This window comes from Acinetobacter sp. ATCC 27244, from assembly GCF_000156555.1.
GTDB classification, from domain to species: domain Bacteria; phylum Pseudomonadota; class Gammaproteobacteria; order Pseudomonadales; family Moraxellaceae; genus Acinetobacter; species Acinetobacter haemolyticus.
This window is the reverse complement of the sequence record NZ_GG665951.1, coordinates 1,233-57,394: the sequence shown is the minus strand read 5'-3', so window position 1 is coordinate 57,394 and position 56,162 is coordinate 1,233. Positions and strand designations below refer to the sequence as shown.

Annotated in this window: 65 protein-coding genes and 1 pseudogene (1 of these 66 only partly in view); 48 read left to right on the top strand and 18 right to left on the bottom strand. The window is 38.2% G+C overall.

Features of this window, described 5'->3' with window-relative positions:
* The 4 genes in view from yaaA to HMPREF0023_RS04215 are tightly spaced (at most 30 nt apart) and all read left to right on the top strand, a layout consistent with a single transcriptional unit that may run on beyond the window.
* Positions 1-355 carry the end of a peroxide stress protein YaaA gene (yaaA, locus tag HMPREF0023_RS04230; protein WP_005080417.1) on the top strand. Its footprint begins 428 nt before the window's first position, so only the last 355 of its 783 coding nucleotides appear in the window; its start codon lies off the left edge, out of view; its stop codon occupies positions 353-355.
* A gap of 21 nt (positions 356-376) precedes the next feature.
* Positions 377-640 (top strand): hypothetical protein, encoded by a 264-nt coding sequence (locus HMPREF0023_RS04225; protein WP_004639332.1) that lies wholly within the window; start codon positions 377-379, stop codon positions 638-640.
* 9 nt (positions 641-649) lie between these two features.
* On the top strand, positions 650-1,267 hold the full coding sequence (locus HMPREF0023_RS04220; RefSeq protein ID WP_008941271.1) for a metal-dependent hydrolase: 618 nt from the start codon (positions 650-652) through the stop codon (positions 1,265-1,267).
* Between the two features lie 30 nt (positions 1,268-1,297).
* Positions 1,298-1,753: an NUDIX hydrolase gene (locus HMPREF0023_RS04215; RefSeq protein WP_008941270.1), complete on the top strand. Its 456-nt coding sequence runs from the start codon at positions 1,298-1,300 to the stop codon at positions 1,751-1,753.
* Positions 1,754-1,806: 53 nt separating this feature from the next.
* Here HMPREF0023_RS04215 and HMPREF0023_RS04210 read toward each other — a convergent pair whose 3' ends face one another.
* The 5 genes from HMPREF0023_RS04210 to HMPREF0023_RS04190 form a co-directional block, all read right to left on the bottom strand.
* Complete coding sequence (locus tag HMPREF0023_RS04210; RefSeq protein ID WP_008941269.1) at positions 1,807-2,592, bottom strand: thiazole synthase; 786 nt, start codon at positions 2,590-2,592, stop codon at positions 1,807-1,809.
* Positions 2,593-2,615: 23 nt separating this feature from the next.
* A complete protein-coding gene (thiS, locus tag HMPREF0023_RS04205) occupies positions 2,616-2,813 on the bottom strand; it encodes a sulfur carrier protein ThiS (RefSeq protein ID WP_005080426.1) in 198 nt (65 codons plus the stop codon).
* Positions 2,814-2,822: 9 nt separating this feature from the next.
* Entirely contained in the window at positions 2,823-3,188 is a 366-nt protein-coding gene (locus tag HMPREF0023_RS04200) for a DUF423 domain-containing protein (RefSeq protein ID WP_005080428.1), read from the bottom strand.
* A gap of 107 nt (positions 3,189-3,295) precedes the next feature.
* The gene (gene rpoH / locus HMPREF0023_RS04195) at positions 3,296-4,165 is read right to left on the bottom strand and encodes an RNA polymerase sigma factor RpoH (RefSeq protein ID WP_004639325.1); all 870 of its coding nucleotides are present in this window, start codon (positions 4,163-4,165) and stop codon (positions 3,296-3,298) included.
* 146 nt (positions 4,166-4,311) lie between these two features.
* Entirely contained in the window at positions 4,312-4,554 is a 243-nt protein-coding gene (locus tag HMPREF0023_RS04190; protein WP_004639324.1) for a sulfurtransferase TusA family protein, read from the bottom strand.
* 377 nt (positions 4,555-4,931) lie between these two features.
* On the opposite strand from HMPREF0023_RS04190, the gene HMPREF0023_RS04185 reads away from it, so the two are divergent.
* The 3 genes from HMPREF0023_RS04185 to fba all read left to right on the top strand — a co-directional run bounded on the left by HMPREF0023_RS04185 (position 4,932) and on the right by fba (position 7,645).
* Positions 4,932-5,144 carry a cold-shock protein gene (locus tag HMPREF0023_RS04185; protein WP_000126912.1) on the top strand — a complete coding sequence of 71 codons (213 nt, stop codon included), beginning with the start codon at positions 4,932-4,934 and terminating at the stop codon, positions 5,142-5,144.
* 101 nt (positions 5,145-5,245) lie between these two features.
* A complete protein-coding gene (rhlB, locus tag HMPREF0023_RS04180; protein WP_004639323.1) occupies positions 5,246-6,397 on the top strand; it encodes an ATP-dependent RNA helicase RhlB in 1,152 nt (383 codons plus the stop codon).
* A 210-nt stretch (positions 6,398-6,607) separates the two neighbouring features.
* Positions 6,608-7,645: a class II fructose-bisphosphate aldolase gene (gene fba, locus HMPREF0023_RS04175; protein ID WP_005080433.1), complete on the top strand. Its 1,038-nt coding sequence runs from the start codon at positions 6,608-6,610 to the stop codon at positions 7,643-7,645.
* Positions 7,646-7,693: 48 nt separating this feature from the next.
* On the opposite strand, the gene HMPREF0023_RS04170 is transcribed toward fba, so the two are convergent.
* Complete coding sequence (locus tag HMPREF0023_RS04170; protein ID WP_008941268.1) at positions 7,694-9,007, bottom strand: peptidylprolyl isomerase; 1,314 nt, start codon at positions 9,005-9,007, stop codon at positions 7,694-7,696.
* Entirely contained in the window at positions 9,007-11,478 is a 2,472-nt protein-coding gene (locus HMPREF0023_RS04165) for an LPS-assembly protein LptD (protein ID WP_008941267.1), read from the bottom strand. Before HMPREF0023_RS04165 ends, HMPREF0023_RS04170 begins: the two co-directional genes overlap by 1 nt.
* Positions 11,479-11,596: 118 nt before the next feature.
* On the opposite strand from HMPREF0023_RS04165, the gene HMPREF0023_RS04160 reads away from it, so the two are divergent.
* From HMPREF0023_RS04160 to pyrF, 29 genes and pseudogenes are all read left to right on the top strand, one after another.
* Entirely contained in the window at positions 11,597-12,610 is a 1,014-nt protein-coding gene (locus HMPREF0023_RS04160) for an aminoglycoside phosphotransferase family protein (protein WP_005090347.1), read from the top strand.
* Positions 12,610-13,299 (top strand): N-acetylmuramate alpha-1-phosphate uridylyltransferase MurU, encoded by a 690-nt coding sequence (gene murU, locus HMPREF0023_RS04155; RefSeq protein WP_005090351.1) that lies wholly within the window; start codon positions 12,610-12,612, stop codon positions 13,297-13,299. Before HMPREF0023_RS04160 ends, murU begins: the two co-directional genes overlap by 1 nt.
* 153 nt (positions 13,300-13,452) lie before the next feature.
* On the top strand, positions 13,453-14,088 hold the full coding sequence (gene rsmG, locus HMPREF0023_RS04150; RefSeq protein WP_004639317.1) for a 16S rRNA (guanine(527)-N(7))-methyltransferase RsmG: 636 nt from the start codon (positions 13,453-13,455) through the stop codon (positions 14,086-14,088).
* An 18-nt stretch (positions 14,089-14,106) separates the two neighbouring features.
* Complete coding sequence (locus tag HMPREF0023_RS04145; protein WP_004639316.1) at positions 14,107-14,889, top strand: ParA family protein; 783 nt, start codon at positions 14,107-14,109, stop codon at positions 14,887-14,889.
* Positions 14,886-15,773 carry a ParB/RepB/Spo0J family partition protein gene (locus tag HMPREF0023_RS04140; protein WP_004639315.1) on the top strand — a complete coding sequence of 296 codons (888 nt, stop codon included), beginning with the start codon at positions 14,886-14,888 and terminating at the stop codon, positions 15,771-15,773. Before HMPREF0023_RS04145 ends, HMPREF0023_RS04140 begins: the two co-directional genes overlap by 4 nt.
* Before the next feature lie 58 nt (positions 15,774-15,831).
* On the top strand, positions 15,832-16,461 hold the full coding sequence (locus tag HMPREF0023_RS04135; RefSeq protein WP_005090353.1) for a MotA/TolQ/ExbB proton channel family protein: 630 nt from the start codon (positions 15,832-15,834) through the stop codon (positions 16,459-16,461).
* 14 nt (positions 16,462-16,475) lie between these two features.
* A complete protein-coding gene (locus tag HMPREF0023_RS04130) occupies positions 16,476-16,904 on the top strand; it encodes an ExbD/TolR family protein (protein ID WP_017396091.1) in 429 nt (142 codons plus the stop codon).
* Positions 16,901-18,628 carry a lipid A export permease/ATP-binding protein MsbA gene (gene msbA, locus HMPREF0023_RS04125; RefSeq protein ID WP_004639312.1) on the top strand — a complete coding sequence of 576 codons (1,728 nt, stop codon included), beginning with the start codon at positions 16,901-16,903 and terminating at the stop codon, positions 18,626-18,628. Before HMPREF0023_RS04130 ends, msbA begins: the two co-directional genes overlap by 4 nt.
* A gap of 2 nt (positions 18,629-18,630) precedes the next feature.
* Positions 18,631-19,638 carry a tetraacyldisaccharide 4'-kinase gene (lpxK, locus tag HMPREF0023_RS04120; protein ID WP_004639311.1) on the top strand — a complete coding sequence of 336 codons (1,008 nt, stop codon included), beginning with the start codon at positions 18,631-18,633 and terminating at the stop codon, positions 19,636-19,638.
* Between the two features lie 9 nt (positions 19,639-19,647).
* On the top strand, positions 19,648-20,409 hold the full coding sequence (kdsB, locus tag HMPREF0023_RS04115; protein WP_005080453.1) for a 3-deoxy-manno-octulosonate cytidylyltransferase: 762 nt from the start codon (positions 19,648-19,650) through the stop codon (positions 20,407-20,409).
* Between the two features lies 1 nt (position 20,410).
* A complete protein-coding gene (locus HMPREF0023_RS04110; protein ID WP_008941265.1) occupies positions 20,411-21,394 on the top strand; it encodes a hypothetical protein in 984 nt (327 codons plus the stop codon).
* A 143-nt stretch (positions 21,395-21,537) separates the two neighbouring features.
* Positions 21,538-21,846 carry a hypothetical protein gene (locus tag HMPREF0023_RS04105; protein WP_004639308.1) on the top strand — a complete coding sequence of 103 codons (309 nt, stop codon included), beginning with the start codon at positions 21,538-21,540 and terminating at the stop codon, positions 21,844-21,846.
* 322 nt (positions 21,847-22,168) lie between these two features.
* On the top strand, positions 22,169-22,513 hold the full coding sequence (locus HMPREF0023_RS04100) for a PilZ domain-containing protein (protein WP_004639306.1): 345 nt from the start codon (positions 22,169-22,171) through the stop codon (positions 22,511-22,513).
* 20 nt (positions 22,514-22,533) lie between these two features.
* Entirely contained in the window at positions 22,534-23,307 is a 774-nt protein-coding gene (locus HMPREF0023_RS04095; RefSeq protein ID WP_005080456.1) for a TatD family hydrolase, read from the top strand.
* Between the two features lie 41 nt (positions 23,308-23,348).
* Positions 23,349-23,954: a TetR/AcrR family transcriptional regulator gene (locus HMPREF0023_RS04090; protein WP_017394545.1), complete on the top strand. Its 606-nt coding sequence runs from the start codon at positions 23,349-23,351 to the stop codon at positions 23,952-23,954.
* Between the two features lie 124 nt (positions 23,955-24,078).
* Positions 24,079-24,579: a hypothetical protein gene (locus HMPREF0023_RS04085; RefSeq protein ID WP_008941264.1), complete on the top strand. Its 501-nt coding sequence runs from the start codon at positions 24,079-24,081 to the stop codon at positions 24,577-24,579.
* Between the two features lie 121 nt (positions 24,580-24,700).
* A complete protein-coding gene (gene gspI / locus HMPREF0023_RS16150; RefSeq protein WP_223804340.1) occupies positions 24,701-25,126 on the top strand; it encodes a type II secretion system minor pseudopilin GspI in 426 nt (141 codons plus the stop codon).
* Between the two features lie 5 nt (positions 25,127-25,131).
* Complete coding sequence (gspJ, locus tag HMPREF0023_RS04075; protein ID WP_005080462.1) at positions 25,132-25,851, top strand: type II secretion system minor pseudopilin GspJ; 720 nt, start codon at positions 25,132-25,134, stop codon at positions 25,849-25,851.
* Position 25,852: 1 nt separating this feature from the next.
* On the top strand, positions 25,853-26,830 hold the full coding sequence (gspK, locus tag HMPREF0023_RS04070) for a type II secretion system minor pseudopilin GspK (RefSeq protein ID WP_004639300.1): 978 nt from the start codon (positions 25,853-25,855) through the stop codon (positions 26,828-26,830).
* Between the two features lie 85 nt (positions 26,831-26,915).
* Positions 26,916-27,512: a 6-pyruvoyl trahydropterin synthase family protein gene (locus HMPREF0023_RS04065; RefSeq protein WP_017394547.1), complete on the top strand. Its 597-nt coding sequence runs from the start codon at positions 26,916-26,918 to the stop codon at positions 27,510-27,512.
* 46 nt (positions 27,513-27,558) lie between these two features.
* Positions 27,559-28,271, top strand: a pseudogene (ung, locus tag HMPREF0023_RS04060) (uracil-DNA glycosylase).
* The gene (locus HMPREF0023_RS04055) at positions 28,268-29,392 is read left to right on the top strand and encodes an enoyl-CoA hydratase/isomerase family protein (RefSeq protein WP_171055793.1); all 1,125 of its coding nucleotides are present in this window, start codon (positions 28,268-28,270) and stop codon (positions 29,390-29,392) included. The pseudogene ung and the gene HMPREF0023_RS04055 overlap by 4 nt, the downstream one beginning before the upstream one ends.
* Before the next feature lie 4 nt (positions 29,393-29,396).
* Positions 29,397-29,909: a tRNA adenosine(34) deaminase TadA gene (gene tadA, locus HMPREF0023_RS04050; RefSeq protein WP_005080470.1), complete on the top strand. Its 513-nt coding sequence runs from the start codon at positions 29,397-29,399 to the stop codon at positions 29,907-29,909.
* 67 nt (positions 29,910-29,976) lie between these two features.
* Complete coding sequence (locus tag HMPREF0023_RS04045; protein WP_004639295.1) at positions 29,977-30,417, top strand: SRPBCC family protein; 441 nt, start codon at positions 29,977-29,979, stop codon at positions 30,415-30,417.
* 9 nt (positions 30,418-30,426) lie between these two features.
* Positions 30,427-31,107 (top strand): (d)CMP kinase, encoded by a 681-nt coding sequence (cmk, locus tag HMPREF0023_RS04040; RefSeq protein ID WP_005080473.1) that lies wholly within the window; start codon positions 30,427-30,429, stop codon positions 31,105-31,107.
* Between the two features lie 115 nt (positions 31,108-31,222).
* Positions 31,223-32,905 carry a 30S ribosomal protein S1 gene (rpsA, locus tag HMPREF0023_RS04035; protein WP_008941262.1) on the top strand — a complete coding sequence of 561 codons (1,683 nt, stop codon included), beginning with the start codon at positions 31,223-31,225 and terminating at the stop codon, positions 32,903-32,905.
* A gap of 157 nt (positions 32,906-33,062) precedes the next feature.
* Positions 33,063-33,365 carry an integration host factor subunit beta gene (locus tag HMPREF0023_RS04030; RefSeq protein ID WP_004639292.1) on the top strand — a complete coding sequence of 101 codons (303 nt, stop codon included), beginning with the start codon at positions 33,063-33,065 and terminating at the stop codon, positions 33,363-33,365.
* Positions 33,366-33,380: 15 nt separating this feature from the next.
* Positions 33,381-33,740, top strand: coding sequence for a lipopolysaccharide assembly protein LapA domain-containing protein (locus HMPREF0023_RS04025; protein ID WP_004639291.1), 360 nt, complete (start codon positions 33,381-33,383; stop codon positions 33,738-33,740).
* A gap of 33 nt (positions 33,741-33,773) precedes the next feature.
* A complete protein-coding gene (gene pyrF / locus HMPREF0023_RS04020; protein WP_008941261.1) occupies positions 33,774-34,454 on the top strand; it encodes an orotidine-5'-phosphate decarboxylase in 681 nt (226 codons plus the stop codon).
* Here the strand turns inward: pyrF and HMPREF0023_RS04015 are convergent.
* Both HMPREF0023_RS04015 and HMPREF0023_RS04010 read right to left on the bottom strand, forming a co-directional pair.
* Positions 34,451-35,368 (bottom strand): lysine exporter LysO family protein, encoded by a 918-nt coding sequence (locus HMPREF0023_RS04015; protein ID WP_004639289.1) that lies wholly within the window; start codon positions 35,366-35,368, stop codon positions 34,451-34,453. The two genes, pyrF and HMPREF0023_RS04015, sit on opposite strands and share 4 nt — an antisense overlap.
* 47 nt (positions 35,369-35,415) lie before the next feature.
* Positions 35,416-36,930 carry a flavin-containing monooxygenase gene (locus HMPREF0023_RS04010; RefSeq protein WP_008941260.1) on the bottom strand — a complete coding sequence of 505 codons (1,515 nt, stop codon included), beginning with the start codon at positions 36,928-36,930 and terminating at the stop codon, positions 35,416-35,418.
* 155 nt (positions 36,931-37,085) lie between these two features.
* Here HMPREF0023_RS04010 and HMPREF0023_RS04005 point away from each other — a divergent pair, with 155 nt between their 5' ends.
* The 5 genes from HMPREF0023_RS04005 to HMPREF0023_RS03985 all read left to right on the top strand — a co-directional run bounded on the left by HMPREF0023_RS04005 (position 37,086) and on the right by HMPREF0023_RS03985 (position 43,325).
* A complete protein-coding gene (locus HMPREF0023_RS04005; protein ID WP_008941259.1) occupies positions 37,086-38,105 on the top strand; it encodes an AraC family transcriptional regulator in 1,020 nt (339 codons plus the stop codon).
* A 118-nt stretch (positions 38,106-38,223) separates the two neighbouring features.
* Positions 38,224-39,369: a cell division protein ZapE gene (gene zapE, locus HMPREF0023_RS04000; RefSeq protein WP_004639286.1), complete on the top strand. Its 1,146-nt coding sequence runs from the start codon at positions 38,224-38,226 to the stop codon at positions 39,367-39,369.
* A gap of 294 nt (positions 39,370-39,663) precedes the next feature.
* Positions 39,664-41,826, top strand: a complete 2,163-nt coding sequence (locus HMPREF0023_RS03995; RefSeq protein ID WP_008941258.1) for a malate synthase G — start codon at positions 39,664-39,666, stop codon at positions 41,824-41,826.
* Positions 41,827-41,961: 135 nt separating this feature from the next.
* Positions 41,962-42,582, top strand: a complete 621-nt coding sequence (locus HMPREF0023_RS03990; protein ID WP_004639284.1) for a 2OG-Fe(II) oxygenase — start codon at positions 41,962-41,964, stop codon at positions 42,580-42,582.
* Between the two features lie 80 nt (positions 42,583-42,662).
* Complete coding sequence (locus HMPREF0023_RS03985) at positions 42,663-43,325, top strand: SOS response-associated peptidase family protein (RefSeq protein ID WP_005090374.1); 663 nt, start codon at positions 42,663-42,665, stop codon at positions 43,323-43,325.
* A gap of 72 nt (positions 43,326-43,397) precedes the next feature.
* Here HMPREF0023_RS03985 and HMPREF0023_RS03980 read toward each other — a convergent pair whose 3' ends face one another.
* Both HMPREF0023_RS03980 and HMPREF0023_RS03975 read right to left on the bottom strand, forming a co-directional pair.
* A complete protein-coding gene (locus HMPREF0023_RS03980; protein ID WP_004639282.1) occupies positions 43,398-43,862 on the bottom strand; it encodes a MarR family winged helix-turn-helix transcriptional regulator in 465 nt (154 codons plus the stop codon).
* A gap of 684 nt (positions 43,863-44,546) precedes the next feature.
* Positions 44,547-45,407: an alpha/beta fold hydrolase gene (locus tag HMPREF0023_RS03975; protein ID WP_008941257.1), complete on the bottom strand. Its 861-nt coding sequence runs from the start codon at positions 45,405-45,407 to the stop codon at positions 44,547-44,549.
* Positions 45,408-45,547: 140 nt separating this feature from the next.
* Between HMPREF0023_RS03975 and HMPREF0023_RS03970 the strand changes: the two genes are divergently transcribed.
* The gene (locus HMPREF0023_RS03970) at positions 45,548-46,003 is read left to right on the top strand and encodes a hypothetical protein (protein ID WP_008941256.1); all 456 of its coding nucleotides are present in this window, start codon (positions 45,548-45,550) and stop codon (positions 46,001-46,003) included.
* Positions 46,004-46,015: 12 nt separating this feature from the next.
* Here the strand turns inward: HMPREF0023_RS03970 and HMPREF0023_RS03965 are convergent, their stop codons facing one another.
* Together HMPREF0023_RS03965 and brnQ are read right to left on the bottom strand one after the other, a co-directional pair.
* Positions 46,016-46,276: a hypothetical protein gene (locus HMPREF0023_RS03965; protein ID WP_005080487.1), complete on the bottom strand. Its 261-nt coding sequence runs from the start codon at positions 46,274-46,276 to the stop codon at positions 46,016-46,018.
* Between the two features lie 396 nt (positions 46,277-46,672).
* On the bottom strand, positions 46,673-47,974 hold the full coding sequence (brnQ, locus tag HMPREF0023_RS03960) for a branched-chain amino acid transport system II carrier protein (RefSeq protein ID WP_005080489.1): 1,302 nt from the start codon (positions 47,972-47,974) through the stop codon (positions 46,673-46,675).
* A 355-nt stretch (positions 47,975-48,329) separates the two neighbouring features.
* On the opposite strand from brnQ, the gene map reads away from it, so the two are divergent.
* The gene (gene map, locus HMPREF0023_RS03955) at positions 48,330-49,124 is read left to right on the top strand and encodes a type I methionyl aminopeptidase (RefSeq protein WP_008941255.1); all 795 of its coding nucleotides are present in this window, start codon (positions 48,330-48,332) and stop codon (positions 49,122-49,124) included.
* Between the two features lie 41 nt (positions 49,125-49,165).
* On the opposite strand, the gene HMPREF0023_RS03950 is transcribed toward map, so the two are convergent.
* Positions 49,166-50,086, bottom strand: coding sequence for a LysR family transcriptional regulator (locus HMPREF0023_RS03950; protein ID WP_004639272.1), 921 nt, complete (start codon positions 50,084-50,086; stop codon positions 49,166-49,168).
* Between the two features lie 128 nt (positions 50,087-50,214).
* On the opposite strand from HMPREF0023_RS03950, the gene HMPREF0023_RS03945 reads away from it, so the two are divergent.
* On the top strand, positions 50,215-50,538 hold the full coding sequence (locus HMPREF0023_RS03945; RefSeq protein WP_008941254.1) for a hypothetical protein: 324 nt from the start codon (positions 50,215-50,217) through the stop codon (positions 50,536-50,538).
* Positions 50,539-50,601: 63 nt separating this feature from the next.
* On the opposite strand, the gene grxD is transcribed toward HMPREF0023_RS03945, so the two are convergent.
* The gene (gene grxD / locus HMPREF0023_RS03940) at positions 50,602-50,943 is read right to left on the bottom strand and encodes a Grx4 family monothiol glutaredoxin (RefSeq protein ID WP_004639270.1); all 342 of its coding nucleotides are present in this window, start codon (positions 50,941-50,943) and stop codon (positions 50,602-50,604) included.
* Positions 50,944-51,110: 167 nt separating this feature from the next.
* Between grxD and HMPREF0023_RS03935 the strand changes: the two genes are divergently transcribed.
* On the top strand, positions 51,111-52,325 hold the full coding sequence (locus HMPREF0023_RS03935) for an aspartate aminotransferase family protein (RefSeq protein WP_008941253.1): 1,215 nt from the start codon (positions 51,111-51,113) through the stop codon (positions 52,323-52,325).
* A gap of 55 nt (positions 52,326-52,380) precedes the next feature.
* On the opposite strand, the gene HMPREF0023_RS03930 is transcribed toward HMPREF0023_RS03935, so the two are convergent.
* The 3 genes from HMPREF0023_RS03930 to HMPREF0023_RS03920 all read right to left on the bottom strand — a co-directional run bounded on the left by HMPREF0023_RS03930 (position 52,381) and on the right by HMPREF0023_RS03920 (position 53,849).
* The gene (locus HMPREF0023_RS03930) at positions 52,381-52,812 is read right to left on the bottom strand and encodes a CBS domain-containing protein (RefSeq protein ID WP_008941252.1); all 432 of its coding nucleotides are present in this window, start codon (positions 52,810-52,812) and stop codon (positions 52,381-52,383) included.
* A 141-nt stretch (positions 52,813-52,953) separates the two neighbouring features.
* A complete protein-coding gene (locus HMPREF0023_RS03925; protein WP_004639267.1) occupies positions 52,954-53,331 on the bottom strand; it encodes a DUF2750 domain-containing protein in 378 nt (125 codons plus the stop codon).
* A 284-nt stretch (positions 53,332-53,615) separates the two neighbouring features.
* A complete protein-coding gene (locus HMPREF0023_RS03920; RefSeq protein ID WP_004639266.1) occupies positions 53,616-53,849 on the bottom strand; it encodes a hypothetical protein in 234 nt (77 codons plus the stop codon).
* Between the two features lie 241 nt (positions 53,850-54,090).
* Here HMPREF0023_RS03920 and HMPREF0023_RS03915 point away from each other — a divergent pair, with 241 nt between their 5' ends.
* The 3 genes from HMPREF0023_RS03915 (at position 54,091) to ftsY (ending at position 56,151) form a co-directional block, all read left to right on the top strand.
* Positions 54,091-54,450 (top strand): hypothetical protein, encoded by a 360-nt coding sequence (locus HMPREF0023_RS03915; RefSeq protein WP_005080500.1) that lies wholly within the window; start codon positions 54,091-54,093, stop codon positions 54,448-54,450.
* A gap of 139 nt (positions 54,451-54,589) precedes the next feature.
* On the top strand, positions 54,590-54,919 hold the full coding sequence (locus HMPREF0023_RS03910) for a hypothetical protein (RefSeq protein WP_008941249.1): 330 nt from the start codon (positions 54,590-54,592) through the stop codon (positions 54,917-54,919).
* Positions 54,920-55,035: 116 nt separating this feature from the next.
* Positions 55,036-56,151, top strand: coding sequence for a signal recognition particle-docking protein FtsY (gene ftsY, locus HMPREF0023_RS03905; RefSeq protein WP_008941248.1), 1,116 nt, complete (start codon positions 55,036-55,038; stop codon positions 56,149-56,151).
* Positions 56,152-56,162 lie beyond the last annotated feature (11 nt).

The window sequence follows — 56,162 nt, the reverse complement described above, 5'->3', positions numbered from 1 at the left end:
ATATGAATTCTGGGGCAATATTATCACCGATCAAATTAACCAAGATTTAGCTGAAATTGATGCAAAAGTATTGGTAAATTTAGCTTCTGACGAATATTATAAATCTGTGAATGAAAAGAAAATTAAGGCAGAAATTGTTAAGCCTGTATTCTTGGATCAGAAGAATGGGAAATATAAAGTCATTAGTTTCTATGCGAAAAAAGCGCGTGGTCTAATGGCAAGGTACTTGATTGAAAATAAATTAAACCAAGTAGGACAATTAAAAGCATTTGATAGTGAAGGGTATTACTTTGATGCTGAAAGTTCATCGAATAAAGAGTTGGTCTTTAAGCGAGATGAACAGCACGCAGCTTAGTTTTGCCTTGGGCAGGGTGGGATGTTAACCAAAGAATATTTATTAAAACATGCGATATCGTCTGATCAAGTTTGTGTCAAAGGACACCTGACAGAACCTCGTAGCTATGGAGTATATGCATTGCCTTTAGATCGCGATGGTACTCGACGATTCAGATTTGGTAATCATCCTATGCGCCAACAGGAACTGAAACACGAGTTTGGTTCCTGTACCTTATATCAGCTTTTTCTAGAACGTAAAGATGCTGAATCATTGGCAAAATGGCTGAATAAAGAAATCCAATGAGGATGAGCAATGCAGCAATATTTAACCTTATTAGAAAAATCATGGTTTGAACTGCATCAGTATTATCATTTTTCTGAACCACAGAAAGTTTTTAATAAGTTAATTGCTGCCTATAGTGAAAAGCAGCGGGCTTATCATACTGTTCAGCATTTGTATGAATGTTTGGTTTTGTTTGAATCGATTCGACCAGATTTAAATGATGCGAATGCAGTTGAGTTAGCACTCTGGTTTCATGATGTGGTCTATGATCCGCAAGCAAAGGATAATGAATTGAAAAGTGCTGAGCTGCTTGAATATTATTTGGCTCAAGATTTATCAGTTGATATTGTTCAAAAGATAAAACGATGGATTATTGCGACGCAAAAGCATGAAGCAACGGATGAGCTAGATTTGCAATTTTTACTGGATATTGATTTGGCGATTCTAGCTGCTTCACCAGAGCGTTTTGATGAATACGAACAGCAGATTCAGCAAGAATTTGCTTGGGTAGATCCAGATATCTATTCTATTAAAAGAAAACAAGTCCTAGCACATTTCTATCAGACAGAACCGCTGTATCAAACTGAATATTTTCAACAGAATTTTGAGCGAAAGGCGAAAAGTAATTTAAAGAATTTAATAAAATAAATGATTAAAGTTCATTAGTTGAGTCAGTAAGTGAAAGATTTAACATTAGATATTGCAGAGGGAAAACTTAATATTCGTGTGGCTGCTTGGATAGAGCATGAAGATCAGATTTTGGTTTCTACCTTTCCTGATGGAAGTATTTCTTTAGTGGGTGGTCGATTAAAATTTTCAGAAACGACCCTAGAGGGAATTCAACGAGAAGTGCTTGAAGAAACAGGAGAGTATTTTAATTCGCCTGTGCTTTTTGCGATTGTTGAAAATTTTTTCTATGATCCCGTTGTGGGGCGACATTTTCATGAATTTCTTTATATTTATAAAGGCGATATTCAAACAAAAGCTTCTTATCTTGATGATGCGACTGAAGCTCAAGTGATTTCATGGATGCCAAAATGCGAGATGAAACGGCTAAAACCAGATGTTTTACATGATCTTGCTTTGCGATCAACTGAGCAAGTTATTCATCTTGTTAATCTGGAATCAAGATAAATCATAATTGCATTAAAAAAGGGAGCCAACAGCTCCCTTTACTTTTACTTATCTTACTTAAAGAAATAACCCGTTTCAGGCGAGCTGGCATTGGCCATACGCTTACGAGGCATACGACCCGCTAAAAACGCTTCACGACCTGCTTCAATTGCTTTCTTCATTGCAGAAGCCATTAAAATTGGATTTTGCGCAGCCGCAATCGCTGTATTCATTAATACGCCATCGCAACCCAATTCCATTGCAATCGCAGCATCACTCGCAGTACCAACACCTGCATCCACTAAAACAGGGACTTTGGCATTTTCTTTGATGATGGAAATGGTGTGTGGATTGAGAATACCGAGACCAGAACCAATTAAGCTACCCAAAGGCATGATCGCAACACAGCCCATGCTTTCAAGCTCTTGAGCGACAATCGGATCATCCGAGGTGTAAACCATGATTTCAAAACCATCATCGATCAAGGTTTGCGCTGCTTTAAGTGTTGCGGTCACATTCGGATATAGGGTTTTTTCATCACCAAGGACTTCTAACTTCACTAGATTGTGACCATCAAGCAGTTCACGAGCCAGCATACAGGTACGAATCGCGCTATCTGCATCAAAACAGCCAGCTGTATTCGGCAAAATCGTATATTTCTCAGGTGGAATCACTGAAAGCAGATTCGGCTGATCGGCATGTTGCCCGATATTTACTCGACGAATCGCCACGGTCACAATTTCTGCACCACTTGCTTGAATGGCTAAATCGGTTTCATTTAAATCTTTATATTTACCAGTTCCGACCAATAAACGAGATTGGAAGGTACGTGAACCAATAATTAAAGGGGAATCTTGCATGGGCTTACTCCATTTTTAGCCGATTAGCCGCCACCAACAGCTTGAATAATTTCAATACGATCTTCAGGAGCAATTGCAGTTTGCTCAAGTCTACTTTTCGGAATAATCTGTTGGTTCTTTTCTACAGCAAAACGCTTGCCTTCTAGGGCTAGGTCTTGAATGAGTTGCTGTAAATTTTCACATGACGTGTCTGTGGACTCGCCATTTAGATAGATGTGCATGATAAATCCTTATTTCGTATGCTTGATTGCTTGCCACGCAATTAACAGCCAGCTTGCAATCATAAAGGCACCGCCAATCGGCGTAATCGCACCTAATATTCTAGGTAAGCCGAGCGCCATAATGTACAACGAACCACAGAAAAAGAGGATGCCAATTTGCATCAAAATAAACGGAATTTTTATAGGAAAACTTGGTGTAGTTTTATTTAGTACACTCAGAATTAATAAGCCGAGGGCGTGATAGAAAAAATATTGGGTTGCTGTACCCCACCAAACGAGTTGCTCAGGTGATGCAAAAGATTTGAGTCCGTGTGCGCCAAACGCTCCGAGCATAACTGCAAGGGCAAGATTGATTGCAGAGATCGCTATCCACATAATGAAAATGGAACTAGAAATTTGATAAGCAACGTTAACATATTCGGGTGTTTAAACAAAGCCAGATACAACAAAAGGGCATGAAAGCCCTTGTGTTTGATTTAATCTTAACTCGCAGACATGGCGGTTTTGATTTTTTCCATTGCATTTTTTTCAAGCTGGCGAATACGTTCAGCAGAAACATTATATTCAGCAGCAAGTTCATGTAATGTAGATTTATCATCGTCTAACCAGCGACGCTGTAAAATATTACGAGAGCGATCATCTAATTGGTCCATCGCTTGATGTAATGCGGCCGTACTTTGTGCTTCATAATCTTCTTCTTCAGCTAGGCGTGCTGGATCGTAACGATTATCTTCTAAGTAAAGGGCTGGCGCAGTATGAGGTGTGTCATCGTCATCATCGCCTTGTGCTTCGAAAGCAGCATCATAGGCGGTCAATCGACCTTCCATTTCAAGTACTTGTTCTGCCGTGACGTTTAAATCATTCGCGATTGCTTGCGCTTCTTCTAAAGTCAGGCGTTTACTCGATTTCTTCAAACTACGTAAATTAAAGAACAATTTACGTTGTGCTTTGGTCGTCGCAATTTTGACAATACGCCAGTTACGAATGACATATTCGTGAATTTCGGCTTTAATCCAATGTACAGCAAATGAAACAAGGCGCACGCCCATATTGGGATCGAAGCGCTTAACTGCCTTCATGAGGCCTAAGTTGCCTTCTTGAATGAGATCACCTTGTGGTAATCCATAACCTGCATAACTTCTTGCAATATGTACAACAAAGCGTAGATGTGACATCACCAATAATTTGGCGGCATCAAGATCTTGGTCATAATAATAACGTTCAGCAAGTTCTTTTTCTTGCTCGGCCGTTAAAATTGGAATTTGATTGACAGTGCTGATATATGCACCGAGGTTTACACCAGGCGCAGACAATGACAGGGGCATCAATTGATTGCTGCTGTCAGTAGTCATGGAGTCTCCTTATAGGATGATATTTGAGTCAACAATTTCATCTTAATGCGAATGTTCTTCATCACTAAGGAAATTTGAGTATAGAAATGTAAATTTATCTTTACGAGTAACCAAGAGTTTAACAAAGAATAGCAGTTCCACAAGACCTAGATGGATTCAATCAGATAGTGAAACTCATTTTCTGAGATTTTTTTTGTTTGGCATTGCAGATTCTGAATTTGGCAATATCGTGTTACATCAATTTCACTGTGTGGATCAGAAGACTTTAACAGGTAGGTTTTTTTACCTGTTGCTTTTTTTAGTGCTCGTTTCAACATAAGTAATGGCATCGGGCAAGGTTGCCCTAAGGCGTCGATAACTTCAGCTGAATGAGTAGGTGAGATAGTCATAAAGGTTGGATATAGCTTATATCAGAATTTATCTCATTTGATTTTATATACGTAAAGGAAGTTCAACAAGTTATTTTTGGAGAACCGTGTTTCTGTAAAATAAACTAAATGATGAGTATAAACAGATAGAAGCATGGGAAATAACTTAAAATAAGTCTATTAATTGTCATAAACCCATGTTAAGCTCGATGCGTTTTAGGAAGTGTTTCATTTCGTTTTATCGTAAAAAACCCTATAACAAATGGATGTAACCGGAAATTGTTGATAGTTTTACAGAATGATTACAAGCTTTAAAATTATAAGATTTTAAAACCTTGTTGGCTCTGCTGTTTGCAACACCGGAAGGTCCTTATCTTTCAATATCTGAGGATTGACTTATGACAGCTCGTGAACAAGGCGTAGTAAAGTGGTTTAATGACACTAAAGGCTTTGGTTTTATTCAACGCAATGGCGGTGATGACGTTTTCGTTCATTTCCGTGCAATTGTTGGTGATGGTCACCGTTCTTTACGTGACGGTCAGCGTGTAGAATTTAGCGTAGTTCAAGGACAAAAAGGTTTCCAAGCTGAAAACGTTCAGCCGTTAGACTAATTTGTTGCTTTAACGCGATATAAAAACGCTCCAATGTTATTTGGGGCGTTTTTGTTTATAATAACGACTTTATTTTGGTCATTGATGGTTTGAGAGCATATATGACGTCTGGTTTTGAAACCTTAAAATTACATCCGCAGTTGAAAAAGGCGATTGATGCTTTGGGTTTTACTCAAATGACTCCAATTCAGCAAAAGGTTTTAAAATATACGCTAGCAGGGCATGATGCGATTGGTCGCGCACAAACAGGGACTGGTAAAACGGCTGCCTTTCTGATTAGTGTGATCAATGATTTGTTAAATAATCCGATTCAAGAACAACGCTTTCGTGGTGAGCCACGTGCTCTAATCTTGGCGCCTACTCGTGAGTTGGCTTTACAAATTGAAAGTGATGCAAAGTCGCTGACAAAGTTTTCTAACTTGCACCTTGTAACGTTGTTGGGTGGGGTTGACTTCGATAAACAGAAGAAAATGTTAGATCGAAACTTTGTTGATATTATTGTTGCGACCCCTGGACGCTTAATTGATTTTGTTGAGCAGAAAGAAGTGTGGCTGGATCGCATCGAGTTTTTAGTTATTGATGAAGCTGATCGATTATTGGATATGGGCTTTATTCCTTCGGTAAAGCGTATTGTTCGTTATTCTCCATCCAAAGAGCAACGTCAAACTTTAATGTTTTCTGCAACATTTAGCTATGATGTGCTGAATTTAGCTCGTCAATGGTTGTTTGAACCTGTTACTGTTGAAATTGAACCTGAGCAAAAAACGAATGTTGACGTTGAACAGCGTGTATATGTTGTTGCAAAAGAAGACAAGTATAAATTGTTGCAGGATATTCTACGTGATGAGCCGATTGATAAAGTCATGATTTTTGCGAATCGTCGAGATCAGGTTCGTCGTTTATATGATCATTTGAAACGTGATGGTTACAAAGTTGGGATGTTATCTGGTGAAATTGCACAAGATAAGCGTTTGAAAATGCTGGATCAATTTAAGCAAGGCAAACACAACATCATGATTGCAACAGATGTAGCTGGACGTGGTATTCATGTTGATGGTGTCTCACATGTTGTGAATTTTACGCTGCCAGAACAATCTGATGATTATGTGCATCGTATTGGTCGTACAGGTCGTGCAGGAGCTCAAGGGGTGAGCATTAGTTTCCTGTCTGAAGACGATGCGTTTTACTTACCTGAAATTGAAAAAGCAATTGGTAAAAAATTACCGCTTACGCGCCTTGAAGGTTACTGTTAAGGATTGAATTGGTTCTTTTTAGTATTTGATGTCTAAGCATGAAATAATTAGAGGCTAAATCATTATTGGATTTAGCCTTTTTTATTGTTAAATGTGTTGTGATACGCAAATTACACAAAAGATTCAGGTTTTTTTTTCAAATCCTGTGATTAGTTGCTGAATTGAAATAAATCAACATGTAGAATATGGCGCATTACCTGGGAGGATATTATGGCTCTAATCTCGATGCGCCAGCTCTTGGATCACGCTGCAGAACACAACTACGGCGTACCAGCGTTTAACGTAAACAACTTAGAACAAATGCGCGCAATTATGCTAGCTGCAGATGCGACGAATTCACCTGTAATCGTACAAGCTTCGGCGGGTGCGCGTAAATATGCAGGTGCACCTTTTTTACGTCATCTTATTTTAGCTGCAATTGAAGAATGGCCACATATTCCAGTGGTAATGCATCAAGATCATGGTACTAGCCCTGATGTTTGTCAGCGTTCAATTCAATTGGGTTTTAGCTCTGTGATGATGGACGGTTCATTGGGTGCTGATGGTAAGACACCTACATCATATGATTATAATGTTGATGTAACTCGTCGTGTTGTTGCTATGGCGCATGCGTGTGGCGTTTCAGTTGAAGGTGAAATTGGTTGCTTAGGTAGCCTTGAAACTGGTTTGGCTGGCGAAGAAGATGGTGTGGGTGCAGAGGGTGTGCTTGATCATTCTCAATTGCTTACCTCGGTAGAAGAAGCGACCCAATTTGTTGCGGATACTAACGTTGATGCTTTAGCGATTGCAGTTGGTACTTCTCACGGAGCGTACAAGTTTACTCGTCCACCTACAGGCGATATTTTGGCGATTGATCGTATTAAAGAAATCCATGCTGCATTACCAAATACACATCTTGTAATGCATGGTTCAAGCTCAGTACCACAAGAGTGGTTGGCTGTAATTAACCAATATGGTGGTGATATTAAAGAAACTTATGGTGTGCCTGTAGATCAGCTTGTAGAAGCGATTAAACATGGCGTACGTAAGATTAACATTGATACCGATTTGCGTTTAGCTTCTACTGGTGCGATGCGTCGTATGATGGCTGAAAAACCAAGTGAATTTGATCCACGCAAATTCTTTGGTGAAACCGTTGAGGCAATGAAAGATATCTGTGTTGCTCGTTATGAAGCCTTTGGTACAGCAGGTAATGCAGATAAGATTCGCCCGATCTCTCTAGAGAAAATGGTTGATCGTTACAAATAATTTTGGTGCATAAAAATAGCGGCATTTGCCGCTATTTTTTTGGTTAAATTATTTTTGCGCTGCTTTTGAGTCCATATTTACATCTTTGATTTCAACGTAGGCATTAGCGCGTAGTTCGCGAGTCCAACTATCTACTTCCGTTTCAAATTGACGCTCACCTAAGATTTGGCGTGTCATACGTTCTTGCGCTTCTTTGGTCATATCTTGTTGGCGTGTATCTGTTACTTCTAAAATATGCCAACCAAATTGACTTTGGAATGGTTCGCTGAGCTGGCCAACAGGTATTTCCTTCATTACTTTTTCAAACTCAGGCACCATTACACCAGCATTGACCCAGCCTAAGTTGCCGCCATCACGAGCAGAACCTGGATCATTCGAGAAGGTAGCTGCTAAAGTTGCGAAGTCTTCACCTGCTTTAATTCGGTTGTATAAGCTATCAATCATTTGTTTAGCGCGATCAGAGCTTACAACTTCAGATGTTTGGATCAAAATGTGACGTGTTTTATATTGTGGAACAAGTGCACGTTGATCATTCTGTTTACGTTCAAGTAATTTTAATACATGCGTTCCATCACGAACATTGACTAAGCCAGTGGTTTGTCCTACTTGTAGTGGAGTGACGCGAGCAGCAAGTTCGGTTGGGATTTCAGATAAAGCACGGAAGCCCATATCTGCGCCATCAACTGTTACTGTTCCTGTCGATAATTTACTGCTGATTGCCTTAGGATCGTTACTTGTAGCAAGAGATCGTCTGACTTCTTCTGCAACTTTTTGTACTTCATTATTGTCCGTACCAGAAATACGCATATGAAGAACATGAACTTGTGTTCCTAAAGCTGCTTGACCTTCAGGTGATTTTAGGAAGTTTTCAACATCGTGATCACTGATTTTAATACGTGACATCACTTGTTGTTGACGAAGACGACCAATTGCAAGGTCTTCTGCAATTCGGTTTCTTAGATTTTCATAAGTGCCTGGTGCAATAGCATCTAACTTTTGTTGAAATGCGGATAATGAATTACTACCTGATTGATTGGCGACTCTTAATACCGCCGCATTTAAGCTATTTTCATCAGGTTTGATGCCATAACGTTTTACTTGTTCTAATTGAGCTTGGCGAATAATCAGTTGATCCAAAACCTGCATTTGTAAGTATTGCTTTGGAGGGACAGTTTGATTTTGAGCCTTGAGTTGGTGTTCAGCCTCAGCAATTCCTTGTACTAAGTCGCTTTTAAGAATGACACTACTATCTACAATTGCGACAACCTCATCCGCAGGTTGAGCAAAGCTATGCATTGATGAAGAAATTAGGGCTGCTAGAACAGTGGCTCTAAAGATATGTTGAAAATGTTTTATCTTCATTAACGTTGTGTCCAAGATTGATTAGTTTTGTTGAAACCTAAAACTCTATTCTCAAGCAGAGAAGATAGTTTGGTATTTAAAGCGCCTAAACCTTTCAGCGTAACTTCGGCCATAACGGCATTCTTCTTACGTACATCAGGAGAGTTTGGATCATCCAGATCGTTATAGTAAGAGCGACCGTATACTGAAACAGCCCAGCAGCAAGATTCGTAATTGACGCCCAATAAATACTCACGCATGAGGTTATTGTCAAGGTCATACTGAGCATGACCCATAATACGCCAATTATCTTTTACGGGTTGTATAAAGGATGCAACAACTTGATCGTAGGCATTTTGTCGGTCTTTGATATCTTTGCGGTAAAAATAACCAACATTATAAAGATTGCCTTTATCGCCAGTATAATATGCTTGAAAATCACGTTGCGCATTATCGCCATTCGACATCCATGCAGAGTTGGCGCTAATGGTAAAGTTTTGATTAAGTTGGCTAGTCAAATTGACTACAGGCCCAGTACGTCGCTGTGTATCAAATTCATCAAGTTGTTCGTTGAGGCTGACTCGACGATCATTAAAATAATAACTTTGTCCGACGCTGGCTTTGATACGCTCTAAGCCTTCAGTATCTAAGAGGCTATAAGTTACACCTAGTGACAGGAAGTTATTGTCATCTAAACGGTCGTGTCCATAAAAGCGATATGGATTAAATAATTGATCGTAATTGATCGATGCTGTTGTGGAATCAAAGTTTGGATGATCATCCTGTTTTCGATATGGTGAATAAGCATAAAAAGCACGTGGAGAAATACTTTGTAAGTACTTACCATCTTTTTCAAAAGTTAAACCTGTAGCCAATGTAAATTGAGGTACCACAACTGATTTTTCTAAATCATTAGAACTACGATCTTGTTGAGAGTCTTGATCGTAGAATGTATTGATACTACGTACAGAAGCCTCTGGAATAACATAGAACCATGATGGAGTAATATGATTGTATCGTACAGCAAATTGATTGTAGATACGTGTACCACTTGATTCTAAGGCAGATCCATCATTGATGGATTTTTTGAAATACGCAGTATCATTATTAAATTCATACTGTAATCCTTGTGGGTTACCTGCGACATAATTTAATAAGAATTGAGGTAATCGTGCATAAGGTTTGTCTTTGTCATCGATTTCTTTATCAAGTGTTTGGAAATCTTCAACTTTTAATTGTGCTCTTAGACCAGGGATGCCATTTCGATAATTAAGCTCCCATGCTCGGCGCAAGTTTAAATCGGTTCTTGTGTTTGGGTTGTTATTAAAGTCAGAAAAATATTCTTTATCTGATGCGTAATTGTATTCTAGATTGGTAGACCACTGATCATCAATTCTCCAGTTGTGGATAAAATGTAGATCGGAACGATTTTTTCTATTTTCGTACTCTTTATCATTCTGTATATATCCACCCCAGATTTGACCTGAACCAAAGTTTTCAGTCATGTAGCGATATTCAGCATCTAGCTTGGCACCACGGTTACTCATAAAGCTAGGTGTAAGCGTAAGATCATAATTAGGGGCTAGATTGAGATAAATGGGTACTGACAGTTGTGCGCCACCATCACTACTATAGCCAAAATTTGGACTGAGCATCCCTGTGGTGCGGCGATCATCGATTGGGAAGTTGAAATAAGGAACGGCAATCACGGGTACATTTTTGACATACAGCTTGGTGCCGCGAGTAACGCCGCGACCAGTATCTTGATTGAGTTCAATTTCTTTGGCTTGAATTTTCCAAGCCGGTTTTTGCTCTGGAGGGCATGCTGTATAGCTTGCATCCTTTAAAACGAGTAGATTTTCGTTTTTCCGCAATATTTGATTGGCTTGCCCGTGCGCATGTTGTTGCTCAGCAATATAGAAGCTGTTATTTAAATCGCCTGTTTGGGTCTTTAGATTATAGTTAATTTGGTCACTTTGGGTGAGTAACCCAGATTGAGCAAGTTGAACTCGACCTTGAGCATTTGCATGAGTTTGTGTGGAGTCAATCGTGACTTGGTCAGCGCGAATGGTGCGGCCTTCTTGGTCAATTACTACATTGCCTTGTAAAATTGAATCACCGTTCGGGTTGTAGTGACCATAATCTGCTGTGATAACAGACGTGGTGCTGTTTGCATCAGCTGGCTTGGTTGCAGGATTAATTGGAGTAATCCATGTACCTTGACAGAAGGACGAACTCAAATGCTGATTGTTACGCAGTTGAGCTTCTGGTGCGGTTTTATCTACATAATATTGTTGAAAAAAATGTTCACCAGCATAACTTTCCTGATCTGGTTTTACTTGATTTTTTTCGGCGATAGCCTTGAGTTTAGCATTGTCTAGTGTAGAGACATGAGACGTGGTGGAAGCCGCGAAACCTGTTTGAATCGTGCCGCCACACAAGAGTGTCAAAATAGCTGTTGCTAAAGGATTAAATTTAAACTGATGTTTCATTGTCTCATTAACCAGTATGCTAATTCACAATTAATTATTGTCGCATCATAGAGAAAAAGTTGATAAGTGGCTACACTTAAGCTCTCAAAATCTCAGCTAGTTTTAGATTTTATTGCAAATGAATACACAACGTGAACAATTGATACAAACTTGGTTGCAAGCCACTCTACAATCTGATCAATTTGAGATCAGCTTTTTGGCAGGGGATGCAAGCTTTCGTCGCTATGCGCGAATAAATTTACAAAACAAAACATATATGCTTATGGATGCACCTCCTGAAAAAGAAGATTGTACGCCATTCGTGACAATTGATGAGTTTTTTGATCAGCATGGTGTGCGCGTGCCGCATATTATTGCCAAAGATTTGGAAAATGGCTTTTTATTGTTAGAGGATTTTGGTGATGTAGTTCTATCGACGTTGCTCAATGATGCAACAGTGGATCAATATTATGCGCAGAGTTTTAAACAACTAATCGAATTGCAAAAGATTAATGGTCATGAGTTGTTGCCAGTTTATTCTTATGAAAAATTAATGACAGAAATGCGGTTGTTAACCGATTGGATGTTACCTTCGTTAAAAATTCAACCAACAGAGCAACAGCTTGAAACCATAGAACAAGCATTCGATTTTCTTGCAATTGAAGCTTTAAGTCAGCCGCAAGTGATTGTTCATCGTGATTTTCATAGTCGTAATTTGATGAAAATTGATAATGAACAAGAGCTGGGTGTCATTGATTTTCAAGATGCTGTAATTGGTGCAGATACTTATGATCTAATTTCAATTACACGTGATGCCTATGTTCAATGGAATGCGGCGCGCGTACACGAATGGTTTAATGTATTTTATGAGTTGTTGCCAGACGCAGCGAAAGTAAATCGTAGTTTTGAACAATTCAAGCGTGATGCTGATTTGATGGCGATTCAACGTCATTTAAAAATATTGGGCATCTTTGTGCGTTTATATGAGCGTGATGGTAAATCGGGCTATCTAAAGGATTTACCACGGGTAATGTGGTATTTGCTTGAAGAAAGTCAAGGTTATGATGAGTTAAATGACTTTATGCATTTTATACGTGAAACGGTTATGCCAAAGTTCATATTGAAATATGGCGAATATGAGGTTGCTGCTTAATGAAAGCGATGATTCTGGCGGCTGGTCTAGGTAATCGTATGCGACCACTTACATTACATACACCAAAGCCCTTGCTTGAAGTGGGAGGGAAACCGCTCATTGTTTGGCATATTGAAAAATTGCAGAAAGTCGGTGTAAAAGAGATTGTAATCAATACCGCTTGGCTGGGTGAAAAGCTTGTAGCTGCTTTAGGTGATGGAACTCAATTCGGCGTAAATATTTTGTGGTCGCACGAGGGGGAAGGTTTAGAGACAGCAGGTGGTATTATTAATGCTTTACCTTTGCTTGGTGATCAACCATTCATTCTTGTAAATGGTGACGTTTGGACAACAATGGACTTCGCATCATTGCTGGATGTTAAATTAGGGACTAAACAGGCACATTTGGTTTTGGTTGATAATCCACCACAGCATTTAAAGGGTGATTTTATTCTGTCAAACAATATGGCCTATACTTTTGATCAAGAGCAATGTGGTGAAGCGCTAACATATAGTGGCGTTGCGGTGTTGGCACCTCAGATGTTTATCGGCTTAGAGAGTGGTAAGCGTCCATTGGCTCCATTATTGAAAGAAGCGATGTTAGAACAGCAGGTTTCAGCTGAAAAAATGCAAGGAATTTGGGTGGATGTCGGTACTCCTGAGCGTTTGCAGCAGTTAGATCAACAGATACAACAAGGTGCGTTTGCTTAGCGTTAATAGCAAACCCTATTAAAAAACTTAATAGTTTGTGCAGTTTATCGTGTTTGTTCATGTTTAACTGCATAATCGTTCAACAAGTCCTACTGTGTCTTGTGACAGAAATAGGTATACTGCACAGCAAATTTATCGAGATGTCGCACTGTTATGCATCCTTTTTTTCAAGAATTAAAGCAAGGAAGTCAAGCCTTAGGTTTAAGTCTAAGCGAAGAAGCCTTAACACTTTTGTTGAAATATCAAGATGCTTTGGTGTTGTGGAATAAGGCATATAATTTAACAGCCATTCGTGAACCCAAAGAAATGTTGGTTAAACATTTATTAGATAGTTTAAGTATCTTAAATGATTTACCTGCTGGGCGTTTACTTGATGTTGGCACAGGTGGTGGCATGCCGGGCATGATCATTGCATTATGTCAACCAGAACGTGACTGTGTACTGCTAGATTCAAATGGGAAAAAAATTCGGTTTTTGAAGCAATTTATTGCAGATTTAAAGCTCAAAAATGTAATTGCAGTGCAAACACGAGTAGAAAGCGAAGATAGTATATCTGAGCTCGGTCATTTCGATGTCATTACAAGCCGTGCCTTTGCATCTCTGACAGATTTTGTGAATGCTGCACAGCCTTATATGCATGATCAAAGCATTATTGCAGCGATGAAAGGTCTCATTCCTGAGGATGAGGTGGAGCAGATGAAGGATGAGTATTCTTGTAAAATCATTGAACTTCGTGTGCCAAGATTAGATGAGCAACGTCATTTACTGTTACTTCAACGTATTCAATAAAAAATATTAAGGGTAGTTATGGCTCAGATTATAGCAATTGCAAACCAAAAAGGTGGTGTAGGGAAAACCACGACAGCGGTAAATCTTGCTGCTTCTTTGGCGATCTTGAAAAAACGTGTCTTGTTAGTCGATATGGACTCCCAAGGGAATGCGACGATGGGGTCTGGCATTCAAAAAAATGATTTACTTTATACAGTGGCAGACGTGCTTTTAGGTGAGGTACCAATCGAGACTGCAATACAAAAAGCTGAAGTTGGTTACAAAGTCTTGGGAGCAAACCGTGAACTTGCTGGTGTTGAGCTTACTATTGCCGAACAGGATGGTCGTGAGTTTATTCTAAAAAACGCGCTGCAAGAAATTGATGCATCATTTGACTATATTATTGTGGATTGTGCTCCGAGTTTAAGTCTGATCACTGTGAATGCTTTGGCTGCCGTAAATGGTGTGATCATTCCAATGCAATGTGAATATTATGCTTTGGAAGGATTGGCTGACTTAACCCAAACAATTGATCGTATACAAAAAGCATTGAATCCAAACTTGGAAATTGTTGGTGTATTACGTACCATGTATGATGCTCGTAATGCGTTGACACGTGATGTATCTGCTGAATTAGACCAATATTTTGGCAAGAAGTTATACGAAACTGTTATCCCCCGGAATATTCGATTGGCTGAAGCACCTGCACATGGTTTGCCTGTCATTTATTTTGAGAAGAGCTCAAAAGGTGCGGTTGCCTATTTGAATTTGGCCGCGGAAATGTTGAAGAAAAGTAAAGTCAAAAAAGGAAGTGCTGTATGAGCATCAAAAAACGCGGATTGGCTAAAGGTCGTGGTTTAGATGCGCTATTAGGTTCAATTCAGAAAGAGAAATTGCAACTTGAAGCACAAGCCTTGGATCATGGTCAACTCAAGCAAATTGATGTGAACTTATTAAAACGTGGTGAATATCAGCCTCGTCGTTTTATTCAAGAACAAGATTTACAAGAGCTTGCATCATCAATTGAAAAGCATGGCGTGATGCAACCCATCGTTATTCGTCCTGTAGATGATGAACAGTTTCCATATGAAATTATTGCGGGTGAACGTCGTTGGCGTGCTGCACAATTAGCGGGACTAACTGAAATTCCTGCAATTGTTCGTGAACTCAATGATCAGGTAGCGATTGCATTAGCATTAATTGAGAATATTCAACGCCAAGATTTAAATCCGATTGATCAGGCACTTGCATTACAACGTTTTCACGATGAATTTGGATTGAGTCATCAAGAAATTGCAGAGACAGTTGGTAAAGCTCGAACAACAGTAAGTAATTTGTTACGTCTATTAAGTTTGGCTGATCCAATTAAAGATTTCATGCAGCAAGGTCAAATCGATATGGGGCATGCACGTGCGATTTTGAGCTTAAAAGCAAAAGATCAAATGGACGTGGCAAAGATCGTTATTGAAAAGAGTTTATCGGTACGTCAAACTGAACAGTTAGTACGTGAGTGGAATGAACCAAAGCCTGAAAAGGAGAAAGTACAAGTTTCTCCAGATATTGAACAATTGACCCAAAAGCTGTCAGAGCGTTTTGGTGCAAATGTGAAAATTGATCATAATCAAAAAGGTAAAGGGAAAATGGTCATTCATTATCACTCATTGGATGAGTTGGATGGGATTTTAAATATTTGTTTACCTAACTGAACTTATAACATTGAGAAACCATCCTTTTATAATTTTTTAAATATTATTGGGGAATGATATGTGGGAACTTGTGAAAGCAGGCGGCTGGTTGATGCTGCCGCTTATTCTCTCATCAATTTTTACGGTTGCAATTATTATCGAGCGTTATATTCGTCTTAAACGCTCACAAGTTTTACCGCAAGCATTGTTGGTTAAAGGTGCCGATGTAGAGAATGTTATCTCGACTCTTGAACAGCCTGAAATAAATCATAGTGCTTTGGGACGAATTCTAAAGGCTGGATATGATCATCAGGATCAGGGGGAGCAGTTTGCTCGTGCTCAAATGGAAGCTACTGCTTCAGAAGAAATAACCCATCTTGAAAAAAACATAAATTTTTTAGGTACCTTAGGTGCAATTGCGCCACTACTTGGACTGCTGGGTACTGTTCTTGGGATTATTGAGGCGTTCTTGGTGGTTGATGTTGGGTCGGCTGGTAATGCAAGTATGATGATGCCAGGAATTTCTACGGCTTTGATTACTACAGCTGTCGGGATGTTGATTGCAATTCCAGCAATGATTGCTTACCGTTATTTTCAGCGAGTCGTTCATGAGTACGTGGCTGAGTTAGAACAGCAGTCAACATTGTTTCATGCGGCGCTTTTCCATAAAAAGACCCCACATGTTCAAGAACATCGTCGCGCCAGTTGAACGTAGGTGTGATGATGAAATTTAAACGCGCTCAAGTTGATGATATTCATATAAATTTGACACCTATGATCGACTGTATGTTGTTTATTTTGGTGTTTCTACTACTTTCTACCACCTTTAGTCAGCAAAGTCGCATAAACTTGACGTTGCCTGATGCTCAGGGTGTACCACCGAAACAATTCGATCACAAAATTGAAATAATGGTAGACTCAAAAGGGCATTATTCTGTGAACGGTCAAGCGATGGCAAGTAAGGAAGTTACTGATCTAAGCACAGCGATCAAACAGATTGCACAAGATCGTCGTGATTTTATGTTCGTGATTGCTGCTGATGCCAATGCTGCACATCAAGATGTTATTCGTGTGATGGATGTGGCTGGTCAGCTCGGTTTAGTCAATGTCAACATTAGCACTAAAGTTCCAACAAGAGGTTTTACTGAGTGAATCAAGATTTTAAGATCTATTTACGTCTTTTAGCTTATTTAAAATCTTATTGGGGCGTTGCCTTATTGGTGTTGATTGGCTTTAGTATTAATGCGGCTACAGAAGTTTCTGTTGCTAAATTACTTAAATTTATTATTGATGCCATTCAAGAGGGTAGTAGAGAAAATTTAAATTGGTTTCCAGCCTTAATCGTACTGCTCATGTTCTTTCGTGGTATTGGCCTGTTTCTGGGGGGGTACTTCACAGCTGTGATTTCCCGTCGGCTCGTGTTTAGTATCCGTCAAGAAGTGTATGCAAAATTGCTTAGATTGCCTTCTCAATATTACCTTGATAATACATCTGGCCACATCAGTTCAAAATTGATGTATAACGTTCAGCAGTTAACCGCAGCTTCATCAGATTCACTACAAACCTTGGTTAAAGATGGCTTAATCGTTATTGGATTGTTAAGCTATCTCTTCTATACCAATTGGCGATTAACGCTTTGTATCATTGTATTTATGCCTGTGATTGGGGTTTTGGTGAGAGTTGCAGCAAAACGTATGCGCAAGCTCTCAGTTCAAGTACAAAACACCATGGGTGATGTTAACCATGTGGTTCAAGAAACTATTAATGGTAATTCTGTAGTGAAAAGTTTCACTGGTGAAGCTTTTGAACAACAACGTTTTTATAAATCGTCTGAAGAAAATTTACGTCGCGGTTTGAAAATGGTAATTGTTCAGAATATTAATAGCCCGGTGGTACAGTTGATTTTATCCTGTGCGATGGCAGTCATTCTTTGGTTAGCATTACGCCCACAGGTGTTAGGTGACACATCTGCAGGTGAATTTGTTGCTTATATTACGGCAGCAGGTTTGATTTCAAAGCCAATCAAAAACTTGACTGATATCAATGAGAAATTACAACGTGGTTTAGCAGCTGCACATTCAGTTTTCGAGTTACTAGATTTACCAGAAGAAGAAAATAAGGGGCAATTAAAACCTGCACTCAAAGGCAGTATTCGCTTTGAACGCGCTAATCTTCAGTACTCTGATGGTACTCATGCGATTAAAGATTTCTCATTGGATATAAAAGCAGGGCAAACGATTGCATTAGTGGGTCGTTCGGGCGCAGGTAAAACGTCGTTAGTGAATATGCTGCCGCGATTCCAAGAGTTGAGTAGTGGTGAAATCTATTTGGATAATATAGCAATTGATCAAATAGAGCTTTTATCACTACGATCTCAAATCGCAATGGTTAATCAACAGGTAGTACTGTTTAACCGTTCGGTACGCGATAATATTGCTTACGGTCAATTACAAAATGCGAGTGATGAACAGGTGATTGCTGCCGCGAAAGCAGCTTATGCACATGAATTTATTATGGCATTACCGCAAGGTTATGACACGGTTCTAGGGGCGCAAGGTTTAAGCCTTTCAGGTGGCCAGCGTCAACGTATCGCGATTGCACGTGCGATACTAAAGGACTCACCAATTTTAATTTTAGATGAAGCGACCAGTGCTTTGGATAATGAGTCTGAATATTTTATTCAGCGTGCGTTTGATGAGGCGATGCAAGGTAGAACAACAATTGTAATCGCACACCGACTTTCAACTGTTGAGAATGCTGATTTGATCGTTGTCATGGACAAAGGACAAATCATAGAGCAAGGAACTCATGCTGAGTTGTTAGCAAAACACGGGATGTACTATCAACTTCATCAACGTAACTTTGAGGAAGAATAAGTATGTCGATGGCGCAACGCATACAAGATGCTTGGAACCAACAAGCCTCATGGTTAATTGTTTTGCGTCCATTGTCATGGCTCTATCGATTCGGCTTTTGCTTAAATCAAGCTTTGTATACTTTAGGTTTGAAGAAAGTATACAAGGCCCCTATACCAGTGATGGTGATTGGTAATATTACCGTGGGTGGTAGTGGTAAAACACCACTCTTGATTGAGTTGGTAAAGTATTTACAGCGACATGGTGTACGAGTTGGTGTGATTAGTCGAGGGTATGGTGGTCAGGGACCTTTTCCAGCAATTGTTGAACAACACGCTACACCTTCAAAAGTGGGTGATGAACCTTGTTTGATTGTTCAATCAACTCAGGTACCTATGGCTGTTGGCCCTAATCGTCAAGCTTCTATTGAGTTGCTATTAAAAACAGCTCAGTTGGATTTGGTTATCAGTGATGATGGTTTGCAGCATTGGGCTTTAGCACGTCAAATTGAATGGATCGTTTTAGATCAAAATCGTGGTTTAGGTAATGAAAAATTATTGCCAGAGGGCTATTTGCGCGAACCCAAATCGAGATTGCAAAACAGTACTGTGATTCAACATACTAAAAATGCTGATTCTAAGCTAAATATGCATTTAGGTCTTGGTGACCCATATTTACTAAACTCGGATCTCCAGGCGGATTGGTTTGATCCAAATCAATATTTTAATGCGGTTGTGGGGATTGGTTTTCCACAGCGCTTTTATCAAACGTTGAAAGGTTTGGGTGTTCATCAATTTCAAGCGCATGAGTTTCCTGATCATCATGATTACGAAATTATAGATTTAATGTTTGATTCAGAAGATGCCATTATTACCACTGAAAAAGATGCGGTAAAATTTAAACAACTATTGGAACAGCATCCAGAGTTTAATACAGCTATTTGGGTTGTACCCGTTAAAGCTGTTCTATCATCAGATTGCTACGACTTGTTAAAGCAACAATTGCAACAAGTTGGTATTCAGTTTTCTTAGAGAAAGACCATGAAACATATTGTTATACCTGCGCGTTTTGCCAGCTCACGTTTACCTGCGAAACCACTTTTGTTGATTCATGGTCGTCCAATGATTCTACGAGTAGTCGATCAGGCTAGAAAGGTCGGTGGTTTTGATGATCTATGTGTAGCAACTGACGATCCTCGTATTGCTGAGGTATGTCGTGCTGAAGACGTGGATGTGGTTTTGACGAGCGCTGATCATCCATCTGGTACAGATCGTTTAAGTGAGGTTGCACGTATCAAAGGATGGGCGGAAGACGATATTATTGTGAATGTTCAAGGCGATGAACCTTTACTTCCGGCGCTACTTGTTAAACAAGTGGCACAATTGCTTGTGGATAATCCTCAATGTTCAATGTCAACTTTGTGTGAGCCGATTATTCATTTAGATGAGTTCCAGCGCGATAGTATTGTTAAAGTTGTGATGTCGAATCGAAATGAAGCGCTTTATTTTAGCCGAGCAACGATTCCTTATGATCGTGATGGTGCTAAACAAGATGAGGTTAAGCTACATAGTCAAGCCTATCGCCATCTAGGTCTGTATGCATATCGAGTTAAATTATTACAAGAGTATGTAACATGGCCACAAGGTAAATTGGAAGTTCTGGAGAGCTTAGAACAGTTGCGTGTTTTAGAGAATGGTCATCGCATTGCGATTGCTGTAGCTCAAGCTAATCTTCCACCAGGTGTTGATACACAAGTAGATTTGGATCGACTTAATGCAATGCCAATAAGCGCGTTTGAGTAATATGATTGAAGATACGCAAGCAACGATGATCTATCCATGGCATCAGCAAACATGGGAGTTACTCAGTTCTAGGTTTCCTGAAGTTGGACATGGCTTATTGTTTTATGGCAAAAAAGGGTGTGCCAAAAATGAGTTCACAGCGCGTTTCGTTGCTTGGATATTATGTTTGAATAAACAAGCTCAAGCTGCTTGCGGTGAGTGTTCGAGTTGCCAATGGTTAAAATCTGATACTCATCCAAACTATGTACATATCACAACGGATGAAGATAATAAAAAGCAAAATGCAAAGATTAAAATAGAAAAAATACGTGATTTATTGCCATTTGTTCAACAAACGGGTGAGGGCTGGCGTGTTGTTGTGATTGAACCAGCAGAAGCACTAAATATTGCTTCTGCAAATGCATTACTAAAGACTTTAGAAGAACCAGGTGAAAAAGTTGTTTTGATTCTGCTTGCTGATCATTATTTGAAATTGCCAGCAACAATTCGTAGTCGGTTACAGCATTTCGCTTTGGATCGATTGAGTCAACAAGAAGCTGAGAAATATATACAACAACAAATACCACAAGTTATGCCAAATCAGATTTCATTGCTACTTAATCTGGCGAATGATATGCCGTTGACAGCAATTGAAATTGAAAAAAGTGATTGGCTACAAAAAAGATCTTTTTTTGTCGCTGATTGGCTGAAATTGGTTGCTGAAAAAAATATGCCTTTAAATTATGTTAATAAGTGGTCTAAAGAGTTAAATTTTTCAGAATTCATGACTATGTTTGAATATTTATTAGGGGATTTGATTGCTTTTAAGTTGAAACAACCTTTAAGAAATATTGATTTAGATTTTCAAGAATTAGAAAAACATTATGAGCTTGATGCTTTGTTCAGTATCTATAGTGATTTACAGCAAAAAAAGTTGATGGTTGCGCAGAACGTACAAACGCAATTAGTTATGGATGAGCTTTTTATGCAACTTATTAATATTTAGTTTTAAAACCATCCTGCTTTAAATTGCTTTAGGCGTTTTATGTAAAGATTGTATTTAAATTGTTTCTTGTTCTGTCATCCTAATTAAAAATATATAAAATGTGAGTTACTTCACAATAATATTAAAAAATAAGGAATATAGTGATGAAAATAAGACTATTTGCTGTTCTGTTATCACTTTACACTCTGCCTGTAATTGCTATGGCAGAGCCGAAGTTTGAATCAAATATTGATGGTTCTTCGATTTTGATCAATGCTTCGAATCTTGGGGCACAATCTTATGAGTGTGTTTATAGCTATTCATATAACCATCCTAAACAAAACGAGGGTGCATATCAGTTCAGTGGAAAACTACAGATTGAAGCTGGCGCAAAACAAGTCGCTGTTGTAACACGACATACGAATCAGGCTGTGATCAAACTCAACTTTGATTATAAATGCACACAAAAGTAAATTTAAATCCATCTCATAAAAACCATTCTTTTTGAAAATAGAAGAATGGTTTTTTTATTTTCTGATCTATGAAAATTTTAGCTTATTTGCACTAAAGCTATCTATAAATGGATCATCTTTTAGTTTTTCTTGTCATTTCGTTGAAACAGAGTTTGTTGTTTTGAATATTGTTTTCTATAATCAATTGATAAATTAACTTTAGATTTTTAAATTTGACGGTAAACCAAAGAAACGACGACAAAAATATATAGTGTTTTCTATATGTCTAGGCGTTATCAAGATCATAAACTTTGGTGATTTAGCGATTTAACAGGGGAATGTTATGCAGCAGCAAATGATGGGTGGGATTATACAGGTCAATATTCCAGATAAAGCGACTTTACAATCAAGTTATATGCCTTTTGTGGTGGGCGGTGGACTATTTGTTCCGACTAAACAAGCAGTTTCTATGGGACAAGAAGTATTTATTTTAGCAACCTTACCAGAGCAGGCGCAGAAGATTCCGCTTACAGGTAAAGTGATTTGGATTTCACATAAGCAAACACATTTTAAGCCACAAGGCTTTGCGATCCAGTTGGTTGGAGAAAAAGGCGTGTATTACAAGAACGAAGCAGAAAGAATATTGGCAGGCTCAAAAGCTTTAGAACGACCAAGTTATACGATGTAAATAAAGAGTAGGAAGAAAGCGTGTTCGTTGATACACATTGTCATTTAACCATGTTGGATCTCAGTCCTTATGATGGAGATTTAGATCAAGCCTTAGCACAAGCTCGACTTGCTGGTGTTTCAAAGTTTATGGGAATTTCAGTTGATCTTGATGATCATGTGAAATTGGCTGAAATAGCTGCTCGTCATGATGATGTTGGATATACAGTAGGTGTACATCCTTGTGAGGATGAACATATCATGGCGCGCGCTACAACGGATTATTTAGTTGAATTGGCGCAGTCTGATAAGGTTTGGGCATTGGGTGAAACGGGCTTAGATTACTATCACAGCCAAGATTTCATCGCAGAGCAAAAGCGGTGTTTTGCACGCCATATTCAAGCATCAAAAATAGTAAAAAAACCTGTAGTTGTCCATACACGTTCGGCCAAATATGATACCGTCGATATTATTCGTGCGGAACAATCAACCCATGGGATTTTGCATTGTTTTACTGAAGATTGGGAAACTGCAAAAGCTGTTCTAGATTGTGGATACTATATTTCTTTCTCAGGCATTATTTCTTTTAAAAATGCTCAAGATCTTCGTGACGTTGCAAAGCAAGTACCGATTGATCGAGTGCTTATCGAAACAGACAGTCCTTATTTGGCTCCTGTACCTTATCGTGGTAAAACCAACGAACCTAAATACGTTCCTTATGTAGCCAAAGCTCTGGCAGATGTATATCATAAATCAGTTGAAGAAATGGGTCTGATTACGACTCAAAATTTTGAAAATCTTTTGAAATTTAAATAAACGGTTTATGTTGTATTAGGAAAGAGAGTTATCACGTGAAAATGGATCGTCAAGCTCAATTTAGGGCAAGAGAAGTATTAATTTTTCAAATCGCTGAGCAACTCCTATTAGAAAATGGTGAAGCGGGCATGACCCTTGATGCCTTAGCGGCAGAATTGGATCTAGCAAAAGGTACTTTATATAAGCACTTTCAAAGTAAAGATGAATTATATATGTTGCTGATTATTCGCAACGAAAGAATGTTGCTTGAGATGATTCAAGATACGGAGAAGGGATTTCCTGAGCATTTAGCTTTTTTCATGTTACATCATTTACATCACCCTGAACGTACCGCTTTATTTCATCAAATTGAAGAGCGCCTATCGACAACGGCTCAAGGTATTCAACTGTTATTTAGCGAGCTTTATAAAATTCGACGTCAGCGTTTGCGGATTATTATTCGTATGACGGAAAGTTATTTAGCTGATATAAATAGCACAATGACCACACGTGACTATCTTGCTTCTATTTGGTCTTTAACTTATGGAGCTGCCGTGATACTAAATTCGAGTTTCTATCAACGTTATCTTGGATCAAGAGATACATTGCGAGTTGCTTATATCGAACAGGCATTAGCGATGCCGAAACTTCCTGAATACAGTGCATAAGTTGATCAGCAACGATGAGCTATCAATCTTTTAGTCGAAAAAAAGTGCTAAAGCTTCTTGTATTGCGGAGCGGCCGAGCAGTGCTCGACTTAATCGCTCCTCAGGATTTACGTTGATTGAGATTATGGTTGTCATCGTTATTATGACGATTATGACATCATTGGTTGTACTGAATATTGGTGGAGTTGACCAACGTCGAGCAATGCAAGCAAGAGAAATGTTTATTCTTGATTTAAAGAAAATCAATAAAGAGTCAACAGATCAAGCCAAGGTATTTGCTCTGAATATACAAAATGCTACAGATGTCGCTCCCTTAAGTTATAGTTTGTTTGAATATCATGATCAGAGCTTTGAGAGAGTGCGACAAGCAGATCGTATATGGCAACCATATACAGAATTTAAACCTCGTCAATTACCAAATAATGTCTCATTTAGTGTGCAAAGTTTAAATAATGAAAATTACCCTCGTGCGCAGAATGATGATTTATTGGGTGGCCAAGCACCACAGTTAATTTGGTTTGGAAATGGTGAAGTGAGACCTGTTCGAATCCAATTTTACTATGCTCAACAGCCGATTGGACATGAATTAGAATTGGATCACTTGGGGAAGGTTAATGAAAATTAAGTCTTTATCAGGTCTTCCAGAAAATGCTTCTTGTCTTGTGAAAGAACAGAAACCTCGCATCTCAAGCATAGCTTTCGATCTTGCAGCAGGGCCGAGCGTTGCTCGATTTAATCGTGTCCACATCGAGCATAGCTCTCCGTCTTGCGCTCAGGAGAAACGATGTTTCTCTAATCCTCGCTCAGGATTTACCTTACTTGAAGTGATGGTGGCTTTGGCAATTTTTGCAGTGGCTGCAATCGCGCTAACAAAAATAGCCATGCAATATACGCAAGCAACCTCAAATGCAATTTTACGTACTAAGGCTCAATTTGTTGCAATGAATGAGGTTGCAATGATGGAGATTAACAAAGAGTGGTTGGATGGAACCCAATCCAAACAAATCACTTCACAAGGTGAAACATGGCAAATTGATAAAAAAGCACAAGCAACGATTAGCCCCAAAGTTCAGCGGATCGAATTACAAGTGAGTTTATTTAACGTTGATCAAGACAAAGTTGAAGCGGGTGTTGGTCATCTAGTGTTTTTCAATCATCAGACTGAAAGTTAAATCATATGAATAATAAAAACAATAATATGCAAATCTCAAAGTTTCACTTTGTTAATCCTCGCACTCAAAGCCTAGCTTTTCGTCTTGCGGAGCGGTCGAGCAGTGCTCGACTTAATCGCTCCTCAGGATTTACGTTGGTTGAGTTGCTGGTTGCAATTGCAATTTTTGCAGTTCTTTCTATGTTAGGTTGGAAAGTATTTGATTATTTGTTAAAAGTGAAAGATCGAAATGCTGAACATGAAGTGAGTTTGTTTGCATTACAAGACGCTTATCAGCAGATCTTGCGAGATAGTTTGCAGATCATCCCTTTAACAGCAAATGATGGAAGGCAATTGCAAGCTGCATTGGTACTTAATGATCAGGTTTTTATGTTCAGTAAAGCTGGTGTTTCTGATCCGCTCAAGCAAGGGCTGTCGCCATACGAGCGCATCGAATATCGTTTTGATGAGTCTCAAAAAAGACTATATCGATTGAAATACACAAATCTAAATATTCCAAATCGTGTGCAGCCGATGTCAAGTGTATTGTTGGATAATGTTGAGCGCTTTAAAGTATCTGTTTTCAATCCACAAGAGTTAATGCAGTGGCCTGAAAATAATGTAGATCCAGAAAACACGGCTGAATTAAGAAAGTTACCATTAGGATTGAAAATTCAATTGACTGTTGCTGGTACAGATTATGAGTGGATCTATCGTCTGATCGATCGTAGTCAGGATAGTCAATGATATGAGAAATATAAGATCACAACATGGCGTTGCTTTATTGACTATCCTTGTTATGGTTGCTTTAGCAACAATTCTCGCCGCAACAATTGCAAAACGCCAAAGTAATAGTGCTGAAAATACAGGCTATTTAATGCGACAGAACCAATCTTTGCTCTATGCGAAAAGTGCAGAGGCATTTTTTGCTGAGTTATTGATTCAGGATAATGAAAGTGGCAAAAATATTGATCATTTACAAGAAAGTTGGGCGAAACCAATGCCTGCATTCCCTGTAGAGGATGGATATGTTTCGGGTCGTTTAGTTGATGAGTCTGGAAAGTTTAATCTCAATAATTTACTTAAAAGTGACGGTAGTGTTGATGATTCTGCTCGCCGATGGTTTGAGAGATTGCTGCAACGCGTTGGATTGCCAGCAGAATTAAGTCAAGCGGTAATTGACTGGCAGGATAGTGATGATGAGCCAACAGGTGCTATGGGGGCTGAAAGTAATTATTATCAAGGTTTAGAGCCAGCTTATTTAACACCAAATACCAAATTTCATAGTATTGAAGAGTTAAAATTAGTCCGCGGCTTTGAAGGAAAGAATTATGACTTAATCAAAAACTATATTTCTGCCTTACCTGAACCAACAAAAGTGAATATCAATACAGCACCAGCATTGTTGCTTGCGAGTATTGATCCTAGAGTTGACGTAAATACGGTTGATCAAGAATTAAAAGCAAAACAGGCAAATTTAACGTATTTTTCTAGTCTTAATGATTTATGGAAAATAAATGCATTTTCTGGGATAGAAGAACAGAATAAAACGGATGCAGCGGCGTGGTTGGATACTAAATCAGATTACTTTACAGCGTTGATTGAGGTTGTTTTGAGTGAGCGAAAACGTCAATTTACCAGTGCTATATATAGGAAAGATAAGCAGGTTACGGTTTACGCTCGAAGTTTAGCACCTTTTCGTACGGGCCATGGATTGAATAATTGAATAGTCACAAATTTTAAATTCGATCCCAATGCTTGTTTTTTTGTTTTATAATAAACTTCGTTTGCAGAAAAGATTCGCTTGGTGCATGTTAATTCGTAAATTATTTAAGTTTGAAAACGCTCATATTGTACGGAACTGTACATCAGATCGCTGTAAGCGTTCTATTCATGGTCATAGCTATAAAGTTGAGTTGCTGCTAAAAGCATCGAAGCTGGATCATGGGCAAATGGTTTATGATTTTGGCTTGTTGAAAGGCGTGATTAAAGAGCTGTTTGATAGCTTTGATCATGCAATTTGCTATTGGCAAAAAGATGATCCAGCTTATATTGATGCATGTAAAACGTTTAGTGCACGATGGATCGCATTGCCTGTTTCGCCTTCAGCAGAGCAGTTTTCTCGTATTTTCTTCTATCTCGCTCAACAAGTGTTGAATTCAACAATTACTCAAAACGGTGAGGGTGATGTTGAAGTTTACTCGGTCATTGTTCACGAAACAGATACGGGTTATGCACAAAGTTTTCAAGAAGATATTGATAATGAGCAAATGGGTGCATTGAGCTTGGAGCAAATTATTTTTTCCGAGCAAGTTCAAGCTGAATGGAGTGATCCAAATCTGTATAAAAACTTGAAACAAGGGTTAAAATTTCAAAACCCAAATGTAGAATTACAAGTTAATATTTAATCTGTACATTTCATTCGTGAGAGTGGAGTAATTTCAAGGAATGTTGATGCAATTTACTGAACAACAGCAGGACAAGTTAAGTAAAGTTCAGTTGGATGAGTCGTGGAAAATTTCTTTATCTGACTTTCTTCTTAGTCAGAAAATGGATAGTTTGCGTGAGTTTTTGCAGCAGCAAAAAAATGCTGAAAAAATAATTTATCCGCCGAGTAAGCAGATTTTTAATGCATTGAATACAACACCTTTAAATTCGGTTAAAGTTGTAATTTTGGGTCAGGATCCTTATCACGGTCCAAATCAAGCAAATGGTTTAAGCTTTTCGGTGCAGAGAGGGGTTGCATTACCACCATCTTTGCGTAATATTTTTCATGAATTATCTACTGATTTGGCAATACCCATTTCTCGTCATGGTGATTTGAGTAAATGGGCAGAGCAAGGTGTTTTGCTTTTAAACAGTGTACTTACTGTTGAGGCTGGTCAGCCCACATCACATCAAAAGCAAGGTTGGGAAGAATTTACCGATGCAGTGATTGATGTGTTAAACGAACAACGAGAACATGTTGTTTTCATTTTGTGGGGGGCTTATGCACAACGCAAAGGGCAACGTATTGATCGTAATAGGCATCTTGTTTTGAGTGCAGCTCATCCATCACCATTAGCAGCAAACCGTGGTGGTTTTTTGGCTGCAAAGTATTTTCTAAAAGTAATCATTATTTGAAACAACATGGCATTGAGCCTATAGACTGGCAATTGGACGCATAATGACTTCTCCCGATTTGAATAGCTATCATCCTGATTTGGTTATTGAGCAAGAAAAGAATGGTTGGCGAGTAATTCGTTTAAACCGCCCAAAATCATTGCATGCATTAGATGAATCTATTGTTAGTGCTCTACTTAAGGTTTTTGAGCATTTTCATGAAGATGAAAGTGTTAAAGCAATTTGGCTAGATTCAACAACGCCTAAAGCATTTTGTGCAGGCGGCGATGTACGTAAGCTCCGTCAGCTTGTCATTAACAATGAGGTTGATGCCGCAAATCGTTTCTTTGAACAAGAGTATGCCTTGGATTTACTGTTACATAACTATGCTAAACCAATCGTGGTTTGGGGTGAGGGTTATGTGATGGGTGGTGGACTCGGTTTATTTATGGCTGCGCCATTTCGCTTAGTTACACCTTATTCTCGCCTTGCGATGCCAGAAATCAATATTGGATTATACCCAGATGTGGGTGGAAGTCGTTTCTTGGCAGATCGTGGTCAAATTGGTTTATTCACGGGACTGACAGGGTCGATTATGACAGCTGCAGGTGCATTTAGTATTGGTTGGGCAACTCATATTTGTGAAGCTCAGCGAGATAATGTCTTGCAGAAAGTTTTAAATGTCGATTGGAACCACTATCCTGCGGGTGCTTTTCGTGCCATTGATGACACGTTAAATAGTCTGCATCGTCCAGTTGCGGCAGGTCCATTGCAAAACTCTATTGATGTTATACACAGCGTTTGTCGTGGCCAAAACTTTGAGTTTGATTATCAGGCCATTATTGGATTGAGTGAAGCGAGCAGTGATTGGTTGCGTCAGGCGAGTGAGAATTTGCAAAAAGGTTCTCCAAGCACGGCGGCTATTACTTGGTTACTTTGGCAGTGGGGCAAACAAGGACATGCTTGGGATGAAGTATTTGCATTAGAGGCCCAAATTTCTGATTGGAAAATTCGCCATCCAGATTTTGTTGAAGGTGTGCGTGCGCGTTTAGTGGATAAAGATCTATCGCCTGAATGGAAAGCAACTGAAAAAATTACATTAAAAGATATTTTGTCGGATTGTCCACCTATAACTACGATTGATAGTTGGAATGTATTGTTAAGACAATACGGTATCATTGCATAAGGCGATGAGTAATCCAGATACTTTTGATGACGAATATTGGATGCAGTTTGCTTACGAGCAAGCTGCATTAGCTGCAGAACAAGGTGAAATACCTGTTGGCGCTGTTATTGTGAGTCAATCGAAAATTATTGGGGCAGGTTACAACGCGCCAATCTTGCTTTCAGACCCAAGTGCACATGCTGAAATTCAAGCACTGCGCATGGCTTGTCAGAGCATTCAAAACTATCGTTTGCCCGAAGATGCAACGCTTTATGTAACGCTTGAACCTTGTACTATGTGTGTAGGTGCTTTGATTCATGCGCGTATTCAACGTGTTGTATTTGCAACGCCTGAACCTAAAGCAGGTTCGCTGGTGAGTGCTCGTCAGTTACTTGATAGTGGTTATTACAATCACAAATTTGTCTTTGAACATGGGTGTATGCAAGCAAAATGTTCCGCTCAACTCAGTGATTTCTTTAAACAAAGGCGTAATCAAAAGAAACAGATCCGTTTATCTAAAACGTCCTCAAATGATTAAAAATCTGCGATGAGTTATGGCAGACTAGCCGCTCCTATGATTTTGGTTTAATCAAAAAGGCGAAACTATGCGTAATGCGATCACCATAAAAAAAGAATTCAATGCACCGATCTCCGAAGTTTTTGATCTGTTGTCAAAACATGCAACATACAATAAGGCATTTGCACCTTTGCAAGTTGTACGAGTTAAGGACTCTACTGATCCGCAGCGCCCAGATGGAGTGGGGTCTATTCGACGTATGGGATTTGGGCCGATTAAGCCACTTCAAGAAGAAATAACTTTGTTGGAAGAGAATAAGCGTATCGAATATAAGCTAATTAATAATCCTTTAGTTAAGCACCATTTGGGACAAATTGATTTTAGAGAGATTACGCCTTATATCACTTTAGTAACTTATAAGATTGAATTTACAGCAAAAGCACCGCTTGTAAGTAAATTAATTCTTGCACAACTCAAAGCAGCGATTACACTAGGTTTTTCAAAGTTAGCGAAGTCGGTTGCTTCATAAGAGATGGGAATGACAGTTCATATTATTACGATAGATGGTCCAAGCGGTTCAGGTAAAGGAACATTGGCAGCAAAAATAGCAGCGCATTACGGTTTCAATTTGTTAGATTCTGGTGCGTTATATCGTTTACTTGGACTGTCATTGTTTCAACGCGGATTATTAGATCAAATTGATTCAGAATTGGAGCAATGTATTGAATGTGCAACTCATCTCGACATTGAGTTTAAATCATCAGCCTCTGTAACACTTATCTATTTAGATGGTGTAGATGTGACCAATATAATCAGAACAGAACAAGTTGGTGAATACGCATCAAAGGTTGCGACTGTACCAGAGTTGAGAAAAGCATTATTTGAACGTCAACGTGCTTTTATCCAAGCACCGGGTTTAGTGGCCGATGGTCGTGACATGGCGACATCAATATTTCCTGAAGCGCAAGCTAAAATCTATCTAACAGCATCTGCTGAGTCCCGTGCCGAACGTCGGGTAAAACAGTTGCAGGGTATGGGTCTTGATGCTAAAATAAACGACATTTTATCTAATATACAGGCTAGAGATAAACGAGATATGGAACGTGCTGTTGCGCCATTAAAGCCAGCAGACGACGCATATATCATTGATAGTTCTAATATTGGCATCAATGAAGTCTTCCAATTAATGGTTGACTATATCGATAGCCGTATTCAATAGATAAACCATTTTATTTTCAGTTGAAGCATTGCTTGATCAGATTTTTTGGACAATGTAACAACTTAACTAAACCGGCCTTGTCTGATCCAAGACCGCGGACTTTATCAGGTATATCATGACCGAATCTTTTGCAGCCCTCTTTGAAGAAAGTGAATTAAACCTCAACGTTGAAAAGGGTGCAGTCATCCAAGGTACTGTTGTTAGTATCGATTCTGACTGGGTTACTGTTGACACTGGCCTTAAATCTGAAGGCGTTGTTGATCGTGCTGAATTTTTAAATGAACAACGTGAACTTGAAGTTCAAGTTGGCGATACTGTTGACGTAGTTGTTGAAGCGCTTGACAACGGTATGGGTCAAACAGTTTTATCACGTGAAAAAGCAAAACGTGCTGAAACTTGGACTAAACTTGAGAAAATCTTTGAAGACGGCGAAATCGTTACTGGTGTTATCTCTGGTAAGGTTAAAGGTGGTTTCACTGTTGACATCGGTCCTGTACGTGCATTCTTACCAGGTTCTTTAGTTGACACTCGTCCTATTCGTGACACAACTCACCTTGAAGGTAAAGAGTTAGAGTTCAAAGTAATCAAACTTGATGCTAAACGTAACAACGTTGTTGTATCTCGTCGTGCAGTTATGGAAGCTGAATCTTCAGCTGACCGTGAAGCATTACTTGCTCAACTTGAAGAAGGTCAAACAGTTACAGGTACAATCAAGAACCTTACTGATTACGGCGCGTTCGTTGATCTTGGCGGTATTGATGGTCTTCTACATATCACAGATATGGCTTGGAAGCGTATCAAGCACCCATCAGAAGTTGTTGAAGTTGGTCAAGAAGTTACAGTTAAAGTACTTAAATTTGACCGCGAGCGTAACCGCGTATCTTTAGGTCTTAAGCAATTAGGCGAAGATCCATGGTTAGCGATCATGAGCCGTTACCCTAAAGGTTCTATCGTTAAAGCACGTGTAACAAACTTAACTGATTACGGTTGCTTCGCTGAAATCGCTGAAGGCGTTGAAGGCTTAGTACACGTTTCAGAAATGGACCACACGAACAAAAACATCCACCCATCTAAAGTTGTTCAGATCGGTGACGAAGTTGATGTTATGGTTCTTGAAGTTGACGAAGAACGTCGTCGTATTTCATTGGGTATCAAACAAACTCGTGCTAACCCATGGGAAGAGTTTGCTAAAGCACATGAAAAAGGCGAAAAAGTTTCTGGTACAATCAAGTCAATCACTGACTTCGGTATCTTCATCGGCTTAAACGGTGGTATCGACGGTTTAGTTCACTTGTCTGATATTTCTTGGAACGAACAAGGCGAAGAAGCGATTCGTCGTTACAAGAAAGGCGACACAGTTGAAGCAGTTATCTTGTCTGTAGACGCTGAAGGTAACCGTATCAGCCTTGGTATCAAGCAATTAAACAGCGATCCATTCAATGACTTCTTGGCTGCGAATGAGCGCGGTGCTTTAGTTAAAGGTACTGTAACTGCTGTTGATGCTAAAGGTGCTACAGTTAAATTAGCTGATGACATCGAAGCAACACTTAAAACTTCTGAAATCAACCGTGACCGTGTTGAAGACGCAACTAAATTCCTAGAAGTGGGTCAAGAAGTTGAAGCTAAGATCATCAACGTTGATCGCAAATCTCGCTCTATCAACTTGTCTATCAAAGCGAAAGACGAAGCTGAAGAGAAAGAAGCTGTGAACAACGCTCGCCAAGCTGCTGCGACTCAAGCTGCAGAAAGCAATGGTCCTAAGACTATTGGTGACTTAATTAAAGCTCAAATGAAGTAATTTGTTAAAAAGTACGTTTCTTGTAACAGAGATGTACTTTTTTATACAAAAATACTGTAAACGGTAGCGTAGTAATCATGTACTGCGCTACCGTTTTGTATTTAAACAGGTTATTATTAAAAACACTGAGAAGTAGCAATAATTAAAGAGGTCATCAATGACTACTGAAGCACTTAATAAATCTGATTTAATTGAACGGATTGCACTTAAAAACCCACACTTAGCAGAACCTTTAGTTGAAGATGCTGTTAAAATTATGATTGACCAAATGATCGAAGCTCTTTCAAATGGTGATCGTATTGAAATACGTGGTTTTGGGAGCTTTGCTTTACACCATCGTGAGCCACGTTTAGGTCGTAACCCAAAAACAGGTAAAGCTGTTGATGTCGCAGCAAAAGCTGTACCACATTTTAAACCAGGTAAAGCCCTTCGTGATGCAGTAAACGAATCTGGTCAATAAGAATTTGAGGTGTTTATGCGTTATGTATTAATTGCATTACTCGTTGTCATCTTTGGTTATTCACTTGCCTTGGTGCTTCAAAACCCAACTGAGCTACCAGTTGATTTATTGTTTACTCAAGTTCCAGCAATGCGTTTAGGTTTATTGCTTCTATTGACGTTAGCATTAGGCATTGTGGTTGGACTGCTCTTAGGTGTTCAGGTTTTCCGCGTTTTCCAAACGAATTGGGAAATTAAAAGATTGCGTAAGGATATTGATCATCTTCGCAAAGAACAAATTCAACTTGCACAACAAGCGGCTGCTGATGCTGCTGCAAGTGTAAGGCACGAAAAAACTGTATTGGATATTACCAATGAAAATAAAAGCCCATTATAATATGGGCTTTATTTTTATCGGGAAGAAAAGCTCTTGAGTATTATTGTTGCCCTAGACGCAAAAAGCCAATACGACGCTCTGACGATTGTGGAACAACTTGATCCTACTTTATGTCGAGTTAAAGTAGGCAAGGAGCTTTTTACTCACGAAGGACCTGCTGTTGTTAAAAGCTTGCATGATAAGGGTTTTGAAGTTTTTCTTGATTTAAAGTTTCATGATATTCCAAATACTACAGCACAAGCTGTATGCGCGGCTGCTGATTTAGGGGTGTGGATGGTGAACGTTCACGCATCTGGCGGTCGTAAGATGATGGAAACTTGTGTGGAGCGTCTTAAAGCAGGAAATTATCAAACCCAATTGATTGCAGTTACTGTTTTAACTTCGATGGGTCGTGAAGACTTGCGTGATATAGGTTTAGATGTTGAGCCTGTTGAGCAAGTGCAGCGTTTAGCTAAACTCACTCAGGAAAGTGGTTTGGATGGTGTGGTTTGTTCAGCGCAAGAAGCAAAAATTCTTCGTCAAATGCTCGGCCAAGACTTCGCATTGGTTACTCCAGGAATTCGTCCAGCAGGATCAAGTGCTGATGATCAAAAGCGTATTGTGACACCGAAACAAGCGATACAAGATGGTTCTACTCATTTAGTAATTGGTCGCCCAATCACTAAAGCAGAGAATCCGACAGCGATGCTAAAATCGATTTTAGCTTCAATTTAAAATTTTAAGTTTAAAAATAGACTGATTAAGAGTGGCGCGAGCAAGGATAAAATTAATCCGCTCATCATGGCGTGTGGTACGTAATGCGTGCCACATGATTGTTTAACCATTGCTAAAGTTACATCCATCGACGTTGCACCTGCACTAGAAATTGCTGATCGTGGAAAACGCCAGCCTAAACAATACATCAATAGAATTGCAAAAATCTCTCTAAATAAATCAGTAAGCAGCGCAATACCACCAAGTTTAGCTGAGTGTAATTCAGTAAACACAATTCCTGACATTGAATACCAACCGTAGCCCTGTGCTAATGCGAGAACTTCGTTCAATTTATAGTGATCTGATAGAATAAAATAGTTAAAGATAGAAGCAAGACAAGAACCAATAATAGCAGCAACAGGAACAAGCAAAATTTTCCAACTTAACCAACTGCGATCAAATTGGGTAAAGGCGAGTTCGATACCGATTAAGAAGATAAAAATAAGTAATAGATACCAACTGTTGAATGGTATATGTACATCAAAATTTTTGATCAATAAGCCTATTGCAACACCTATTGCAAGGGCTAAAAATGCTTTAGCGATATTTTTCAATGCATTTAAAAACAAGCGTAATGATATTTTGCCTTGAACACTTTGGCGATCAATCAGTTTATAAGTGAATAAACAAATAAAGAAAGCACCAATAGATGTTGTAAATGCAATCAGTAAAGCTGGCGGAAGAATAGCGACAGGATTTTCAATATGATTGAGGGCTTGAGTTAACTCAAAAGCTACACTGATCAATAAAATATAAGAAAAATAAGGAAGAATTTTAAAAACAAGTTGTTTTATCTGGAAAGATAAGTGAGGGGCAATAAAGTAGCCTAATGAAATTACGATAAATATTTGGAGAATCAGAATAAGAGATTGCATAAAAAAAGCAGGTCACGAATAACCTGCTTATTATGAAGAATTATTGCTTAAGCTGCATCGACTTTTGTATCAATTGCTGTACTGATAAAATTGTAATCCGCAACATTCACCTTGCGGGTTTCTAACCAATATTTCCAAGTATACGTTGGCCACAAAGAAAAGTTTTTACCATCCGCAGCTTGATACCAACTGCTACATCCACCGGCTTGCCATACTGTGCCTTTGAGTTGTTCCTGTACACGTTGGTTGAACTGGTCTTGAACTTCTTGTTTGACTTCAATTGCTTGAGTGCCTGTTTTATCAACTGTTTGAATCAATTGTAGAATGTAGTTTACTTGTGATTCAATCATAAAAATCACAGAGTTATGGCCAAGAATTGTGTTTGGACCTAAAAGCTGGAAAAGGTTAGGGAAGTTTTTAGTTGCAACACCGTAATAACTCTCAGCGCCATCTTTCCAAGCTTGTTTAAGCTCAATGCCATGACGTCCAACACAGTCAAAATGTTTTAAGTAGATACGTGGATCTGTAATAAAACCTGTACCATAGATCAAACAGTCAATCTGACGCTCTTTACCATCTTTGGTGATAATGCCATTTGCTGTGATTTCTTGAATACCATCAGTTACTAGTTCAACATTTTTACGGTTAAACGTAGGGAAGTATTTGTTTGATATCAAAATACGTTTACAACCCATAACAAAATCTGGGGTAAGCTTCTTCGCTAAGGCTTTGTCTTTTACTTGGAAACGAATAAAGGCTTCGGCAAGTTTTTGACCATATTTCATAATTTGTGGTTGCACAATTGGTACAACACGTGACTCGTTGCTCCAGTACAAACGACTACGATGAATTTGACGATAAATATTTGAAGCTTTAAATAACGATTTACTTAGTTTTGAATATTTACGCTCATCACGTGGAATTACCCAGGCTGCTGTACGTTGGAAAACATAGAGTTGCTTAACCTCAGGTGCAATCTCTGGAATATATTGAATAGCACTACCACCTGTACCAATCGATGCAACTGATTTTCCATTTAAATCGTAATCGTGTTCCCATTTAGATGAATGGAATACTTTTCCTTTAAATTTATCAATACCTTTGATATGTGGAATTTGTGGAACATGCAATGGACCAGAAGCAAAAATTACGAATTGTGCTTCTAGTGTTGGTTGGTCTTTAAAATCTACAGTCCAGACATTACGGTTTTCATCAAATTCAGCATGTGTTACTTCATGATTAAACTTGCAATAATCCTTTAATTTGTATTGCTCCGTAATATCCTGAATATAACCAAAAATTTCATCTGCTTCGGCATATCGTTTGGACCAATCTGTCTTTGGTGCAAAGGAAAGAGAATACATATGTGATTGGACGTCACATGCAGCACCAGGATATTGGTTTTCTCGCCATGTTCCACCAACATCGTTGGTTTTTTCTAAGATAACAAAATCATTGATTTGACTTTGCAACAAGCGAATCGCCATAGCTAAACCACCAAAACCTGCACCAATAATCGCAACTTTTGTTTTTTGAATAGCATTTTTGGTTACATCACGCATAGTCTACGTCCTACACAGCTAAATTTTGTGCAAGTTTAACGGTTTTACCAAGATTAAATATGATTGTATAGACGCAAAACTTGATCATTTCGGCAATTCATTTAGCTATTTTTTTATAGTACAACATTAAGGTTTTGAGAATTAGATTTAGAATTATGAAAAGATCTATCCTCGGATTGATGTATTTGATTCAAGGCATGCGTCATGTTGGAATAGATGTGGATACACGTTTAGCCCAAATGGGAATACATGCTGACGCTTTAGATCCAAGTTCAATCATTGCGGATGAGATTGAGTGGGATATTCTGCAGCATATTAGTCAAGATGTTTCACCTGAACAAGGTTTGTTTATTGGTCAACATTATGCATTAGCAGGTTATGGTCCATTTCTTATGCTTTTGGTGACCAGTAATACTTTAGAAAAAGCTTTGCTAAACGGAATCCGATTTCAACAGCTCACACATCTATTTGGTTCTTTAAAATTAGAAATTCAAGAAGATTTTATTCATTTGGCATATCAACCGGTTGATCTCGAAACACATTTGGGGCATTTGAGAGCGCAGTGTGAAATCTCAGGAACCTATAAATTCCTACAAGATATTTTTAAAATGATGGGATTAGAGATTCCTAAAATAAAGATTGAATTACCCTTTAAAAGGCCAAAAGATTTACACTTGATCGCTTCCTACCAAGATTATTATGGTGTGGATGTGAAGTTTGGTTGCGAGCAAGCTGCATTTATGATGGAGAATACACAACTTTTAGAAACTAAAATTCCATCTGCGGATATTCTGACCTATCGAATTTATGAAGAAAAATGCCTATCCGATTTGGAGCTGTTAGAGAAGGTCGCGCATTTAGATGTGACAATAGTTGAGTATGTGGAAGGTTATCTCGAATTGCAAAATGGGGTCATACCGACCATGTCTGAGACAGCATGCGCACTCAAAATTCCTGAGCGAACGCTAAGGCATCAATTGCAGCAAATGCAGACCAGCTATAAAGAAATCCGTGAAAGGCTTATCAAGAAAAGGGCAATAAAATTTATTGAAGCAAGTACATATTCAGTTGAACAGATTGCTGAAATGTTGGGTTATTCTGAACCTGCTGCCTTTAATCATGCATTTAAACGATGGTTTGGACAGAGTCCTCGACAGTATAACCGAAATCATTAAATGATTAAAAATGGAACATTATGATGTTTAAACTACATGATAATTAAGCCTAAAATCTAATGTCTTTGAACTCAATGTTCGATATAATTTTTCTCAATTAAAATTGTAATAACACCTTATGTTAAATTCTAAGCCAGACTCGCATAGCACTGCATACATTCCAACATCACCTGCTGAGCGTTATGCTCAAGCACTTGAGTCAGGACAGTTCATGCCTGATGAAGCACAAGCTCAGGCAGTTCAAGAGCTAGATCGCGTGTGGAAAGAGTTGCTCACTCGTTATAAAGCATCGAAGAAAGCGTTTAGACGATTCCGTCGTCAAACCTATCCGAAAGGTGTTTATATGTGGGGTGGTGTAGGACGTGGTAAGACATGGTTAATGGATCAATTTTATGAGTCAGTACCATTCCGTCGAAAAACACGTATGCATTTCCATCACTTTATGCAACATGTACATAAAGAGTTAAACAAACTTTCAGGTCAGCGTAATCCTTTGGATTTGGTCGCAGATCAAATCTACAAAAATGCAGTGGTGATCTGTTTTGATGAATTCTTTGTATCGAATGTTACAGATGCAATGATCATTAGTGATTTATTCCAGAAGTTGTTTGAGCGGGGCATTACTTTAGTTGCTACCTCAAATATTGCTCCTGAAGGTTTGTATAAAAACGGGATTCATCGAGATCGTTTCTTGCCGACAATTGCATTGGTTCAGAAAAATTGTACCGTTTTAAATGTTGATGCTGGTATCGATTACCGTTTACGGGTATTAAAACAAGCACAGTTGTTTAAGCATCCGCTTGGTAATGATGTGCAGGCATGGATGGCTGAGCGTTTTAGCGCTTTAACCCAAACACAAGTACAATCAAACTCTCCGATTATGATTAACAATCGTGTTGTTGAGACTTTGGGGCATACTGAAGACGTATTGTGGTGTGAGTTTTCTGAACTATGTTTTAAACCGCGTAGCCCAGCTGATTTCATCGAAATTGCAAACATATACAATACTGTTTTAGTCAGTAATGTACCGCATTTGACGGATTTCTTATCTGAAGGGACACGTCGCTTTATTTATTTGGTCGACGAATTCTATGACCGTGGGGTAAAGTTGTTATTAACCTCAGAGGATTCGATTATTGATTTATATAAAGGCGATAAATTAGCATTTGAAATTGAACGGACACGTTCAAGATTACTTGAAATGCAGTCAGATGATTATTTAAATTCTGAGCATCGACAAATACAAATTGCAAAAACTTCATGATTTTAAAAAGGCATTCTTCGGAATGTCTTTTTTTATGAATTTAAGTAGAGAGCACTTTATTCTTGCTTGAATTTTGTTATAACTAGATAGGTTTGAACCTTGAATAAGGGTGATAACACTAAACAGTAAGGACATAAGACATAAGCTTTTCCCAGAACAAGAAATTTAATTTTTGTCAATACTACATGTTGGGAAAATGCTTACTATTTAGGAATGTGATATTACTATTCAGGCTAGTATAAATCGGTATACTAGGTTTCTTGTTATAAAAAGTTAGCACCATCAGGAAAGACAATGACTGTACGTATTCAACAAGGCAAGCTAGCGATTGCTAAAGAACTTTACGATTTCATCGAAAATGAAGCTTTACCAGGTTCTGGTTTAGATAGTGAAACTTACTGGAAAAACTTCGAGCAAGTCGTTGTTGATCTTAGTCCAAAGAACAAAGCGTTATTGGCTAAGCGTGAAGAGCTTCAAGCTAAAATTGATGAGTGGCATCGCAATAATAAATTTGAACTCAATGCATATAAAGCATTCTTAACTGAAATTGGTTATTTAGTGCCAGAAGTAGAAGATTTCAAAGTTACAACTGAAAATGTTGACGAAGAAATTGCTTTATTAGCAGGTCCTCAGTTAGTGGTACCTGTACGTAATGCACGTTACTGCTTGAATGCTGCAAACGCTCGTTGGGGTTCATTGTACGACGCGCTTTATGGTACGGATGTAATTTCTGAAGAAAATGGTGCGGAAAAAGGCAAAGGCTATAACCCAGTTCGTGGCGACAAAGTTATTGCTTTTGCAAAAGATTTCTTAAACCAAACCTTCCCGTTGGCGCAAGGTTCGCATGCAGATGCAACAAAATATGCAGTTGACCATAATCGTTTAGTTGTAAGTTTAAAAGATGGCTCAACTACGAGCTTAGAACATGAAGCACAATTTGTTGGTTTTAATGGTGAAGCTGCCAATCCAACAGAAATTGTTTTATTAAATAATGGCTTGCACGTTATTATTGATATCGATGCAAATAGCCCTGTAGGTAAAACTGATGCAGCTGGCGTCAAAGATTTAACACTTGAAGCAGCAATCACAACAATCCAGGATTTAGAAGATTCTGTTGCAGCAGTTGATGCAGAAGAGAAAGTCGAAGGTTATCGTAACTGGTTAGGCTTGATGAAAGGTGACTTACAAGAGTCAATCGAGAAAAATGGTAAAACCATTACTCGTGCTTTGAATAAAGACCGCACAGTTCAAAACTTAATTGGTGGTACGACTACTTTACATGGTCGTTCATTAATGCTTCTTCGTAATGTGGGTCACTTGATGACAAACCCAGCGATCCTTGTAGATGGTGAGGAAGTATTTGAAGGGATCATGGATGCTTTAGTTACGCCATTACTTACAATTGCTGATATCCGTGGCCAAAACGAGAATCACAACTCTCGTAAAGGTTCTATGTACATCGTAAAACCAAAGATGCATGGTCCTGAAGAAGTTGCTTTCGCAGTTGAATTGTTTGAGCGTGCTGAACAAGCGCTTGGCTTACCAGCTAAAACACTCAAAATCGGTATCATGGACGAAGAACGTCGTACCTCAGTGAATTTGAAGAACTGTATCGCTGCGGCTAAAGATCGTACAATCTTCATTAACACAGGTTTCATGGACCGTACGGGTGATGAAATCCATACTTCTATGGAAGCTGCACCAGTTGTACGTAAAGAAGCCGTTAAGACCCAGAAATGGATTGCTGCTTATGAAAACCGTAACGTTGCGATTGGTTTAGCATGTGGTTTACAAGGTAAAGCTCAGATTGGTAAAGGCATGTGGCCAAAACCAGATAGCATGAAAGATATGTTGGCGACTAAGACTGCACATCCAAATGCTGGTGCAACTTGTGCATGGGTTCCATCTCCAACGGGTGCTGTACTTCATGCGTTGCATTACCATCAAATCAATGTAAAAGCGCGCCAAGATGAATTGGCTGCGGAAGATATGTTGACACTTGATGACTTATTAACTCCACCATTTGCACCTGAAACAAATTGGACTGCAGAAGAGTTAAATAATGAGCTTGAGAATAACTGCCAAGGTATTTTAGGTTATGTTGTTCGTTGGGTAGATTTGGGTGTGGGTTGTTCGAAAGTTCCAGATATCAACAACGTTGGTTTGATGGAAGATCGCGCAACATTACGTATTTCTTCTCAACATGTTGCTAACTGGTTACGTCACGGTATCGTAACACGCGAACAAGTTGAAGAAGTGCTTAAGCGCATGGCTGTGATTGTTGATCAACAAAATGCCAATGATCCATTGTACACGCCAATGGCACCGAACTTTGATGGGATTGCATTCCAAGCAGCATCCAATTTAATCTTTAAAGGTGCTGAGCAACCATCTGGTTATACAGAGCCATTGTTACACGCTGCTCGTTTAAAACTTAAAGGTTATACAGGTGACTAATTTCGATTAGTTTCTGTGAATCTACAAAGACCCTTCAATTTTGAAGGGTCTTTGTTTTTATAGCTTCAACATATAAAAGCAAACCAAATTTTTGCTATAATTCTCTTAATTTGATCATTTAGTCGAAACTTAACGATGTCACAAATTTTAAAATTAGATGCTTTACAACAAGCACAAGTTTCAACCTCTCCGTATCCATATTTTGTAGTTGAAAATTCTATTGTGGATAGTGAGGTAATGGCTGTAATTCAAGACTTCCCAAAAATTGATCAAGGTGGAAGCTATAATATTGAAGATGTTGAAATCAAACCTAATTTTGATCGTTTCTTAAAGTCTCTTGATACCAAAGAGTTTCGTCAAATCCTAACTGAAAAATTTGATGTGGATGTTATGGAACATCCAATGATGATCACATTACGTGGTTATTCACGTCAAAAAGATGGTCGTATTCATTCTGATTCTAAGACTAAGCTGCTCACTATTTTGATTTACTTAAATGAGTCTTGGGATGCACCAACTGGCCGTCTTCGCATTTTAAATGATGAAAAAAATATGGATGACTACGTTGAGGAGATTAATGCTGGCCCGGGTACTCTGGTTGCATTTAAAGTAACTGATAATGGCTGGCACGGATATGTTCCTTATGAAGGGCAGCGTCAGTCGATCCAAATTAACTTTTTAACAAGTGATAAAGCCAACGCTAAGCATCGTTTTGTACATGGTTTAAGTGCGAAATTGAAAAAGTTATTTAAATAACCTGTTAAGAAAATTGAAGGAGGTAAAGATACCTCCTTTTTAAACCATATTTTTATTGAGATTTATTTAATCATCATAGTATGTGTGCCAACTATAAGCCTTTAACACTCGAACAAGCGAAGCAACTTGAATTGCCATTGATCCCGTTTGACTATGTGGATGAAGTTTATCCAAGTTATAAAACACCTTTGCTATTTCAATCAGAACAGAGCTTAGAATGGCGAGATGTACTGTTTGGGCTTGTACCTAAATGGTCTGAAGACACCAATATTGCCAAACATACTTATAATGCACGGCATGAAACCATTTTTCAGAAACCTAGTTTTCTTGAAGCTGCATCAAAATGCAAATTTGGTGTTATTCCTGTTGCTGAATTTTATGAAAGCAAATATATCGACGGTAAACCACAGCGTTGGGGAGTACGTCGAAAAGATGGTCAAGCATTTTATATTGCAGCACTTTACGAAATACGCAAATTAAATGATCAGATTGTGCGTTCTGCAACGATGTTGACTATGAATGCGATTGATCATCCTATGATGAAAGAGTTTCATGAACCCGGTGACGTTAAACGATCCGTCGTTGTCATTCCACATGATCGCTTGAATGAGTGGCTTAGTTTAAAACAACCTAATCAACTTAGTCGTTTTATGTGCGGATTTCCAGTTGAGGAGTTTGAGTGCTCACATGTACCAAAAATAAAAATAGAAAAGGTGACACCTCAGTTGAATATGTTTGATTGAAGAAAACGAACCCGTATATAAATGACAAAGGCTTCATGATTGAAGCCTTTGTTTATTCATAAAGAAAAACTTTTAACGAGCAAGATTTTTAAACATGTGTCTCAAAATTTCCATGGTTTTTTCAATTTGCAGTGGTGTCAAACCATCAAATGATTGCTCTAGAATGACTGAAGTTAAATCATTAATTTTGATGATCATCTCTTTACCCTTGTCGGTGAGATAGACACGAGTAATACGACCATCTTCATTACAAGAGTAGGTCTCGATGTAACCTTCATCTTTTAAGCGATAAACAATTTTGGTTGTTGTCGACATTTTTGAGATGACCATATCTGATAGTTCAGATACGCTTGCATGAGGTTTAACATCTAATGCGATGAGAATACGACGACGTGAGTTGTCTAAGCCATATTTCTTAAGTACGTTATCGATGTTTTGTACGTACTGTGCATTTACTTGAGAAATCCAATAGTAAGGAAAATCTTCTAGCTTAAATGAATCGGCTGTAGGTAAAAAACGCGCATATTTCTTTGTCATTTCCCTCTTTCCCCCATGCTTTTATGAAGAGCGATATAGCGTAACGCTTAGATTCCATGAAATGTCTACAATTTCATTGCTAAAAACATAAGTTTCATAGCAGGTCGTTGATAGCCAATCTCTTTAAAGATAATGATGTAATCATCTTAATCAATAACAAAGGGAATTATCACAAAATTCACATAAATTTGTAATGAATGATGAATTCACCAAAGTAATTTAATTCAACGATATTCCAACGACTTCGCATTTCTGCTCATTTGTAGAATAAACGTATTGTAGAAAAAAAATACGCATTTTGACGTGACTTTTTTATAAAAAATTCTGTCTAAAATGTCATAAAAATACAAAATCAATATATTTAATAAATAAATAATCATTAAAAAACTAAAAAATACAGAACTTTGTATTAAACAACTGGTTGAAAAATATAATCCAGAAATATTGTGAAACAGTTGAATAAGGACATTCTTTATCACACTTCCACTTTTGGTGGCTTAATAAAGTTTTCTAGAGTGAATTTTTGTTAAGTATTCCTAATTAAAACTATCTTTTTATAAATATTTCTAACTTATTAGTTAAGTTATCAGGATTGCTTTATAAGCTAGGGGCTCAAAAAAAACGCATCTAAACAGGATTACAGATTTAGATGCGTAAACAGGAAAATAGTTTGTAGAATTGAACCTATATATGTAATTCGTTTTCAATTAATGACCATAGTTTTTGATGTGACTTTTTAAACATTAACATATGCCCAATTTGCTTATAGCCGTGCTTTTGTGGGTTAAGCTCAACAAGCTTGGTTTTAGCATTTGGGTATAAGCGAAGTAAATCTTTGACATTGGTATGGGTTGCAATTTCATCATCACTGGCCCAAAAAGAAGTGATAGGGCACTGAATTTCTTGGTGATAATCTTCGAAAATACTTTTTCCAACTGCATTCATAACATAGCCAGGTTTACTGCAAAACTCAGCCCATTGCTTAGCAACATTTTTTGGTAGATTTTCGCCCATACCAATAAATTGAGTTGCTCCATATCCTTTAAATAGACTTGAAATAGGGAAAATTACATTAAACATTACTGGTGCGAGTAATTTAGTTTTACCTTTCAGACCTTTAATGTGTCCAGTAGAACCAGCGATAGCCAAAACTTTTGCTACTTTATGGTAGTTCGGCGTAATGCCCAGTAATTGCCCTCCAGCGCTGTGTCCAACAATAATCACTTTTTCTGCATTTGTGCGCTTTAATAATGTTTCAATGGCAGCAGGAATATCTAGCATTCCCCAATCATTAATGCTGGCTGTTGAATCCTTTAGTGCACCATGTAAGGATTCACCGATCCCCCTAAAATCAAAACTGAGGACGTTATAACCTTGTTGGCTTAACCATTCTGCAAAGGCATGATAAAAGGTTTTGGTAATACCAGTTGCAGGGCAAATTAAGATAGGTAGTGCGTTGATGTCCTTTTGTTGAGCAGGATAGAATTGAGCAGCAAGTTGATAGCCATCTTTACAACTTATCCAAAATGATTCAAATGTTTTCATCTAAAACATACTCTATTTTTGATTCATTGTTCTACTTTACATAAGTTCCAAAAAGAAACTTGTCTAAAGTGTGACTCCTAAGTCAATTTTTCTGTAATATAGCAAGAAAATGGAATGAAATTGATAATGGGGATACTTGGATGTATGAGTTAAAAGATGCAACACAAATTGCTATTGTATTTAGTGGGGTGTTTTTATGGATTGGAATGCTAACAGGTGTTTGGAAATATTATCAAATTAGACAAACAGAACAGGCAAGGGCGCATTACTATGTAGATATTGCCCATCGAAGTAGCCTATTGTATGCCGCAGCGAGCTTAATCTTGGCTGTACTCAGTCATTTTTCGATTCTGGCTGAGTCTGTTGTTTTATTTTGTGTTCTAGCCAATTTATTCTTTTTCGCAATGTCAATTTTGACTTATATCATTCATGGTTTATTAAAAGATACGACCAATCAGTTTAAACGTCCTCATCAGCTGGGACGTTTGACGCTTCCTACTTGGTCTATGACGATCATGATGTTAGCTTTGATTATAGTAGAGCTTGGTGCAACAGGCATTTTATTATTAGGAACGATGTTAAGTTTTTGGGGTTAAAAAAATGGATGATCACTCATCCATTTTTCCTAAAGAAGTTTTCTTGCGTGCCAGACTTAATTGTCTAAACTTCTGATCTACAACAGCCCATACACAAAATGCCAGTGAAACAATTAATGCATAAGCAAAATATTCGGGTTTTAGGTTGCCTTTAATAGCGCCTTGAAACAATAACGTTGCCATTAGAGCAAGTGTAGTGATGGCATAAATAATTGAGTCATTGGTCTTCAGAGTGTTAATGAAGACTTGCTTGTTGAAATGTGTTGATAACATCTCCATCCCTCCTTGTTGCGATGACAAAACCATGTGTTTTTGTCGGAATTGTTATTAAAGTTGTACTTGGAATTTTCAATTTTTTCAATAGCTAAATGACTTCTTTTTTAGTGGAATTATTTGTAGGTTTGATTTATATAGTTTTTTTGTATTTCTGATGTGAGTTAAATCTATTTATTTGTTAAATATAGGTTATTTTTTATCTTTTAAGTATCATTTTATATCAAGCAGCGTGTGTTCCATAATTCACTTCAATTTGAATTCTGATCACTGATAATTTAGCGATAAATAGAAAAATGATCTGTCGTAAACAAAAAATGAACATTGGATAAAAGAACATTCTTTGTATAGCTAAAATCATGTTTGGGTAAAACATCATTTTAACGACAAATCATTTTAATCTTTACTGGTACAGATTCGATCTACAGTAATTGCGCAAACAAGAACGATCAAGGATGGGAGTAACCATGCAAGATTTTGTTCATTTAAGGGTAATTGCTCGATAAAAGCAGGCAAGTATGTTTCAAAACCTGCAGCTTTTATGGCTTCAATAATTCCAAAAAAGAAAGCAATCGCTGTTACTGAACCAACAACAAGGGATGGTTTTTTCCAATATTTCCAGAAAAAACTCAGCATGATGACCACAATCGCAGGTGGGTAAATTGCACTCAACACTGGAACTGAGAAAGCAATTAGTTTAGTTAAACCAAGATTTGAAATTAATAAAGACAAACCTGTGAGAATGAAGACTAGTAATTTATAGGATAAACCAGTTAGCTCGGTGAAATATTCGGCGCACGCACAGGTCAAGCCGATTGCAGTGACCATACAAGCGAGGAAAATTAAACCCGTAAGGAAATAAGAGCCATAGTCACCAAATGCATGCTGAACATATGCATGAAGAATGATTGCACCATTGTCAGCATTGGCTGCTACTTCATGACTGCCCAAGCCAAGTTTAAATAAACTGATATAAACCAGAGTTAAGCCTAGACCAGCAATTAAACTTGCAATAATGGCGTATTTGGTAATAAGTTTAGAATCTGTGACCCCACGTGAGTGAATCGCTTGAATGATCACGATACCAAATACAAGTGCACCTAAGGTATCCATGGTTAGGTAACCACTTACAAAACCTTCTGATACTGGGCTTGCAATATAGTTGTTGATCGGGGGAGAGATCATTCCTGTTGGGATCGCAAATGCTGCGATACCTAAGATTGCCAATGCAATGATTTTTAGGGGTGCAAGTACATGGCCGACAGTATCTAAGAGTTTGTTTGGGTACAAAGACACAGCCATGACAAAAACAAAATAAATGATACTGTAGATGAAAAGACTACTGCTTGATGTTCCAAAATAAGGTGCAAAGCCAATCTCATAAGAAACGGTCGCCGTGCGTGGCGTAGCAAACAATGGTCCTACTGTTAGGTAACAGACGATCGTGAGAAGTAAACTCGAAAAACGTCCTAAGGGAGAGCTGATGATTTCAATTGAGCCTTGCATACGAGACAAAGCCATAATTGTGATAACAGGTAGACCTACTGCGGTGATTAAAAATCCAAAAGCAGCTAGCCATACATGTTCACCAGCTTGTTGAGCAACAATTGGTGGAAAAATAATATTACCAGCACCGATAAACAGTGCGAAGGTCATAAAACCTAAGGCAATAATATCTCCTGTACGGAGTTGGTTCATAAAAGCGGGATGATTAAATAAAAGTGCGGATTTTAGAACAGAAAGATGATCAATTGGAACCAATTTTATGTGAAAACTGGTTTATTTTTGACTAAAAAGAACATGTATAAATCAAAATATGATTTTGATTCATTTGAGTTATAGGTAAGTGTTTAAAAGTTCAGCTGATTTAATAGTTTATTGTTTTTTTCTATAATCAACATTGAAATTAAATGTAAAATAAAAGTGTTATTTTAGTCATAAAATGATTGAAGATTTTTCTTTTGAAGCGTAAAACTATTCCGCATACTTATTGTAGCTGATCTTTTTAGCTGCATTTTTGAATTGAAATTGTTTTTTATAAGGAATATCTCGAATGAGAGCTTCTACTGTGACCATTAAGTCTGAACAAGATATTGAGAAGCTACGTATCTCTGGGCGTTTAGCGGCACAAGTATTAGAAATGATCGGACCTTATATTAAACCGGGCGTTTCAACAGAGTATTTAGATGATATTTGCAATGACTACATCGTGAATACATTGCAGGTTATTCCTGCAAATGTGGGTTACCATGGTTTTACCAAGACCACTTGTATTTCTGTTAATGAAGAGGTTTGTCACGCGATTCCTTCTGCTAAAAAGATTTTACAGGATGGTGATATCCTGAACATTGATGTGGCCGTAATCAAAGATGGTTATTTTGGTGATACAAGTCGTATGTATTTTGTGGGTGAGCCAAGTCCAGCAGCTAAAAAACTGGTTGAAACCACTTATGAAGCAATGTTAGCTGGTATTCATACAGTTAAACCTGGTGCGACTTTAGGGGATATTGGTTACGCAATTCAATCTGTGGCTCATCGCGAGGGCTATAGTATTGTTCGTGAGTATTGCGGGCATGGTATTGGACGTGTTTATCATGAGCAGCCAAATATTTTGCACTATGGTCAAAAAGGTCAAGGCATGGTGTTAAAGAAAGGTATGGTATTTACCATTGAGCCAATGGTGAATGCAGGGAAACCTTTTGTAAAAGAGTTAAGCGATGGTTGGACTGTCATCACACAAGATAAATCTTTATCTGCGCAATGGGAGCATATGGTTGCTGTGACTGATGATGGTTTTGAGTTACTCACACCATGGCCAAATGGAACAGGAAATTATCCACCTGTTTAATATTTCTTAGACTGTTAGATGAATAAAGCGAAAGGTTCGATTTAAGATCGAACCTTTTTTGTTGTGCACTGAGCTAACTCTTCCACTAGATAATCAATAAAAACGCGCACCGCAGGCAGTAGTCCTCTTCGTGAAGGATAAACAGCATGGAAAATACCATGAGGTGCTGTCCATTCTGGTAATACTCTGACCAGTTGCCCTGATTCTACAAAGTTTTGAGCAATACTATCCGGTAATAATGCAATTCCACAGTTTTGACTGGCTAGCTCAGTTAACATCAATAAATTTGAGCCCATAATCACGGGATTAACCTTAATCTTCTTTTGAATATTATTCGGTCCAGATAGTAAAAACTGTTGATCAAGATGATCTTCAGACATACTGATGATGCGATGATCAGTGAGTTGTTCCGGTGTGGTGACATGACCAAACTCGTTTAAATAGGCCTGACTTGCGAAAAGTCGTTGTTCGATTGTTTCAAACTGTCTTAAAACCAAGTTAGGGTCTTCATCAAGATTTGAGCGGACGCGTAGTGCGAGATCAATTCCTTCGTTAATCACATCAACCCGACGGTTACTAACCAGCATTTGCACTCGTACTTCAGGATATTTTTTTAGAAAAGTGGGTAGAATTTTAGCCATTTGGTTTTGAGCTATATCTACAGGTACGCTGACTTTAATTACACCTCTAGGTTCGCTGCTTAAATGGTTGACTACATCATGTGCAGCTTGTGCAGCATTCATCATGACCTGTGCATGACGATAGACATCCATACCAATATCTGTAACTGCAAAATGTCGAGAACTACGCTGAATTAGACGTACACCGAGTTGCTCTTCGAGGTTGTAAACGCGCCGACTGAGTTTTGATTTTGGAATATCAGTTGCGCGTTCAGCCGCACTAAACCCACCATGTTCAACGACTAGCGCAAAACAGTAAAAATCATCTAAATCGGTTAGCATTATTCAATTCCATTTCTGCAACATTCGATATTTTATAGATTTGTCGTTGCAAAAATAAGAGCGTATTCGATATTTTTTGTGAAGTAAAAAGTCCTTTATAATTCAGAAAATTTTTATGATCGATAAATATGACTTATCAACTCTTTGAAGTATCTGATGCTAGTGCGAATATTAGCTGTCCTTATTGTGACCAAGCAGTTTTAGATTGGACGCAAGAGCAATATATACAACCATGTGAACATACTTTGTTTATGGCAATGGATTTAGGGTTTGAGTTCATTGCTGATCGTTTTGAAGCAGCTTTGTCTCAATCAGTGGATGAAATTCACGATGATCCCAATATGAACATCTATGCAACAGTGACTCAGGCAAAATACTTAAATATGCAGATTTTTAAAGCAGATTTGGGCGTGGAAGGGATGTTTCGTTATATCGGGTTTAGTAAAGACTAAGACTTTCTATTCTCAATTTCCAATAAAAAAGCCAATCATATGATTGGCTTTTTGCTTGATAGCTTATGCTTCAGGCGCTGGGCTATACTGTTCAACTAATGGCTTTAATTCGCCATTTTGGAACATTTCAAGCATGATATCGCTACCACCAATTAACTCGCCATTGATCCATAATTGTGGGAAAGTTGGCCAGTTCGCAATTTGTGGTAAAGTTGCACGAATATCTTGATTTTCCAAAATATTTACATAGGCAAATGGACGACCAATTTGGCTAAGTGCTTCTACTGCACGAGCAGAAAAACCACATTGCGGGAATTGTGGAGTGCCTTTCATGTAAAGTAAAACAGGGTGTTTCGCAATTTGATCACGAATTAACGCTACTGTATCACGCGCTTGTTCCGTCATTAGATAGATCCTCAACTAAACTTCGGACATTATATACCTAAAAAAATCGCTTCGCCGAGCATTGCCCAAGATTTTTCTTGTATAAATGTGAGTTTATGCTTTCAATCTAGGCAAGTTTTTGCTTATATAACTTTTTTCCACACAACTACTGATAGATTGAGTTTGTTATGACAAATATTACTCTTGCTCCTGTGCAACCTGATCAACCGTCTCATCTTATGGCAACCTATGGTCGCCAAGCGATCAGTTTTGTGCGAGGACGAGGGGCGTATTTATATACAGCAGATGGTACCGAATATCTAGATGCTTTGACAGGAATCGCAGTATGTGGTTTGGGGCATGCACATCCAGTCATTGCATCTGCTATAGCAGAACAAGCTGCAACATTAGTGCACACTAGTAATTTATTTGAAATCCCTTGGCAAACTGCAGCAGCGCAGAAACTTGCTGAAGTCTCTGGAATGGAAGAAATTTTCTTTTCGAACAGTGGCGCTGAATCAAATGAAGGAGCAATCAAAATTGCACGTAAGTTTGGGGCGCAACAAGGTATTTCAAATCCTAAAATTATCGTAGCTGAGCAGTCTTTCCATGGACGTACATTGGCAACTTTGTCTGCAACAGGGAATAAGAAAGTTCAGGAAGGTTTTGCACCATTAGTCGATGGTTTTGTTCGTGTGCCGTTTGGGGATGTTGAGGCGATTCAAGAAGCTGCGATTCATCATCCTGATATTGTTGCAATCTTGATTGAACCAATTCAAGGTGAGGGTGGTGTTAATACTGCACCACAAGGCTTCAGTTATCTTGAAGAAGTACGTGCGTTATGTAATCAACATAATTGGCTCATGATGCTTGATGAGATTCAAACTGGGAATGGTCGTACTGGTAAGTATTTTGCTTATCAACACACCAATATTATTCCTGACGTGATGACAACTGCTAAAGGTTTAGGTAATGGATTTCCAGTCGGTGCAGTGATGACGCAAGGGAAAGCTGTTGGAATACTCGGTGCGGGAAGTCACGGTTCTACTTATGGTGGAACTGTATTGGGTTCACGTGTGGTTTATACCGTAATTGATACGATTCAACATGAAAATGCGGTAGAGAATGCAGCAACGGTTGGGGCGTATATCGTTGATCAATTAAGAGCTCAACTCGCTGAAAATAATGTTCAAGTGCGTGGTTTTGGTATGATGATTGGTATTCAACTACCTAAGGATTGTGCTGAATTAGTTGCAATTGCACGAGATCAATATAAATTGATTATTAATGTAACTGCTGGATCTGTGGTTCGTTTATTACCACCATTGAATATGACTCAAGCACAAGCAGATGAATTATTACAACGCTTGGTTCCTGCTATTCGTAATTTCTTGACAGCATAAGTTTTATTTCTATAAAAAAGGGCAATTTTATATTGCCCTTTTTTTATTCAGGAATTTAGCCTGAAATATACTGTTGTAGCTGTTCAATTAAAATACGTTGATCTTCCATTGCGGCTTTAACTAAATCGCCAATGGAAATAAAACCAACCAACTTGTCATTTTCTAATACTGGTAAATGACGTAAATGACGATCAGTCATCAGCTGTAAACACTCTTCAACAGTGTTGTTTAGACTTACGGTGATGACTTTTGAGGTCATAATATCCGCAACCAACGTGCTATTTGATGAACGCTCCATCAATGCAATCTTACGGGTATAGTCACGTTCAGAAAAAATCCCAATGACTTTCTCATCCTCTGCAACGACCAAAGCACCTACACCTTTGTCTGCCATAATTTTAATTGCTTCAAGTACAGTCGAATTTGGCGAGATTGTAAAAACAGATTGTTCAGCTTTATTTTTGATGACTTGAGCAACGATTGTCATTGTTTATTCCACCTGTGTTGTATTGTCGTTTTCATTTAACTTAACGGTATTTTTTTTAATTGCAAAGCCCTAATTGCAGCTTAATGATGACTTTTTATACATATTCTGAATAAAAATATCCGTTCATGTGTCTAATTTCTCTTAAACAGCTATAGCAGTTTGATGATGCATAAAGAAAAAGTGCTGCATCTGCTGTGTAGAGAGTTTAAATTTGCAATGAGATGAGTTAAATAGAGCTGGTTCTACTTGCAAACGCGTCAGCAATGGAAGTAAGGATTCATGAAAATCTTTTGATGTGATTTTACGCGGTTTGTAGTGTTTCCAATTTGACTGAGCATAGCGATGCGCTTGAACACCGTTGAGCCAAAAAGGAAATACATGTCCATTTTGATCAGACTTAATTGCCCAACCATCATGATAAAGACCCCAAAGAACTCCGCAATACATCATTGTTTTTAGAATTGATATTTTAATCATCAACTCACTTGATACTGGTTTGAAATGATTGAACCGATACATGTCGTTAAACTGATCTTATTTAAACTTATGTTTTATTATAAGAAATCTAGATGGCATTTATGTTTAAACTATTCATATAAATCGTAAGCAAATATTCTAGGTGATGAAAACATGCCTATAACTACGATTCATGTAGGGGATAACATAGTAGTGATTTCATGCTAATTTTAAAAACAAATGAGCGACCTTTGGTGTAGCGCAAGACAAACGAAGTGCGTAGTCGTTATTTAAAAAAAGTATTATGAATAATCAGGCATAAAAAACGCCACCTAAGTGACGTCTCTTTATGCTTTTAGTGTTGCCATCTTTTGCCAGTATTGGGCTTTCAAAGAGTCTCGTTCGACTCGGAAACCTTGATAGTACAATTCTGCTAGAAATAACGCTGCTTTACCATGTCCTGCTTGTGCAACTTGTTCAAGATCTTTTACTGCGTCTTGAAAGTTTTTTTGCGATTGGATTGTATTTACCGCATTCGCATAAACATGCTCTAGTTCATGTTGTGTAAAATGTTGAATCATATATAACTCCTTATTTTAATTATGATTACCGCATATTCTATTCGAAGCTACATTGCTCCGAATTTAAGCTAATTTATCACTTGTTTGTGAAGTTATTATGACAAAATTAATTGAATTGTCAAATAACCAAAGTGACTGAGCAGATTTTTATTTACATTAAATAAAAGCTTACACGATGAAACACTCTGTGCAAATAATTTTAAGTAAAATCAAAGTGAGAAGAATAGAAAAGGAGAAAAATATGTCACATACAATTGATGGTTTAAGCTTTGATATGCCGCCAACTGAGAATCAAATTATTGCTTTAGCACATCATCATCGCAAATTGCTTGATGAGGCTGTTTTTCATCAAGAGATCCACCTTGGTGATTATTGTTTAGCGCAACGTAAACGTGTTTATGATTTTGCGATAAATCTTAGTCCTCAAGAAAAAGATCGTTTTTACGAAATTTACAATGGTGAGCTACTTAGAATTGCAGATGAAGATGATTTGCATCCAGCAGATGCTGAAAGTGGAGTTGGGATGTTTGCGATATTTATAACCTTGCTCATTATTGCATTTATTTTATATTTTGCTTTCGTGCGTACGCTAACAAGTTAAATAGTTGGATATCCGGTAGGTGTTGCGTTATTGGTTGAAAAACAATCTTTAACGCATACTTTGCTAGACATTGATGAATGTTGATACTTGCTCTAAGTGAGGTAGATACATACACTGCTTCATAACACTGAGGTTGGTTATGTTGTCTATCATTTCTAAACATAAAATTTTGCAGTCTAAGTATCGACTGAAACTAGACCGATTTTTTAATATTTTGGTCATTATTGTTATTTTGTCTATTTTTATAGTGGGTTATAAAGCTTTACTACGCCCAGTGAATGACCAGCAACTTGATCATGTAATTCAATTATCCCTGCAAGCAAGCCACCCAAGGACGCAGTCGATGGCTAAAGATATTTTAAAGTATCCTAAAATTCAAAAATTCAGCTATTTACGTCTCATGCATGCCTATCAATTTGAATCAAATCGGATTAAACAATATCCAGCAATGGCACGAGAGGATGAGTAGTTTTAAATCAAAATTTTTAATGATAAATGAATGGTTTATGTCAGTCGGGAAAAAGAAATCAATTTGTGCTAGACTGACGATCTTTTTAAAAGCTGCTTTATTCTCAAGGAATCGACATGCAACAGCAATCGAATATTCAAAATAAATTCTTGATAGATGCTGACATCGGTGATGATGATGTGACCCTGCCAAGTTTACCTGCTGTCGATGTTCCGATTATTGAACCTGCAACACCTACAACAGTAGAACAAACGTCTACTGTTGTTTCTGTGGAGTCAGCTACACCTGTTGTCGAAGAAGAAAAATCAGGTGGTTTCTTTGGTCGCATGAAAGATGGTTTAACCAAAACACGCCGTAGTTTTACGGATGGTATGGTGAATATCTTGATTGGTGGTAAAGAAATCGATGATGAATTATTAGAAGAAGTTGAAGAGCAATTATTGGTTGCTGATATTGGTGTCGATGCTACCAAAACGATTATTGCAAACTTGACAGAACGGACAGCACGTGGTGATTTGATTTATTCACATGCATTGTACAAAGCACTACAAGAAGAGTTAGTTGCATTGCTTGCTCCGCGTGTTAAGCCCTTACATATTGACCCAAATAAGTCTCCTTATGTGATTCTTATGGTCGGTGTAAATGGTGTTGGTAAAACGACAACTATTGGTAAACTAGCAAAACGTTTACAGGGTGAGGGCAAGAAAGTGATGTTGGCTGCTGGTGATACTTTCCGTGCAGCTGCCACAGAGCAATTACAGATTTGGGGAGAGCGTAATGACATCCCAGTTGTTGCTCAGGGTCATGGTGCTGATAGTGCATCAGTGATTTTTGATGCTTTTGAAAGTGCTCGTGCTAAAGGGATTGATGTATTAATCGCAGATACGGCTGGACGTTTGCAAAATAAATCTCATTTGATGGAAGAACTCAAAAAAGTTAAACGTGTTATGCAGAAAATTGATGCGACTGCACCACATGAAATTATGTTGATTGTTGATGCTGGTACAGGTCAAAATGCAATTAATCAAGTGCAACTGTTTGATGAAGCAGTTGGATTAACGGGTATCACGATTACCAAGTTAGATGGCACAGCAAAAGGTGGCGTGCTTTTCAATATTGCAAGCCGTACCCATGTTCCAATCCGATATATTGGTGTAGGTGAGAAGATTGACGATTTACGTCCATTTTCAGCTAAATCATTTGTAGCAGCATTGTTTGAAACAGATAAATAATGAAATTCTGC

Excerpts from the sequence above, each read along its gene's own strand:
- HMPREF0023_RS04225 (WP_004639332.1), top strand. The coding sequence starts at position 377 with ATGTTAACCAAAGAATATTTATTAAAACATGCGATATCGTCTGATCAA.
- HMPREF0023_RS04220 (WP_008941271.1), top strand. The coding sequence starts at position 650 with ATGCAGCAATATTTAACCTTATTAGAAAAATCATGGTTTGAACTGCAT.
- HMPREF0023_RS04210 (WP_008941269.1), bottom strand. The coding sequence starts at position 2,592 with ATGCAAGATTCCCCTTTAATTATTGGTTCACGTACCTTCCAATCTCGT.
- thiS (WP_005080426.1), bottom strand. The coding sequence starts at position 2,813 with ATGCACATCTATCTAAATGGCGAGTCCACAGACACGTCATGTGAAAAT.
- HMPREF0023_RS04200 (WP_005080428.1), bottom strand. The coding sequence starts at position 3,188 with ATGTGGATAGCGATCTCTGCAATCAATCTTGCCCTTGCAGTTATGCTC.
- rpoH (WP_004639325.1), bottom strand. The coding sequence starts at position 4,165 with ATGACTACTGACAGCAGCAATCAATTGATGCCCCTGTCATTGTCTGCG.
- HMPREF0023_RS04190 (WP_004639324.1), bottom strand. The coding sequence starts at position 4,554 with ATGACTATCTCACCTACTCATTCAGCTGAAGTTATCGACGCCTTAGGG.
- HMPREF0023_RS04185 (WP_000126912.1), top strand. The coding sequence starts at position 4,932 with ATGACAGCTCGTGAACAAGGCGTAGTAAAGTGGTTTAATGACACTAAA.
- rhlB (WP_004639323.1), top strand. The coding sequence starts at position 5,246 with ATGACGTCTGGTTTTGAAACCTTAAAATTACATCCGCAGTTGAAAAAG.
- fba (WP_005080433.1), top strand. The coding sequence starts at position 6,608 with ATGGCTCTAATCTCGATGCGCCAGCTCTTGGATCACGCTGCAGAACAC.
- HMPREF0023_RS04170 (WP_008941268.1), bottom strand. The coding sequence starts at position 9,007 with ATGAAGATAAAACATTTTCAACATATCTTTAGAGCCACTGTTCTAGCA.
- HMPREF0023_RS04165 (WP_008941267.1), bottom strand. The coding sequence starts at position 11,478 with ATGAAACATCAGTTTAAATTTAATCCTTTAGCAACAGCTATTTTGACA.
- HMPREF0023_RS04160 (WP_005090347.1), top strand. The coding sequence starts at position 11,597 with ATGAATACACAACGTGAACAATTGATACAAACTTGGTTGCAAGCCACT.
- murU (WP_005090351.1), top strand. The coding sequence starts at position 12,610 with ATGAAAGCGATGATTCTGGCGGCTGGTCTAGGTAATCGTATGCGACCA.
- rsmG (WP_004639317.1), top strand. The coding sequence starts at position 13,453 with ATGCATCCTTTTTTTCAAGAATTAAAGCAAGGAAGTCAAGCCTTAGGT.
- HMPREF0023_RS04145 (WP_004639316.1), top strand. The coding sequence starts at position 14,107 with ATGGCTCAGATTATAGCAATTGCAAACCAAAAAGGTGGTGTAGGGAAA.
- HMPREF0023_RS04140 (WP_004639315.1), top strand. The coding sequence starts at position 14,886 with ATGAGCATCAAAAAACGCGGATTGGCTAAAGGTCGTGGTTTAGATGCG.
- HMPREF0023_RS04135 (WP_005090353.1), top strand. The coding sequence starts at position 15,832 with ATGTGGGAACTTGTGAAAGCAGGCGGCTGGTTGATGCTGCCGCTTATT.
- HMPREF0023_RS04130 (WP_017396091.1), top strand. The coding sequence starts at position 16,476 with ATGAAATTTAAACGCGCTCAAGTTGATGATATTCATATAAATTTGACA.
- lpxK (WP_004639311.1), top strand. The coding sequence starts at position 18,631 with ATGTCGATGGCGCAACGCATACAAGATGCTTGGAACCAACAAGCCTCA.
- kdsB (WP_005080453.1), top strand. The coding sequence starts at position 19,648 with ATGAAACATATTGTTATACCTGCGCGTTTTGCCAGCTCACGTTTACCT.
- HMPREF0023_RS04110 (WP_008941265.1), top strand. The coding sequence starts at position 20,411 with ATGATTGAAGATACGCAAGCAACGATGATCTATCCATGGCATCAGCAA.
- HMPREF0023_RS04105 (WP_004639308.1), top strand. The coding sequence starts at position 21,538 with ATGAAAATAAGACTATTTGCTGTTCTGTTATCACTTTACACTCTGCCT.
- HMPREF0023_RS04100 (WP_004639306.1), top strand. The coding sequence starts at position 22,169 with ATGCAGCAGCAAATGATGGGTGGGATTATACAGGTCAATATTCCAGAT.
- HMPREF0023_RS04090 (WP_017394545.1), top strand. The coding sequence starts at position 23,349 with ATGGATCGTCAAGCTCAATTTAGGGCAAGAGAAGTATTAATTTTTCAA.
- HMPREF0023_RS04085 (WP_008941264.1), top strand. The coding sequence starts at position 24,079 with ATGGTTGTCATCGTTATTATGACGATTATGACATCATTGGTTGTACTG.
- gspJ (WP_005080462.1), top strand. The coding sequence starts at position 25,132 with ATGAATAATAAAAACAATAATATGCAAATCTCAAAGTTTCACTTTGTT.
- gspK (WP_004639300.1), top strand. The coding sequence starts at position 25,853 with ATGAGAAATATAAGATCACAACATGGCGTTGCTTTATTGACTATCCTT.
- HMPREF0023_RS04065 (WP_017394547.1), top strand. The coding sequence starts at position 26,916 with ATGTTAATTCGTAAATTATTTAAGTTTGAAAACGCTCATATTGTACGG.
- tadA (WP_005080470.1), top strand. The coding sequence starts at position 29,397 with ATGAGTAATCCAGATACTTTTGATGACGAATATTGGATGCAGTTTGCT.
- HMPREF0023_RS04045 (WP_004639295.1), top strand. The coding sequence starts at position 29,977 with ATGCGTAATGCGATCACCATAAAAAAAGAATTCAATGCACCGATCTCC.
- cmk (WP_005080473.1), top strand. The coding sequence starts at position 30,427 with ATGACAGTTCATATTATTACGATAGATGGTCCAAGCGGTTCAGGTAAA.
- rpsA (WP_008941262.1), top strand. The coding sequence starts at position 31,223 with ATGACCGAATCTTTTGCAGCCCTCTTTGAAGAAAGTGAATTAAACCTC.
- HMPREF0023_RS04030 (WP_004639292.1), top strand. The coding sequence starts at position 33,063 with ATGACTACTGAAGCACTTAATAAATCTGATTTAATTGAACGGATTGCA.
- HMPREF0023_RS04025 (WP_004639291.1), top strand. The coding sequence starts at position 33,381 with ATGCGTTATGTATTAATTGCATTACTCGTTGTCATCTTTGGTTATTCA.
- HMPREF0023_RS04015 (WP_004639289.1), bottom strand. The coding sequence starts at position 35,368 with ATGCAATCTCTTATTCTGATTCTCCAAATATTTATCGTAATTTCATTA.
- HMPREF0023_RS04010 (WP_008941260.1), bottom strand. The coding sequence starts at position 36,930 with ATGCGTGATGTAACCAAAAATGCTATTCAAAAAACAAAAGTTGCGATT.
- HMPREF0023_RS04005 (WP_008941259.1), top strand. The coding sequence starts at position 37,086 with ATGAAAAGATCTATCCTCGGATTGATGTATTTGATTCAAGGCATGCGT.
- zapE (WP_004639286.1), top strand. The coding sequence starts at position 38,224 with ATGTTAAATTCTAAGCCAGACTCGCATAGCACTGCATACATTCCAACA.
- HMPREF0023_RS03995 (WP_008941258.1), top strand. The coding sequence starts at position 39,664 with ATGACTGTACGTATTCAACAAGGCAAGCTAGCGATTGCTAAAGAACTT.
- HMPREF0023_RS03990 (WP_004639284.1), top strand. The coding sequence starts at position 41,962 with ATGTCACAAATTTTAAAATTAGATGCTTTACAACAAGCACAAGTTTCA.
- HMPREF0023_RS03985 (WP_005090374.1), top strand. The coding sequence starts at position 42,663 with ATGTGTGCCAACTATAAGCCTTTAACACTCGAACAAGCGAAGCAACTT.
- HMPREF0023_RS03980 (WP_004639282.1), bottom strand. The coding sequence starts at position 43,862 with ATGACAAAGAAATATGCGCGTTTTTTACCTACAGCCGATTCATTTAAG.
- HMPREF0023_RS03975 (WP_008941257.1), bottom strand. The coding sequence starts at position 45,407 with ATGAAAACATTTGAATCATTTTGGATAAGTTGTAAAGATGGCTATCAA.
- HMPREF0023_RS03970 (WP_008941256.1), top strand. The coding sequence starts at position 45,548 with ATGTATGAGTTAAAAGATGCAACACAAATTGCTATTGTATTTAGTGGG.
- HMPREF0023_RS03965 (WP_005080487.1), bottom strand. The coding sequence starts at position 46,276 with ATGTTATCAACACATTTCAACAAGCAAGTCTTCATTAACACTCTGAAG.
- brnQ (WP_005080489.1), bottom strand. The coding sequence starts at position 47,974 with ATGAACCAACTCCGTACAGGAGATATTATTGCCTTAGGTTTTATGACC.
- map (WP_008941255.1), top strand. The coding sequence starts at position 48,330 with ATGAGAGCTTCTACTGTGACCATTAAGTCTGAACAAGATATTGAGAAG.
- HMPREF0023_RS03950 (WP_004639272.1), bottom strand. The coding sequence starts at position 50,086 with ATGCTAACCGATTTAGATGATTTTTACTGTTTTGCGCTAGTCGTTGAA.
- HMPREF0023_RS03945 (WP_008941254.1), top strand. The coding sequence starts at position 50,215 with ATGACTTATCAACTCTTTGAAGTATCTGATGCTAGTGCGAATATTAGC.
- grxD (WP_004639270.1), bottom strand. The coding sequence starts at position 50,943 with ATGACGGAACAAGCGCGTGATACAGTAGCGTTAATTCGTGATCAAATT.
- HMPREF0023_RS03935 (WP_008941253.1), top strand. The coding sequence starts at position 51,111 with ATGACAAATATTACTCTTGCTCCTGTGCAACCTGATCAACCGTCTCAT.
- HMPREF0023_RS03930 (WP_008941252.1), bottom strand. The coding sequence starts at position 52,812 with ATGACAATCGTTGCTCAAGTCATCAAAAATAAAGCTGAACAATCTGTT.
- HMPREF0023_RS03925 (WP_004639267.1), bottom strand. The coding sequence starts at position 53,331 with ATGTATCGGTTCAATCATTTCAAACCAGTATCAAGTGAGTTGATGATT.
- HMPREF0023_RS03920 (WP_004639266.1), bottom strand. The coding sequence starts at position 53,849 with ATGATTCAACATTTTACACAACATGAACTAGAGCATGTTTATGCGAAT.
- HMPREF0023_RS03915 (WP_005080500.1), top strand. The coding sequence starts at position 54,091 with ATGTCACATACAATTGATGGTTTAAGCTTTGATATGCCGCCAACTGAG.
- HMPREF0023_RS03910 (WP_008941249.1), top strand. The coding sequence starts at position 54,590 with ATGTTGTCTATCATTTCTAAACATAAAATTTTGCAGTCTAAGTATCGA.
- ftsY (WP_008941248.1), top strand. The coding sequence starts at position 55,036 with ATGCAACAGCAATCGAATATTCAAAATAAATTCTTGATAGATGCTGAC.